This is a genomic window from Roseobacter sp. HKCCA0434 (genome assembly GCF_032464675.1).
Classification (GTDB): Bacteria; Pseudomonadota; Alphaproteobacteria; order Rhodobacterales; family Rhodobacteraceae; genus Pontivivens.
In genome coordinates this window covers 1-57,671 of record NZ_JAWDKL010000020.1, presented here as the reverse complement: position 1 = coordinate 57,671, position 57,671 = coordinate 1, and the positions used below count along the sequence as shown (strand labels likewise).

At 67.3% G+C, this 57,671-nt stretch carries 46 protein-coding genes and 1 pseudogene (1 of these 47 running past the window's edge); 30 read left to right on the top strand and 17 right to left on the bottom strand.

Annotated elements, in window-relative coordinates:
• The 4 genes and pseudogenes from RX333_RS12785 to RX333_RS12770 all read left to right on the top strand — a co-directional run.
• A protein-coding gene (locus tag RX333_RS12785; RefSeq protein ID WP_316015337.1) for a filamentous hemagglutinin N-terminal domain-containing protein crosses the window boundary here: on the top strand, positions 1-5,402 show its 3' portion. Its footprint begins 1,498 nt before the window's first position; the window shows 5,402 of its 6,900 coding nt (coding positions 1,499-6,900); its start codon lies off the left edge, out of view; its stop codon occupies positions 5,400-5,402.
• On the top strand, positions 5,399-5,686 hold the full coding sequence (locus RX333_RS12780; RefSeq protein ID WP_316015336.1) for a DUF6966 domain-containing protein: 288 nt from the start codon (positions 5,399-5,401) through the stop codon (positions 5,684-5,686). Before RX333_RS12785 ends, RX333_RS12780 begins: the two co-directional genes overlap by 4 nt.
• A gap of 89 nt (positions 5,687-5,775) precedes the next feature.
• Positions 5,776-7,039, top strand: a pseudogene (locus tag RX333_RS12775) (IS3 family transposase).
• Positions 7,040-7,107: 68 nt separating this feature from the next.
• Positions 7,108-9,660, top strand: a complete 2,553-nt coding sequence (locus RX333_RS12770) for a DEAD/DEAH box helicase (protein WP_316015335.1) — start codon at positions 7,108-7,110, stop codon at positions 9,658-9,660.
• Positions 9,661-9,862: 202 nt separating this feature from the next.
• Here the strand turns inward: RX333_RS12770 and panB are convergent, their stop codons facing one another.
• From panB to RX333_RS12755, 3 genes are all read right to left on the bottom strand, one after another.
• Positions 9,863-10,672 carry a 3-methyl-2-oxobutanoate hydroxymethyltransferase gene (panB, locus tag RX333_RS12765; protein ID WP_316015334.1) on the bottom strand — a complete coding sequence of 270 codons (810 nt, stop codon included), beginning with the start codon at positions 10,670-10,672 and terminating at the stop codon, positions 9,863-9,865.
• Entirely contained in the window at positions 10,669-11,517 is an 849-nt protein-coding gene (gene panC, locus RX333_RS12760; protein WP_316015333.1) for a pantoate--beta-alanine ligase, read from the bottom strand. Before panC ends, panB begins: the two co-directional genes overlap by 4 nt.
• A 65-nt stretch (positions 11,518-11,582) precedes the next feature.
• On the bottom strand, positions 11,583-12,824 hold the full coding sequence (locus tag RX333_RS12755; protein ID WP_316015332.1) for an Hsp70 family protein: 1,242 nt from the start codon (positions 12,822-12,824) through the stop codon (positions 11,583-11,585).
• A 125-nt stretch (positions 12,825-12,949) separates the two neighbouring features.
• On the opposite strand from RX333_RS12755, the gene RX333_RS12750 reads away from it, so the two are divergent.
• A complete protein-coding gene (locus RX333_RS12750; protein WP_316015331.1) occupies positions 12,950-14,320 on the top strand; it encodes a phosphomannomutase in 1,371 nt (456 codons plus the stop codon).
• 46 nt (positions 14,321-14,366) lie between these two features.
• Positions 14,367-15,212: a DMT family transporter gene (locus RX333_RS12745; RefSeq protein WP_316015330.1), complete on the top strand. Its 846-nt coding sequence runs from the start codon at positions 14,367-14,369 to the stop codon at positions 15,210-15,212.
• Between the two features lie 4 nt (positions 15,213-15,216).
• Here the strand turns inward: RX333_RS12745 and RX333_RS12740 are convergent, their stop codons facing one another.
• Complete coding sequence (locus tag RX333_RS12740; RefSeq protein ID WP_316015329.1) at positions 15,217-16,407, bottom strand: hypothetical protein; 1,191 nt, start codon at positions 16,405-16,407, stop codon at positions 15,217-15,219.
• Positions 16,408-16,893: 486 nt separating this feature from the next.
• On the opposite strand from RX333_RS12740, the gene RX333_RS12735 reads away from it, so the two are divergent.
• Both RX333_RS12735 and RX333_RS12730 read left to right on the top strand, forming a co-directional pair.
• Positions 16,894-17,115: a hypothetical protein gene (locus RX333_RS12735; protein WP_316015328.1), complete on the top strand. Its 222-nt coding sequence runs from the start codon at positions 16,894-16,896 to the stop codon at positions 17,113-17,115.
• A 94-nt stretch (positions 17,116-17,209) separates the two neighbouring features.
• Positions 17,210-17,407, top strand: a complete 198-nt coding sequence (locus tag RX333_RS12730) for a hypothetical protein (RefSeq protein ID WP_316015327.1) — start codon at positions 17,210-17,212, stop codon at positions 17,405-17,407.
• Between the two features lie 136 nt (positions 17,408-17,543).
• Here the strand turns inward: RX333_RS12730 and RX333_RS12725 are convergent, their stop codons facing one another.
• The 6 genes from RX333_RS12725 to RX333_RS12700 all read right to left on the bottom strand — a co-directional run bounded on the left by RX333_RS12725 (position 17,544) and on the right by RX333_RS12700 (position 23,676).
• The gene (locus RX333_RS12725) at positions 17,544-18,743 is read right to left on the bottom strand and encodes a GSCFA domain-containing protein (protein WP_316015326.1); all 1,200 of its coding nucleotides are present in this window, start codon (positions 18,741-18,743) and stop codon (positions 17,544-17,546) included.
• 181 nt (positions 18,744-18,924) lie between these two features.
• The gene (locus tag RX333_RS12720) at positions 18,925-20,214 is read right to left on the bottom strand and encodes a glycosyltransferase family 2 protein (protein WP_316015325.1); all 1,290 of its coding nucleotides are present in this window, start codon (positions 20,212-20,214) and stop codon (positions 18,925-18,927) included.
• Between the two features lie 85 nt (positions 20,215-20,299).
• Positions 20,300-21,424: a DegT/DnrJ/EryC1/StrS family aminotransferase gene (locus tag RX333_RS12715; RefSeq protein WP_316015324.1), complete on the bottom strand. Its 1,125-nt coding sequence runs from the start codon at positions 21,422-21,424 to the stop codon at positions 20,300-20,302.
• Positions 21,421-21,843, bottom strand: coding sequence for an FdtA/QdtA family cupin domain-containing protein (locus tag RX333_RS12710; protein ID WP_316015323.1), 423 nt, complete (start codon positions 21,841-21,843; stop codon positions 21,421-21,423). The genes RX333_RS12715 and RX333_RS12710 overlap by 4 nt, the downstream gene beginning before the upstream one ends.
• Positions 21,840-22,742 carry a hypothetical protein gene (locus RX333_RS12705; protein ID WP_316015322.1) on the bottom strand — a complete coding sequence of 301 codons (903 nt, stop codon included), beginning with the start codon at positions 22,740-22,742 and terminating at the stop codon, positions 21,840-21,842. The genes RX333_RS12710 and RX333_RS12705 overlap by 4 nt, the downstream gene beginning before the upstream one ends.
• Positions 22,717-23,676 (bottom strand): GNAT family N-acetyltransferase, encoded by a 960-nt coding sequence (locus RX333_RS12700; RefSeq protein ID WP_316015321.1) that lies wholly within the window; start codon positions 23,674-23,676, stop codon positions 22,717-22,719. Before RX333_RS12700 ends, RX333_RS12705 begins: the two co-directional genes overlap by 26 nt.
• 211 nt (positions 23,677-23,887) lie before the next feature.
• Here RX333_RS12700 and RX333_RS12695 point away from each other — a divergent pair, with 211 nt between their 5' ends.
• The gene (locus RX333_RS12695) at positions 23,888-24,760 is read left to right on the top strand and encodes a hypothetical protein (protein WP_316015320.1); all 873 of its coding nucleotides are present in this window, start codon (positions 23,888-23,890) and stop codon (positions 24,758-24,760) included.
• Positions 24,757-28,113, top strand: a complete 3,357-nt coding sequence (locus RX333_RS12690) for a glycosyltransferase family 2 protein (protein ID WP_316015319.1) — start codon at positions 24,757-24,759, stop codon at positions 28,111-28,113. The genes RX333_RS12695 and RX333_RS12690 overlap by 4 nt, the downstream gene beginning before the upstream one ends.
• Positions 28,114-28,160: 47 nt before the next feature.
• Here the strand turns inward: RX333_RS12690 and RX333_RS12685 are convergent, their stop codons facing one another.
• On the bottom strand, positions 28,161-29,015 hold the full coding sequence (locus RX333_RS12685; RefSeq protein ID WP_316015318.1) for a glycosyltransferase: 855 nt from the start codon (positions 29,013-29,015) through the stop codon (positions 28,161-28,163).
• Between the two features lie 107 nt (positions 29,016-29,122).
• Between RX333_RS12685 and RX333_RS12680 the strand changes: the two genes are divergently transcribed.
• A complete protein-coding gene (locus RX333_RS12680) occupies positions 29,123-30,046 on the top strand; it encodes a glycosyltransferase (RefSeq protein WP_316015317.1) in 924 nt (307 codons plus the stop codon).
• Positions 30,047-30,123: 77 nt separating this feature from the next.
• On the opposite strand, the gene RX333_RS12675 is transcribed toward RX333_RS12680, so the two are convergent.
• From RX333_RS12675 to RX333_RS12650, 6 genes are all read right to left on the bottom strand, one after another.
• Complete coding sequence (locus RX333_RS12675; protein WP_316015223.1) at positions 30,124-31,827, bottom strand: bifunctional sulfate adenylyltransferase/adenylylsulfate kinase; 1,704 nt, start codon at positions 31,825-31,827, stop codon at positions 30,124-30,126.
• Between the two features lie 169 nt (positions 31,828-31,996).
• Positions 31,997-32,686: a hypothetical protein gene (locus RX333_RS12670; RefSeq protein ID WP_316015316.1), complete on the bottom strand. Its 690-nt coding sequence runs from the start codon at positions 32,684-32,686 to the stop codon at positions 31,997-31,999.
• Positions 32,683-33,429: a hypothetical protein gene (locus RX333_RS12665; protein WP_316015315.1), complete on the bottom strand. Its 747-nt coding sequence runs from the start codon at positions 33,427-33,429 to the stop codon at positions 32,683-32,685. Before RX333_RS12665 ends, RX333_RS12670 begins: the two co-directional genes overlap by 4 nt.
• Before the next feature lie 61 nt (positions 33,430-33,490).
• On the bottom strand, positions 33,491-34,549 hold the full coding sequence (locus tag RX333_RS12660; protein ID WP_316015314.1) for a glycine betaine/L-proline ABC transporter ATP-binding protein: 1,059 nt from the start codon (positions 34,547-34,549) through the stop codon (positions 33,491-33,493).
• A 1-nt stretch (position 34,550) separates the two neighbouring features.
• The gene (locus RX333_RS12655) at positions 34,551-35,606 is read right to left on the bottom strand and encodes an ABC transporter permease (RefSeq protein WP_316015313.1); all 1,056 of its coding nucleotides are present in this window, start codon (positions 35,604-35,606) and stop codon (positions 34,551-34,553) included.
• Between the two features lie 223 nt (positions 35,607-35,829).
• Positions 35,830-36,798 carry a glycine betaine ABC transporter substrate-binding protein gene (locus tag RX333_RS12650; RefSeq protein WP_316015312.1) on the bottom strand — a complete coding sequence of 323 codons (969 nt, stop codon included), beginning with the start codon at positions 36,796-36,798 and terminating at the stop codon, positions 35,830-35,832.
• A 347-nt stretch (positions 36,799-37,145) separates the two neighbouring features.
• Between RX333_RS12650 and betI the strand changes: the two genes are divergently transcribed.
• The 19 genes from betI to RX333_RS12555 all read left to right on the top strand — a co-directional run.
• Positions 37,146-37,757 (top strand): choline-responsive transcriptional repressor BetI, encoded by a 612-nt coding sequence (gene betI / locus RX333_RS12645; protein ID WP_316015311.1) that lies wholly within the window; start codon positions 37,146-37,148, stop codon positions 37,755-37,757.
• Positions 37,754-39,274 carry a choline-sulfatase gene (gene betC, locus RX333_RS12640; RefSeq protein WP_316015310.1) on the top strand — a complete coding sequence of 507 codons (1,521 nt, stop codon included), beginning with the start codon at positions 37,754-37,756 and terminating at the stop codon, positions 39,272-39,274. Before betI ends, betC begins: the two co-directional genes overlap by 4 nt.
• Before the next feature lie 158 nt (positions 39,275-39,432).
• Positions 39,433-40,914 carry a betaine-aldehyde dehydrogenase gene (gene betB, locus RX333_RS12635; RefSeq protein ID WP_316015309.1) on the top strand — a complete coding sequence of 494 codons (1,482 nt, stop codon included), beginning with the start codon at positions 39,433-39,435 and terminating at the stop codon, positions 40,912-40,914.
• A gap of 11 nt (positions 40,915-40,925) precedes the next feature.
• A complete protein-coding gene (gene betA, locus RX333_RS12630; RefSeq protein WP_316015352.1) occupies positions 40,926-42,581 on the top strand; it encodes a choline dehydrogenase in 1,656 nt (551 codons plus the stop codon).
• A 103-nt stretch (positions 42,582-42,684) separates the two neighbouring features.
• Complete coding sequence (gene rfbC / locus RX333_RS12625) at positions 42,685-43,233, top strand: dTDP-4-dehydrorhamnose 3,5-epimerase (RefSeq protein ID WP_316015308.1); 549 nt, start codon at positions 42,685-42,687, stop codon at positions 43,231-43,233.
• Positions 43,230-44,291, top strand: coding sequence for a dTDP-glucose 4,6-dehydratase (rfbB, locus tag RX333_RS12620; protein ID WP_316015307.1), 1,062 nt, complete (start codon positions 43,230-43,232; stop codon positions 44,289-44,291). Before rfbC ends, rfbB begins: the two co-directional genes overlap by 4 nt.
• 278 nt (positions 44,292-44,569) lie before the next feature.
• Positions 44,570-45,436 (top strand): dTDP-4-dehydrorhamnose reductase, encoded by an 867-nt coding sequence (gene rfbD, locus RX333_RS12615; RefSeq protein ID WP_316015306.1) that lies wholly within the window; start codon positions 44,570-44,572, stop codon positions 45,434-45,436.
• Complete coding sequence (gene rfbA, locus RX333_RS12610; protein ID WP_316015305.1) at positions 45,433-46,320, top strand: glucose-1-phosphate thymidylyltransferase RfbA; 888 nt, start codon at positions 45,433-45,435, stop codon at positions 46,318-46,320. Before rfbD ends, rfbA begins: the two co-directional genes overlap by 4 nt.
• Positions 46,321-46,377: 57 nt before the next feature.
• Positions 46,378-47,157 carry a class I SAM-dependent methyltransferase gene (locus tag RX333_RS12605; protein WP_316015304.1) on the top strand — a complete coding sequence of 260 codons (780 nt, stop codon included), beginning with the start codon at positions 46,378-46,380 and terminating at the stop codon, positions 47,155-47,157.
• Between the two features lie 57 nt (positions 47,158-47,214).
• Complete coding sequence (locus RX333_RS12600; RefSeq protein ID WP_316015303.1) at positions 47,215-48,489, top strand: nucleotide sugar dehydrogenase; 1,275 nt, start codon at positions 47,215-47,217, stop codon at positions 48,487-48,489.
• Complete coding sequence (gene galE, locus RX333_RS12595; RefSeq protein ID WP_316015302.1) at positions 48,489-49,526, top strand: UDP-glucose 4-epimerase GalE; 1,038 nt, start codon at positions 48,489-48,491, stop codon at positions 49,524-49,526. Before RX333_RS12600 ends, galE begins: the two co-directional genes overlap by 1 nt.
• Complete coding sequence (locus RX333_RS12590; protein ID WP_316015301.1) at positions 49,523-51,301, top strand: ABC transporter ATP-binding protein; 1,779 nt, start codon at positions 49,523-49,525, stop codon at positions 51,299-51,301. Before galE ends, RX333_RS12590 begins: the two co-directional genes overlap by 4 nt.
• Positions 51,302-51,344: 43 nt before the next feature.
• Positions 51,345-52,514, top strand: a complete 1,170-nt coding sequence (wecB, locus tag RX333_RS12585; protein ID WP_316015300.1) for a non-hydrolyzing UDP-N-acetylglucosamine 2-epimerase — start codon at positions 51,345-51,347, stop codon at positions 52,512-52,514.
• The gene (locus RX333_RS12580; RefSeq protein WP_316015299.1) at positions 52,511-53,623 is read left to right on the top strand and encodes a glycosyltransferase; all 1,113 of its coding nucleotides are present in this window, start codon (positions 52,511-52,513) and stop codon (positions 53,621-53,623) included. Before wecB ends, RX333_RS12580 begins: the two co-directional genes overlap by 4 nt.
• The gene (locus RX333_RS12575) at positions 53,620-54,495 is read left to right on the top strand and encodes a glycosyltransferase family 2 protein (protein ID WP_316015298.1); all 876 of its coding nucleotides are present in this window, start codon (positions 53,620-53,622) and stop codon (positions 54,493-54,495) included. The genes RX333_RS12580 and RX333_RS12575 overlap by 4 nt, the downstream gene beginning before the upstream one ends.
• A gap of 2 nt (positions 54,496-54,497) precedes the next feature.
• Positions 54,498-55,301, top strand: a complete 804-nt coding sequence (locus RX333_RS12570) for a glycosyltransferase domain-containing protein (RefSeq protein WP_316015297.1) — start codon at positions 54,498-54,500, stop codon at positions 55,299-55,301.
• An 8-nt stretch (positions 55,302-55,309) separates the two neighbouring features.
• Positions 55,310-56,293 carry a glycosyltransferase gene (locus tag RX333_RS12565; RefSeq protein ID WP_316015296.1) on the top strand — a complete coding sequence of 328 codons (984 nt, stop codon included), beginning with the start codon at positions 55,310-55,312 and terminating at the stop codon, positions 56,291-56,293.
• Positions 56,290-57,414, top strand: coding sequence for a glycosyltransferase family 4 protein (locus RX333_RS12560; RefSeq protein ID WP_316015295.1), 1,125 nt, complete (start codon positions 56,290-56,292; stop codon positions 57,412-57,414). Before RX333_RS12565 ends, RX333_RS12560 begins: the two co-directional genes overlap by 4 nt.
• Positions 57,411-57,671, top strand: a 261-nt coding sequence (locus RX333_RS12555) for a hypothetical protein (RefSeq protein ID WP_316015294.1), incomplete at its 3' end; no start/stop codon positions are given. The genes RX333_RS12560 and RX333_RS12555, both read left to right, overlap by 4 nt.

Here is a 57,671-nt window from a genome sequence, read left to right as displayed (position 1 = left end):
TGATCAACCGTTCATTGTCTTTGCGTCGAAACGGCACCTGCGATGGAAGCGATTGCGGCCCGCATATGGAGTTTCATTCAGCGGAGATCCTGTCGGGGGGTACGCTTACGGCAATTGCGGGCAATGACATCCGCAATGAGGCAAGCAATATCGGTGCCGCCAGCGACATCGTCCTGTCTGCTGGTCGCGACATCGTCATCACGCTCGATAACTCTGAAGTCAAAACCCATACATCTGACTCGTCGGGATATGTCACGGAGCACATCGACGCTGTTCTCCAGCCGGCGCAGGTTCTGTCCTTGCTGGGCGATGTCAATCTTGAGGCTGGTCGGGGCGTTCAGATCATAGGATCCCTTGTTTCGGCTGGCGGCACTCTGGAAATAGATTCAGGAAATTATGCGTGGGTTCACTCGCGCGCAACGAACGATTCTTATGATCTTTTAGGGCTTGCTAGGCAAAACTACTGCCAAGAAAGATATATCCCATCGTATCTATGGCAATGTGTTTGGATACTAGATGCACTGAATTCATCTAATGCGGGAGCTTTTGCGGTTCTATCGGCCGAAAATATACTAGTATCGGCCGAAAATAATATAAGTATATCAGCGCCAAAAATAGAATCAGAAAATTCTATCAATATCATCTCCGAGAGTGGAGATATTCGTATTTCGGATATGAACCAATTTGGATCGAGCGACAGATCCGTTGACGATTTTGCTGAGATATCAGGACGCCAGGCGAGCGAGCTTTTCAGCAAACCTCTGACTGACGAGGAAGAGGATTCGGCCTCCGATTATCTGATGTTCTTGCAGTTGAACGAATTGATGACTGCTGTAGAGGCGCTGCGCCGTGCCGATGGCGGCACGGACATCAAAGAGAGCGCAAGGACCGTAGGAGCCCAGTCCTATACCTCCTTGGTCGACGATGCTGGAAGTGAAGCTGCGAGCGCGGTCGCTGCGGCGCTTGAAACCGATTGGGACATGCACGAAGCGGATCTTGCTGCCAATCAGGCGGAGATATCTGGCATCCACGATGACTTTCGTACTGGGCTTGCTGCACTAGTAGCGGATTTGGAAATGCCGGACGAAGCACGGCAGCGAATGCTTGATGAAGAGATAGAAAAAGCGAGCATCTATTATAACGAAAGAATCGAAAACGAAAATATACTACATCAATATCGTTTAGATAGCATAGAGGCGCAGCATCAATCTTTAGTAGATATATATTACGATGCGTACATAGTGTATGGTCAAGAAACTTGGAATTATGTGCATCAAACCCTTATAGATAACAAAAATTATCAGTTAGAATATGCAATCATCCAATATGATGAGCAATTAAACTATGCAGCGTCCGATCTGCAATACGAGATTGCGCAAGCAAGGGTAAGAATTGCGGAAATCGACTTCGAGGCTGATCTCGTAGCGCTACGGCAGGAATTCGATGCGCAGCGGAGCCAGCTTCAGTCCAGCTATGCCGAGCTGTCCGCGCAGCGTGACCAAGCCTTACAAGCTGGTCTTCGGAACGTCGAAGCTGTCATGCAGGCACAAGCCGAGATTGATGGACTGCGCAGTCTCGCCGTGGCGAGAGACAGCGTGGACATCGGCGCGGAGTCGCTGGCACGGGCTCTGACCGATCAGGCATTTCCTGACCTGATGACGGCAGATATATCCACTGTCCTGCCCGCATTGTCCGACAACAGCGCGGAGCGCGATGCCTTCCTCTCCGCCACCGCGCAGCATTTCAGTACGGGTGCGAACGCTGCCGGTCTGTTGTTCTCGGAGTTTCCGTCAACCCAGATGATAGCCAATGGTGATGGGCTCAGCCTGAGCGCCGCTGGCGTTCTGCGCCTGGAAGAGGCGTATCTGTCGACCGATGGGCATCTCAATCTGTCCACGCTCGGAGATCTCACCCTTCACAGAGTGACGGCCAATTCCAATTCGGTTGGCGGCACAATGGCGCTAACGGCCGGAGAAGATATCGAGGCGAGGGGCACCTCGATCCAGACCGCCGGAGATTTGCTGATCAGAAGCGGGCTTGGCGATGTCGACTTCGGGGCTACCCCCCACGCTTACGATCGCGTGACCGGGTACGACAATGTCGTCGGGGTGTTGTCGGACGGTATCTGGAACACGGACCACCATCTGCTGTCACAGGAACTCTCGACACTTCATGCCGACGGGGACCTGATCATCCATGCCGGTGCAGGATTGGAGATAGATGGATTGTCAGAAGAGGCTCTTGCCCAGCTGACGCGCGGCAACCTGATTCTCGGAGGAGTCGGCGGTACGATCGGCGGCGACGCGATCCTGACAGCAAACCGGGATATCGGCTTCCTCGCGCCCAGGTCCGAAATCGCCTATTCGACCGGAGACAGCCGCAATGGCACCAATATGGTCGATATCCAGCCGCATGTCACCGACCTGTCGGTCGCGGGCAACTTCACCGCCTCCGCCGGCAACAACATGCTGCTCGAAGGTACCATAATCGACGCGGGCGGGACGCTGGACCTGAGTGCCGAGCACGACATCATGCTGTCCGCAGCACAGGAGATCTATCAGTATAATTCACGCTCCTACAGCAGGAAGTGGTACCGCAAAAAACGAACCAGCCGCTCGATCCTGACCATCACCCACGACGGAACGGACCTGTTATCGGGCCTGCAGATGGATATAGAGTCGCAGACAGGCGATCTGATCCTCGCGGGCAGTTCGTTGATCAGCGAAGGTGGCGACATCAACCTGTCGGCGACCGAAGGCAACATTCTCGTGGGTGCCTTCACGGATGTGCATCAGGATCAACGCCGCAAGAGCCGTTCCTATCTTGGAGGACTGATTTCGTCCTCCAGTTCGAGCTTCAGAGATATCGCGACGAGTACCGGATCGTCGTTGCTGGCGGAGCTCGACCTCAACATTCTATCCGGTGGCAATACCGAGCTGGTGGGCGCGCAACTTTCAGCCGGTCATAACCTGAATTTCGATGTAGGCGGCGATCTCCATGTTCGCGCGGCAATCGGCTCCGTCAGGGAGGAAAGCTTTTCGTCCAACACCGGTCTCGTTCTGGCAACGACAGAAACCGAACGATCGAACCGGGAAACCGCAGTCCTGACAACGATGAGCGCAAACGGCGATATCAGCTTCTCGGTCGGCGGCGATACGTATCTGACGCTCTACAACAGCCCGGATCAACAAAGCCTCAGTGTTGCCGAACTCTATCCCGAAGAACTGGAAGCGCTGGCCGGATTGATCCTGCTCGATCAGGATCTACTCGACGAATATTTCCATGACGAGACCAAGACACTCTCGCCAGCATTCACGATGGTGCTGACCGTCGCGCTGACATCCGGCTTCGGAAGCGTGCTTGCCAATGCAGGCGTACAAGGCCTGACAGTTACGAATGCCGCAACGGGTGTAACCTCGCTCACCAATGCTGGTCGGGCAGTCGCCTCTCTCGCGGCTTCGACCACCGTTGGCATTGCCAATGGAACGGTCTCGGGAGAATTGGATTTCGAAGAAATCCTGAGAAATGCCGCGGTCTCGGCCGGCACCAGCTATCTGGCAAATTCGATCAACCTCCAGGCCCTGGGTCAGGGAGAGCTGGGCCTGGAGGCGGGAGCGCAGGGTCAAATCGCGCGCTTGGCATCCGGCGAGTTTGACGGCCTGACGCTTTTCAGCGGTGGTTGGGATCCGAGCATGACCACGTCGGTTTTCGGATCGGGCCTTACGGCGGCGAATGTTTTGGAAGGCGCCTTCGATGCGAGCCTGACCGCAGGCATCCAGACGGTGACAAATGGCGGCGATTTCGGTGAGGCGTTCAGGGGCTCCTTCGTCAGCTCGGTAGTGGCACTCGGGCTTGCCGACGCGCAAACCGGGATCGGCGATATTTTCGCGGGGGAACACGGCGGAGAAGGCTCGCTGGGCCATGTCCTGCTTCACGGGCTCGCCGGTTGCGCCGCCGCCGAACTGCAAGGCGCCGATTGCAGCGCAGGCGCCGCAGGCGGAATTGCAGGAGCGATCTACGCAGGTGGCCTAGAAAACACAGAGCTCAGCGACGAACAACAACGCCAGCGCGCCGAACTGATCGGCGCAGTGAGTGGTTGGATGTTTTCAGGCGGCGCAGCAGAGAATGTCGCAGCGTCTGCCAGCACTGCCTTGTCTAGTATGATTAATAACCGGCAACTTCATGAAAATGAAAAGGAAATTCTAAGCGATATGCTTGGAAGACCGATTGACGATGCCGATTTCGATATGATTGATACTGTATCAAGTTCGGAACGTGAGACATTGGCGGCAGCTTGTGCGCTAATTAAGTGCTCAGCTCATCTTTCGGTAAATCATCCAAACTATACCTCACGTGTGGCACTGGAGCGTGAGGGATGGCAAAATCTGGCTGAGATCCGGCGCTTGATGCAAGCAGGTAATACCTTACTTGGCTACGACGTCCAAGCTGAGCATGGTCATCTCTATCTTGGTGGGATCGTAGAGCGAGGAAATGTTGGTTTTGACATTGGTGCCTTTCTTTATACAGGAACCGATGCACGCTATGATTGGTCGTCTTCTGCTGGCCACGATATTTACGGGCAGAGATCCTCGCCCCCACAGGCCTTTTTGGACGGGCTATTAAGTCTAGCCTCAGATCCGTCTCAACTCTGGCACGGCCTTGTCGATGAGGTCCAAGGCACAGCAGAGGTTTGGGCCGCAGTTTTTGCTAATGCGGACATTTCCGATGTAGGAGAGCAACTGGCTCTTAAGCAAGCATTGCGCGGCATGGATTATGCAGATGCTGCGACCTTGGCCTATCTCAATGGCGGACTGTCAAACGAAGAGTTCCGTCAAACGCTGACTGATACTGCTCAGGCCGCCGTGTTACTCCAAACGATCGTTGCGGGATATGCTGCTGGTGGGTACTCACTCGCTCACAACACCCTAGTACCAAGGACAGTAACTGCCTCTAAGCTCTATGCCTCAAACGGAGGAGTGTTTGACTTTGACCGTGGGCGTACAGCAGGTAGCTATAATGCCCTCAATCCTGGACCTCTTGATGACAGTCTCGCAGAAACATTTTCTGGTGGCCGTTACAATGAAGTGGTACTGACTGAAGATGTTGTTTTGCACCGCGCTGGGACGGGTGATAGACCGCTTGGCCAATTTTTCACTCAGCAACCCGCAGATAGCATCCTGAAAACCCGCATAGACAGTGCAGTGCTGCCTACTTGGCCAGGCGGTGGGACATCTCCAATAGACTCGACATTTGAAATACGTATCCCAGCTGGGACAAGCGTCTATGTTGGAGAAGTCAGTTCTCAGGGTGGGGTATTTGTAGGTGGAACGCAGCAGATTGTGGTTCCTCGGCCTTGGGAAATCGACGGTGTGGAAGTCTTATCGAGGTCACCACTGCCATGAATGACACTAAGTTGATTCGCGCTGAAGCAATTCTCGCAGAGATGGCGCAGATTTTTTTCGCAGAGAACGACGCTTCTCCTTGGGGAAAAAAACTTAGTTCTCTCGCTCAAAATAAAACCATGCATCCAGACGATTTTAGAAGTCAGATAAAAAGATTTTACGGTGGTATGGGTTCTTTGAATGATATTGTCTTGATCGCTCCCAATGGAAAAGTCGATAGGGAAGCAAACGTAAGGTTTTCTAAATTAAAAAATGAACTATATCAATTAATATTTCAAACATAATTTAGTAGTTACTGATATTTTTTATTGATCTGCCACGGGATTTTTTCGTCCATCATCGATTAGAGTTCGGTCTAACTTGAAGACAGACAATGAAGCGAACGAGATTCACGGACGAGCAGATCATCGGCATCCTGGCCGAGCATGAGGCGGGTGCGAAGTGCGCTGACCTGTGCCGCAAGCACGGCATGTCGGAGAGCACTTTCTACAACTGAAAGGCCAAGTTCGGCGCCATGATGGTGCCGGAGGCCAAGCGGCTGAAGGCGCTCGAGGATGAGAACGTCAAGCTGAAGAAGTTGCTGGCCGAGCAGATGTTGGATCTGGCCGCTATGAAGGAACTGGTATTAAAAAAAAGTGGTGACGCCGGCCGTGAAGCGCGAGGCGGTCGCGCACCTAAAGGCCCGGTTCGGGTTGTTAGAACGGCGGGTGTGCCGGATTGCCGGGGCGGATCGCAAGATGATCCGCTACTAGGCGCAGCTTGCCCCGGATATGGATCTGCGGGGCCGACTGTGGGAGTTGGCCAACGAGCGTCGGCGGTTCGGCTATCGGCGGCTCTTCGTGCTGCTCCGCCGCGAGGGTGAGCCTTCCGGCATCAACCGGATCTACCGCGAGGAAGGGTTGACGGTGCGCAAACGCAAAGCACGCCGCAAGGCTGTCGGGACACGGGCACCGATCCTGGTCGAGGCGCGGCCCAATGCCCGGCCCTCTCGGCAGATTTGCAATGCAAATCGCCTGCCGGGCGGTGGGATCATTGAATTTCGTCCATGACCAGTTCGCCAACGGCCAGCGCTTCCGGGTGCTCAACGTGGTCGACGACGTCACCAGGGAATGCCTCGCCGCGATCCCGGACACCTCGATCTCGGGGCGCCGTGTGGCGCGAGATTTGACCGCTCTGATCGAGCGTCGCGGCAAAACCGGCGTGATTGTCAGCGATAATGGGACGGAGCTGACCACAGACGCCATCCTGCGGTGGTGTTCCGAGCACCGGATCGAGTGGCACTACATCGCGTCCCGCTGCCCGGCAGCGGTTTGCTTGCAAACCGCGAAAGGGGCAAACCCATGCAGAACGGTTTCGTCGAAAGCTTCGATGGGCGGATGCGCAACGAACTGCTCAACGAGACGATGTTTAGCAACTTGGCACATGCGCGCGTCGTGATCGCGGCTTGGGCCGCAGACTACAACACCGAGCGTCCGCATTCGGCATTAAATTACCAGACCCCGGCTGACTACGCGCGGACCCTGACCACCGCAATCGCCCGCCCCGCTGCGCAAGATAAAAGCTCCGTGCGTCGGGCGATTGCTCAACCTGCGTCGATCGGCGTAAATACCAACCGGGCTCCGGTCGCGGCTAATTGAAAGATTTGTGGCAGGTCAGCGGTTATCAAGCCTATAATCTTTGCTAATCGAGTAGAAAGCTGTAATTCATGGTTGATTTTAAAAAGTTGCGGGAGTCGAAGGCTAAGCCGAAACCCCACAACCCGCGCGAGATTTTCAACGCTCTGCCCAAGCCGCCGGGTATTAACGATCTATATGCCAGTCAGGCAGAAGTGTTAGATGCTTGGTATCCTCGGCGTGAAGAGAAGGACGTCGTCGTCAAGCTGCACACCGGTGGAGGCAAGACACTAGTCGCGCTCCTGATGGCCCAGTCAGTCATGAACGAGATTGGTGAGCCGGTACTTTATCTCGCTCCGACGAACCAACTTGTTGAGCAGGTCTTAGCCAAGAGTAAGGAGTACGGCATCGCTGCACTGCCCTACACCAGAGGTCAGCCGCTGCCAGCCGAGTTCCACGACGGCAAAGCCGTGCTGGTGGGCTCCTACGAGACGCTATTCAACGGCCGCAGCAAGTTCGGCGTGCGCGGGTCGGGGCAGGAGGTGGTGAGTGTCGGCGCCATCGTCCTCGACGACGCACATGTCGCCTTGTCGTCCGTCCGCGATGCGTTCACCCTCAACATTTCGGCCAAGAAGCACAAGGCGGTCTACACTGAACTCGCCGACCGCTTCCGTCCAGCGTTCAAAGAGGTCAATCGATCCGGCTCTTTCACGGACATCATCAACGGCAAGGAATTCGGCGTCATCGAGGTGCCGAGCTGGGCGTGGAACCGTAAGCTCGATGAGGTTCAGCAATATCTGTCGGGCGAGGTCGATGACATCGACGCCTTCGTCTGGCCCTTCCTGCGTGATAATCTTGGCGTCTGCCACTGCCTATTCAGCAAGGCGGGCGTCAGCATCACCCCGCTCTTCCCGCCGGTCGATCTGCTTCCAACATTCGACGGCGCCAAGCGGCGGCTCTACATGTCCGCGACGATCGCCGACGATAGCGAGATCGTGCGCACCTTCGGAGCGTCGCAGGAGGCAATCAGCAAGCCGATCACCTCGACGTCGCTGGCGGGCGTTGGCGAGCGCATGATCTTGGTGCCGGGCCTGATGAAGCTCGGCACGCCGATCCTGCCGATGGTCAAAGGTCTTGCCACTAAGCTAGCGGAGGCCGAGCGGGGCGTTGCGATCCTGACACCGTCAGGCGCGGCAGCGGAGGAATGGACGGACGTCGCCGAATATCCGGAGAAATCGTCGGCGGTCGCCGAGAAGGTGGCCGAGATGCAGGCCGGCGACACTTTCGGGCCGCTTGTGCTCGCGAATCGGTACGATGGTATCGATCTGGCCGGAGACGCCTGTCGTTTCCTGGTGATGGACAACCTGCCCCAGGGGACGACCAATTACGACGTGTTCAGGATGAACGTCGTGGCGGACGCGGCGGTTAATTCGCTGCTTGCCCAACGTATTGAGCAGGGTATCGGCCGGGGCACCCGTGGCGGCGCCGACCACTGCGTGATCATGCTGATCGGGACCAAGCTGGTGGGCTGGATCGGCCGCAAGAAGAACCTCGACTTTCTGACGGCGAGCACGCGGGTGCAGCTTAAGATGGGCCAAGAGGTGAGCGAGGCGGTCACGACGCCGAATGAGGTGCGCGAGACTATCCTGAAGTGCCTTAAGCGCGATCCAGATTGGGTCGCCTATCACGCCTCGGAGCTTGCGGACGCCGCGCACGCGCCGCCGATCGATCAGGTGGCACTCAAAGTCGCTGCGGTGGAGCGCAAGGCGTTCAAGCTGCAGCGGCTCGGTCAGTATGAGAAGGCGCTGGCGGCCATTCAGAAGCTTACGGGCGACAAGGCGCTGGCGATGGACGCTCAGCGCCGTGCCTGGCTCGCGGCTTCCGCCGCGCGCATCGCGTTCCAAATGAACGACGACGACAAGGGGCAGGAGCTCCAAACGACCGCGTTCTCGGTCAACAACAATCACAGCCCGCCGCGCACGCGTCCTGCCTATGTGGCGCGCCCCACGCCGGGCAAGCAGGCGGCCGCAATCGTAAAGCGCTTGGCCGAGTACGACCAGCGTGCGGCTATCCTCGCCGATTTCGAGGAGGCGATGAGCGATCTCGTGCCCGAAGCGTCGGCGTCCCGTTACGAGGCGGCACTGGCCGAGTTGGGCGCTTTCCTGGGTTTCGATTCGGAACGGCCAGAGAAGGTGCACAACACCGGTCCCGACGTCCTCTGGCGAACGGACGCGGCCTTCGATTTCGTAATCGAAGCCAAGAGCGAGAAGGACGAGAAGAACCCGCTCTACAAGAAGGATCATGCTCAACTGCTCGAGGCCGAGCATTGGTTCAAACAGGCCTACCCTGGCCGGGACGCGGTGCGGGTCTCGGCGCTACCCGAGGCGGTCGCCGACGAAAAGGCGACGCCGGTCGGCAGCTTTGCCTTCCGGTTGGATGAGGTTACCAAGGTCGTGAGCGCGCTACGGGATGTTCTCGTTGAGCTCGTCGGTGCAGCAGGGGGGGGCGCCGCGTTCGCCGAACACTGCGAGGCGACGCTGGTGAAGGCCAAGCTGAAGCCCGCCATGATCCGTCACACGTTCATGAAGCCATTCGGAACGGCGAAGATGAAAACCCAAGTAGGATCGAGCTACCGCACTCGATGATTCTTGGCGCAGATGAATATAGCGTATCGGGACAGCTGGATGGAGTTACTACAAGCCTCCTGATAGAACCACCTTGTCAAAAACGGTCGTTTTTGGCCGCCTTACCTAATCAGCTTAGGATCAATCGCTTAGCAAGGACAAAAAACCCCAGCAAAAGCTTTGTAGTTTTGACAGGTTTTTGTCTTTGTAAGCCCACGTCCCCTCACCGATAGAGCTCGTCCTCGCCTGGGAAATTGCGCGACCGCACGTCCGCCGCGTAGTCCGACACGGCCTTTTCGATCTGGCCGCCCAGGTCGCCATAGACCCGCACGAATTTCGGAGGGGTGGAGCCGAGGCCCAGCATGTCCTCCAGCACCAGGATCTGGCCGTCGCATTCGGCGCTGGCGCCGATGCCGATGGTGGGGATGGCGACCTGTTTCGTGATGCGCGCGGCCAGCGGTTCGACCATGCCTTCGAGGACCAGGGCGAAGGCGCCGGCCTCGGCCACGGCCTTCGCGTCCGCTTCGTGCGCGGCCCAGGTCTCCTCGTCGCGGCCTTGGGTCTTGAAGCCGCCCATCACGTGGCTCGATTGCGGGGTCAGGCCGATATGGGCCATGACGGGGATGCCGCGCTCGACCAGGAAGCGGATGGTCTCGGCCATGCGCGCGCCGCCTTCGAGCTTCACCGCGCCGCAGCCGGTCTCCTTCATGATCTTGGCGGCGTTGCGGAAGGCCATGTTGGGGCTTTCCTCGTAGCTGCCGAAGGGCATGTCGACGACGATCAGAGCGCGTTTCGTGCCGCGCACCACCGCGCGCCCGTGCATGATCATCAGGTCGAGCGGCACGCCCACCGTCGTCTCCATCCCGTGCATGACCATGCCGAGGCTGTCGCCCACCAGGATGAAATCGGCATGCTGGTCGACGATGGCCGCGGTATGCGCGTGGTAGGAGGTCAGAGAGACGATGGGCTCGCCGCCCTTTCGCCCCGCGATCTGGGGCGTGGTGATGCGGCGGACGGGTTTCTGGGCGCTCATGGGTCGATCTCCCGCTGGTCGATGAGAAGCACGCTGCCGAATTCCGCCGACAGCATGATGGCGAGCCGCCGGTCCACGGGACCCGTGACGGGGGCAAGCCCGTCGGCGGCGGTGATGTCGAGCCCGCGCAAGGTGGCGCGCGGCTCGGCCTTGATCGTGGTGCGGATGACCGCTTCGAGGTCGGCGACGGTGGCCCCGCCCTGCCCCGCGCGGGCCTCGGCCGCGTCGAGCGCCGCGCTCAGCACCGTGGCCGCGGCGCGGTCCTCGGGCGAAAGCCGCACGTTGCGCGAGGACATGGCGAGCCCGTCCGCCTCGCGCACCGTGGGCACGCCGTGGATCTGGATCGGGAAATGCAGGTCGCGCACCATCGCGCGGATCACCTGCAGCTGCTGGTAGTCCTTCTCGCCGAAATAGGCGGCGTCGGGCTGGCAGATGTTGAAGAGCCGCGCGACCACGGTGGCCACGCCGCGGAAATGGCCGGGGCGCGTCTTGCCGTGCAGGCGGTTGGCGAGGTCCGTGGTCTCGACGATGGTCTGGTCGCCGGGGGGATAGATCGTCTCGACCCGCGGCAGGAACAGCGCGTCGATCCCCTCGGCGCGCAGCAGCGCGATGTCCGCCTCGTCGTCGGAGGGGTAATGGGCGAGGTCCGCCACCTCCCCGAACTGGGTCGGGTTGACGAAGATCGTGGCGACCACCCGGTCGTGATCCGCCCGTGCGGTGCGCATCAGCGTGAGGTGACCCTCGTGCAGCGCGCCCATGGTGGTGACGAGGCCGACGCTCTCGCCCGCGGCGCGGAACCCCGCGACGGCCTGGCGGATCTCGGGGACTGAGGTGCAGATCTCCATGGGATCGGGATTACGCGCCGGTCGCGGCTCTGGCAAGCGGGGGCGCGGCGCGACGTTGCGGGGGGTCAGTCGTCGCTGGCCAGCGCCAGCCCGTCCACCACCGCGGTGAAGGCTTGCGCGCGGGCGAGCGTAGCCCCCGGACAGGCGCTGCGGGCCACGTGCTCGACCAGCCCCATCAGGGAGGAGCCGCCGACCAGCACCACCGTGCCGATCTCCGCCGCATCCACGGTGGCGAAGGCGAGGGTCTCGGCGATGGCGGCGCTCAGATCGTCGGCGAACCCGCCCAGCGTCGCGTCGAGCCCCGCGGCGTCGAGCGGGGCTTCAAGCCCCGGTTCTATGACGGCGAGGTCGATGCCGGTCGCCTGATTGCCATTCGCGGCGATCTTGCCGCGCTCCACCGCGAAGGCGATGTCGTGGCCGAGGCGCTGTTCGATCACGTCCCCCAGCCGCTCCAGTTTCTCGGGCTCGACCGCGTCGCGGACCAGGCCCTCGACCAGGCGCTCGGTCTCGCGGGTGTAGAGGAAGGGGATCTTCGCCCAGGTGGCGAGGTCGGCATAGATCCCGTTCGGCACCGGCAGGTGCCCGCCGCCCATGGGGCGCCGAAGCTCCCCGCCATGACCGAGCAGCGGCATGACGTGGCGCATCGACAGCGCCCGGTCGAAATCGGTGCCGCCGAGCCGGATGCCGTGGGAGGCGAGGACCTCCACCTGCCGGTTTCGCGCGCGAAACACCGAGAAATCCGAGGTGCCGCCGCCGATATCGACGATCAGGCCGAGGCCGTCATCATCGCTATCCCCCGCCGCGTGGGCGGCGAGCGCCGCGGCCTCGGGCTCGTAGCGGAAGCGTATGTCGTCGAAGCCCGCCGCGCGGTAGCAGGCCAAGAGATCCGCCTCGGCCCGGCGGTCGCGGTCGGGATCGCCCGAGTGGAAGCGGACCGGGCGGCCCGACAACACGTGGTCGAAGCGCTGGCCGGTCCGCGCCTCGGCCCGCGCCTTCACCTCCCTCAGGAATTCGGTGATGACGCCCGACAGGGTGCGGCGGCGCCCGCCGATCATCCGCTCCTCGTCGATCAGGGCGGTGCCGAGCACGCTCTTGAGCGCGCGCATGTAGCGCCCGTCCTCGCCCGCGATCAGCGCGCGCGCGGCGGCCTCGCCGACCTGCATCGGTCCGCCTTCGGTGGGGAAGAACACGGCGGTGGGCAGCGTGTCGGCCCCGTCCTCCATAGGAATGCGGCGGAGGTGCCCGCCGTCCAGCATCGCGGCGGCGGAGTTGGACGTTCCGAAATCGAGTGCCAGCACCGCGCCCATCGCGATCTCCTCCCCGCATGAGAAAGAGGCGGCGGATAGCGCGGCGCGGCGCGCGAGGCAAGCGATATGGCGGGCGGGGGGCGGCTGCGCTAGACCGAAAGGCGACCGAGGACGGAGCGCCCCCCATGACCCTCAGCTGTTTCAAGGCCTATGACGTGCGCGGGAAACTCGGCCGCGACCTCGACGCGAACGTGCTGCGCGCCATCGGGCAGGGGCTGGTCGCCGCGCGCGGGGCGCGCTCGGTGGTGGTGGGGCGCGACGTGCGCGCAAGCTCCGAACGCCTCGCCGCCGCCCTGATCGACGGGCTGACCTCTGCCGGGGCGGATGTGCGCGATATCGGGCTCTGCGGCACCGAGGAGGTCTATTTCGCCACCGATCATTACGGCGCGGATGCGGGGCTGTGCGTCACCGCCTCGCACAACCCGATCGACTATAACGGGGTGAAGCTGGTGGGCGCGGGCGCGCGGCCGCTGTCGCCCGCCGATCTCGACGCGGTGCGCGAGGCGGCGGAGGCGGCGCTGGCGGGGTTCGCGCCCAGTCCCGCACCGGGCGACGTGACGCCCGCCGATCCGCGCGATGCTTACGTCGAGCGGGTGGTGAGCTTCGTCGAACCGGGCGCGCTGGGGCCGCTCAAGGTGCTGGTCAACGCGGGCAACGGGGCGGCGGGGCCGACATTCGACAGGATCGCCGCCGCGCTGGCCAAGGCGGGCGCGCGGGTGGAGTGGGTGCGGCTGCACCACGCGCCGGACCCGAGTTTCCCGAACGGCATCCCCAACCCGCTGCTGCCCGAGAACCAGCCGGTGACGGGCGACGCGGTGGTGGCGCAGGGCTGCGATCTGGGCCTCGCCTGGGACGGGGATTTCGACCGCTGTTTCTTCTTCGACCATGAAGGCCGCTTCGTGCCCGGCGAATACGTGGTGGCGCTCTTGGCCGGGGCGTTCCTGGCGCGCGCGCCAGGGGCCACGATCGTGCACGAGCCGCGCGTGGAATGGGCGACCCGCGCGGCCATCGCGGCGGCGGGGGGGCGGGCGGTGCGCGCGCGCTCGGGCCATGCCTTCATGAAGGCGGCGATGCGAGACGCGGACGCGGTCTATGGCGGGGAGATGTCGGCCCATCACTATTTCCGCCGCTTCATGTCCTGCGACAGCGGCATGATCCCCGCGCTTTTGGTGCTGGCGCATCTGTCGGCCACGGGACGCGGCCTCGCCGATCTGGTGGGGGAGATGCGCGCGGCCTTCCCCTCCTCGGGCGAGATCAATTTCCGCGTGGCCGATGCCGAGGCGGCGATCGCGCGGGTCGAGGCGCGGTTCGGGGCGGAGGCATGCGCGCGCGACGATCTGGACGGGATGAGCCTCGAGTTCGCCGACTGGCGGCTGAACCTGCGCCGCTCCAATACCGAGCCGCTCTTGCGCCTCAATGTCGAGACGCGGGGCGATGCGGGCCTGCTGGCCGCGCGGGTGGCGGAGCTGACCGCGCTGATCGAGGGGATGGAATGAGTATATATGCCAATCCGAAAGGGCTTTCGGATCGGGACATATACGCATGACCGGCTGGCGGCTGGGCGGCACGGTCTTCGCCGCGATGTGCCTGATCGTGACGGGCGACACGGCGGGCAAGCTGCTGACGCAAGGCGGGGTCGCGCCGGTCTTCGTCGCCTGGTCGCGCTTCGCGCTCGCCGCGCTGGTGCTGCTGCCGGTGCTGGGGGTGCGGCGGGGCGAATGGGGCCAGCTGCTGCAGGGCCGGGTGCTGTTGCGCGGCGGGCTGATCGCGGGCGGGATCGCCTGCATCCTGACGGCGCTCAGGACCGAGGCGATCGGCACCGTGTTCGGCGCCTTCTTCGTCGGGCCGGTGGTGGCCTACGTCCTGTCGGTGCTCTTGCTGGGCGAGCGGGTGAGCGCGGCGCGCAGCGCGCTCCTGGCCCTGAGCTTCGCGGGGGTGATGCTGGTGGTGAAGCCGGGACCCGACCTCAGCGTGGGGCTCGGCTTCGCGCTGGCGGCGGGCGCGTTCTATGGCTGCTATCTGGTGGCGACGCGCTGGCTGGCGGGGTCGGGGGCGTACCGGGCGGGGTTCCTCTTGGTCTCGCAGCTTCTGGTCGGCGCGGTGCTGCTGGCGCCCCTGGGTCTGGGGGCGTGGCCCGCGGGGATCGGAGGTGCGGAGGCCGGACTCATCGCGCTCAGTGCGCTGGCCTCGGCGGGCGGCAACTACATCCTGGTGCGGGTGGGGCGGACGGCGCCCGCCAGCCGGGTGGCGCCGCTGGTCTACACGCAGCTGATCGCGGCGGTGGCGGCGGGGGTCGTGGTCTTCGGCGACTGGCCCGACCCGCTGGCGCTGGCGGGGCTGGGGGTGATCCTGGGTGCGGGGCTGGCGATGCTGCGGCTGGCGCGCTGAGCGCTCAGAACAGCATCATGTCCATGTTCATCAGCTCCGTGGCCATCTCGCGGGGGTCGTCCAGATCGATTACAGGTTCGGGGGCGGTCTCGGGGGCCGTGTCGCGGGCCTGGGCGCTGCTGCGCGCCTGCGGGGCGAGCATGGGCATCGGCGCGAGGCCGGACACGGCCTCCTGGAACGGGGGCAGCTCGGGCTCGGGGTCGGCGACGGGGGTCTCCTCGTCGATGAAGTCGAATTCCAGCTCGAAGAGCGACAGGCCGTGCTCGTCCTCGGAGGCGGTGACCAGCTCGGCGCCGCCGATCGTCTCGCGCAGGGCGAGGCCGCCGACATCGCCGATCGCGGCCTCCTCGGTGTCGAGGATGTCGCCCAGATGGGTCAGCGTGCCGTCCGTCTCCAGCGCGAAGAGCGCCACGCCCGCATCGTTGCCGGCGGCGGCGATGACGGTGGTGCCCTGCACCTGCGCCACGGCGAGCTCGGACACGCCGGAGAAGCGGGTCATCATGTTGTCCCACTGGTGGTCGGTCAGGATCAGCTCGTCGCCCGAGACCTCGAACACGCTCAGCGAGGAGGAGCCGGAGGCCGCGACGATGGCGTAGTCGGTGCCATAGGCGGAGACGGTCTCGATGGCCGAGACCCGCGAGTGCCAGAACCCGTCCTCGGCCAGCGCCACGTCGTCGAGGATCGCGTCGGTGCCGATCAGCGCGATGCCGCTGTCGAAGGCGGAGCCCGCGATCACCCGGCCGTCCGACAGGGTGGCGAGGGCCGTGACGTCGCCCAGGGGCGCGGCGTCGGTATCGGCGATGCGGGTGCCGCCCAGCTCGATCCCGCCGATGCCGCGCGTGGCGGTGGCGTCGCCCGAGGCGGCGGTCAGGTTGGCGGCGGCGTCCTGGGCGATGGTGCTGCCGGTGACGGTGATCCCCGCGCCCCAGCGGGCGAGCACGGTGGCCTCGTCGCCATCGGTCGCGATGTGATGCAGGCCCAGATGGGCGAAGCGCTGCTGCTGGAGGGTCGCGAGATCCCCGCCCAGGCGGGTGACGGCGTTCTCGCCGGCGGAGGCGACGATCAGGTCGCCATTGGAGAGGAAGGCGGCCCCGCTCAAGGCCGCAAGATACCGGTCTTCCGCATCCCATGCGGAAGCTTTGAGCGTGACGCCCGTCAGCATGATGTTCACCCGTTCCCGTCGGGCAAGCGCCATCGATCCCCGACCCCTCGGGGGCGTCCCTCGCGGGACGGCGCTGCCGACTACCACATTGATTTGCGGAACTTTTCCTGCCTGCCGACCCCTCGGCAGCGGTGCGTTCCACCCACATGTTAACAACCGTCCGGCGGCCCGAAGGCTCCATGCCGCGTTAATACAATTGAATGCATTTCCGGCCGGAACGAATCAGTTTTTGGAGCGTGTCCGGGTCGGTGCGGACGGTCTGCAAACGCAACCCTTCCAGTCCCGTCAGGGGGTTGCGAGGTTGGTCCGGGTTAGGAGAACGGGGGTCCCCGTATGCCTCACTCCGGTGTGAAAAGCTGTAATCGTGTCCGATATGGAAACGGTGAAGCGGTCATTGTCCCCCTACTGCGGGACGGGGGCCTCTCCCATCTGTCACTCATCGACGGCGACGAACCGCCACCGCCGAGACCGAAACGAGACATTCGACGCCGCAAAGCCGGCACATGAAAGGACAAGACCATGACCACGACCCTCAAAGCCCTGATCGCCACCGCAGCCCTCTCCGCCGCCGCCCTGCCGGCCGCCGCGAACAACATTCAGCTCGGCGCCTCCGCGGGCCTGTCGCCCGAGATCTCCGCCCAGCTGAGCGCGGCCGAGATCGTGACCTACCGCGAATGGGCGCAGGACACCTCCACCCGCTACGTCGCGGAGAACCTGCTCGAGAAGTATCTCGCCGACTGATCCCCGCCCCCGGACGCCCTCCGGTCCGCCGCCGCAAGGTGCCGTGGCGGACCGATCCCGGGGACCCTGCCTTTCCGATAGAAGGAGACCCGACATGACCCGTATCCTGACCGCCAGCGCCTTGGTCCTGGCCACCCTCGCCCCCACGCTCGCCACCGCGGCGCCCACCGATGCCGTGGCGCGCGGGGCCGACCGGGCGGAGATCACGCTCGCCGGCCTGCCGGTGTTCAACCCCGCCAACCTGGTGCCGAGCCCGGTCGAGAGCGCGGCCGAGGATACCGACCGGCCGTAAGCGGCCCGGTCCTGTTCCCGACCCTCTCCCAACCCGTTCTTTCGGCCCAACCCGTTCTTTCGGAACGCCCTCCGGCAAAGGCCGGGGGGCGTTCGCGTGTCGGGCGGGTGCTCTGGGCGTTCAGGCTGGCGGGTGGTCAGTCGGCGATGGGTTCCGCCGTCGACGTCCCGTCCGCTTCTGTGGCCTCGGCCTTCCACGCGTCGAGCAGGACCTGCAGCAGGCCGCGCAGCGCCTTGTCGGTGGCGGGATCCTCCAGCAGCTGCTCGCGCGCCAGCACCTTTTCCAGGCGGAAGGCGCGCTTGGTCTCGCAGATCCGCTGCAGCACGCCGGGAAACAGCCCCGCCGCGGCCCCCGCGATGACGAAGCCGCGCAGCTGCTCGGCCTCGTCCATGTCGCTGTCCACGCACCAGGTCCGCTCGAACAGCATCATGATGAAGTCGAGCACCTCGTCACGCGGATGGCGGCGGTCGTCCTTGTAGGGCTGGGCGAAGGCATCGGTGACCAGCTCGTAGCTGGGCCAGTAATGCAGCACGCCCTCGTGCCGCAGCTCGCGGTAGAGCTCGTCGATCGCCACCCGCAGCACGCCCTTCGACACCGCGTTGGAGGTCATGCACGAATTGTCGCGGAAGGTCGCCTGAAGCGGGATCGGCGACAGGGTGAAGATGATCTTGGCGTCCGGGCGATGCGTGCGGATCAGATCGTAGATCCGGCGCATGTTGGCCTTGTTCTCCTCGACGGTGGAGACGCGGAACTTGTGCCGCGCGGGATCGTAGGCGTCCTTGGGGATCGTGCGCCAGAAGACGTTGCCCGTCGGCTCATCATACCAGATCTCGCTGAGGCCGAAGGTCAGGATGAACACGTCCGTCTCGTCGAACATCTTCTTCGTCTGGGCCTGCACCTCCGGGTCGTAGCCGTAGGATTCCGTATCGTAGCCGTGCCAGAGCTCCTGGTCGAAGACCTTGTCCTCCCAGGCCCATTCGAACTGCTGGAGGATGACGAAGGAATTGACCATGCCCTCGCCGCAGGCGACCACATAGGCGCGTCCCGCATCCTCGGCCTTGTTGAGGACGTTGTAGTTCCGCTTCGACAGCCAGTTGGAGATGTTGGCCGCGAAGCAGGAACCGAAGGCGGTCACCTGCGTGTTCACGTCGATCGCCGGCGCCTCGGGCTGCCAGCCCTTCAGCACGTATTTCTCGATCGCGCCGGGTTTGAAGAAATGCCGGTTATGCGGCAGCACGTTGGTATGCTCGCCCCGGAACCAGGTGCGGTATTCCTTGCCCTGGCGGGAGGTGGTCTGGAACTGCAGCTTCTCGGCCTTGCGCGGTCTTGCGGCCATGGGGGCATCCTTTGCGTGGCGAAGGTTGCCCGCAAGGATAGAGCCACGCGCGCCCGCTTGCGAGGGGCAATCGTGCCGCGCGGGCCCGGTTCGCGGCGCAACCCGGCTGTCGGCCGCGTGAGGTTTGCTCGGCCTTCGGCCTCGTGACCCGGCTTTCAGCCTCGTGAGGTCTACTCGGCTTTCAGCCTCGTGAGGTCCGCCCGAACAGGCCGCGTTCCAGCATGTCGAGCCGCCCATGCGCGGCGGAGGCCGCCTCGGTGGGGGTGACGTCGTCGATCAGGCCGCGCATCTCGGCCGCCAGCGCGCGCAGCCGCGTGGTCGGATCGGGGCGCGTGGCGGCAGGGGGTGCCGCCGGTTCGAGCGTCGGAGCGGGCGACGGGGCCGCCGCGGGGCCAGGTCCTATTTCGGGGCCTATCTCGGGGCCCGTTTCGGCAGGAGCGTCGGCGGGATCCGGGACCGCGCGCAGGGGGACGGGCATGTCGTCCCGCCCGCGCAGGTGGTCGCCCGCCGCGATCAGGGCCAGGATCTCGTCCTTGAGAGCGGCGAATTCGGGCCGGGCGGAGAGCTCGGCGATCTTCGCATGGTGCCAGGCGACCGAGGCCGCGTGCAGCCGCGCGAGTTTTTCGTCCGCCATCAGCCGGGACAGCTCCGCCGCGCGCGCCCCGGCGGTTCGGGCGATGGCGGTGTCGGGTTGGCCGCCGCGGCACATCTTCTGCCAGTAATCGGCCCCCAGCACCTGTCTGGCATGATTGGCCCGGCCCCGGTCACGCTTGACGAGGAACCCGTCGACCGAGCGCACGGCGTAATGGTTCATCTGCGCGGCCGCGTAGGCGAAATGCGTCTTGGCCTTCGCGTCGCGCATGTCGCCCTCGAAGACCTGCCCGTCCGGCGCGCGGCTGACATAGCCCTCCACATGCTCGGCCGCCACGACGGGGCGGTGCAGTCCGAAGCGCTCCACCCGCTCCTGCCCGCGAAACAGGGTCTTGACGAACCGGTCGGGAAAGCCGCCCGCCTCCAGATCGCGCTCGGCATCGGTGAACTGCTCGGTCACGGCGGCGTCGCGGAAGGCGACCTGCCCGCCATGCGAGAACAGCTTCCACGTCACCGGGATCGCGTCCGTGCCCTGAGGCTGCGCGTCGATCAGCGCCTGGACAGAACCGTCGCCGAGATGGATGTGCAGGTATTCGTCCACGTCCGAGACCAGGATCCACTCGGCGGCCTTCGTCAGCGGGTGTTCGCGCGCGTATTTCAGCGCGCTCTTGTGCGGGCCGCGGCGCAGCACCTCGTTGCGCTCGTGGTGCACGACGCCCATCTGCGCCAGCCGGTCGAGGATGTCGGTCGTGCCGTCCTCGCAATCATTGGTGTAGATCAGGAACTCGGAAAAGCCGATGGCGCGGTGATGGGCCACCCATTCCAGGATGTAGGGGCCTTCGTTCTTCATCGTCGAGATGACGAGCGGTCCGCCGGTCATGGTTGTGCCCTCCTGCCTTCGGATGCGGACCCTAGCGCGCGGGGGCGGCCGCGCGCCATGCGTATTTGCGCGGGAAGCTGAAGGGTCAGCCCAGGGCGTCGTGCAGCGCCGCGATCACCCGGTCGCAGTCCCGCGGGCTCAAATGCGGGCCCATCGGCAGGCTCAGCACCCGTTCGGCCATATCGCGCGCATGGGGCAGCGCGCCGGGGGCGAGGCCCATGTCGGCATAGGCGCCCTGCATGTGCGGCGGCTGCGGGTAGTGGATCAGCGTGGCGACGCCGCGATCGGCCAGAGCGCGCGCGAGGCCCGCACGGTCGTCATGCGTCACCACGAAGAGATGCCAGACCGGGTCCGCGCGCGGATCGACCTGGGGCAGGCCGAGCGGCAGCCCCGCGAGCCCGTCGAGATATTGCGCGGCGCGCGCCCGCCTGCGCGCGGTCCAGTCGGGCAGGTGGACGAGCTTCACCCGCAGCATCGCCGCCTGGATCGGGTCGAGACGGCTGTTGAGGCCGCGCGTCTCGTGCTCGTATTTGCGCGCGGAGCCGTAATTGCCCAGGCGCCGCACCCGTTCGGCCAAGGCGGGATCGTCGGTGGTCACGGCCCCCGCATCGCCCAGGGCGCCGAGATTCTTGCCCGGATAGAAGCTCCAGCACACCAGGTCGCCATGCGCGCCGATGCGCCGGTCCCGCCAGGTCGCGCCGTGGGCCTGGGCCGCGTCCTCGATCACCTTCAGCCCGTGCGCGCGCGCGATCCCCAGCACCGCGTCCATGTCGGCGGGCTGGCCGTAGAGATGGACCGGCATGATCGCCGCCACGTCCGGGCCGATCGCCGCCGCGATGCGGTCGGGGTCGATATTGTGGGTCGCAGGGTCGGGCTCCACCGGCACGGGGGTCGCGCCCACCGCCGAGATGGCGAGCCAGGAGGCAATATAGGTGTTGGAGGGCACGATCACCCCGTCGCCCGGCCCCACCCCCAGCGCGCGCAGCCCCAGCACCAGCGCGTCGAGCCCGTTGGCCGTGCCCGTGCAATGCGCCGCCCCGCAAAAGGCCGCCCAGTCGGCCTCGAACGCCTCCAGTTCCGGCCCGCCGACATACCAGCCCGAGGCGATGACGCGGGCGGCGGCTTCCTGCAGCTCCTCCGCGATCTCGGCGGTGGCGGCGGCGAGGTCGAGGAAGGGGACGGGGGCGGAGACGGGGGCGGGCGCGCTCATGCTGCCCCCACGAAGGCGCGGAAATCGTCGTAGTCGCGCAGGTAGTCGGCCTCGTCATAGGGCAGCGAGGCCAGCACCATGCACACCGCCCCTTGCGAGAAGAGGTCGATCTCGCGCCAGACCCCGCCCGACAGGTGCAGGCCCTGGCGCGGGTTGCGCAGCACGAATTCCTCGCGCCGCCAGCCGTCGTCGAGCGTGATGCGGAAGCTGCCCGACAGCGCGAAGATCACCTGCTGCAGCGCCCGGTGCCCGTGCCCGCCGCGATCCGCGTCCACCGGCACGTTGTAGAGGTAGTAGACCCGCGCGATGTCGAAGGGGACGTGGCGCCCGCCCTCCACGAAGGTCAGATCGCCCCGCGGATCGGTGATGCGCGGCATGTCGAAGAGCTGCCAGCGGGCGGGGGGCGTGTCGGTCGTCATGGGCCGTCCTCCAGGTCGTGCCGCGCGCGCATCAGCGCAAGCAGCGGGGCGAAGAGCTGCTCCGCCGCGTCCCGGTCCCGCGCGGGGATCAGGTGGCGGTACGAGGTGCCGGGCACGAAGGCGCGCCCGACCAGGTTCGCGTCCCGCGCCTCGTCTCCCCCGTCCACCCCGGCGCCCCCGTCCACCCCGGCGCGCGGCAGGCGGTAGAGATCGGTCAGCGCGGACAGGCCCCGCCCCGCATCGGCGCGGAACGCATCGTAGAAGAGCACACGCCCCCGCGGCAAGCTGTCGAACAGGTACCACGAGCGCAGGCCGATCACGAAGGCCGCCCGCCGCGCGGGGCTGTCGAGCCCGTCGGGCACCCGGTCGGCCAGCGGCAGGTAGAGCCGCCCCACCGCGCTGTCGGGGTCGACCTGGGCGCGCAGCTCCTGCGCGGCTTGCGCGAACCAGGTCTCGATCAGGTCGTTGCGGATCAGCGAGGCCAGCACGTCGCGCGGATCGCGCCAGATCCCCCAATGGGGCAGCGCGGGGGCGGCGCGCTGGCTCCAGCCCACGGTCAGGTGGTTGAGCGTCGTCTTGACCACGTGCAGGTGGCCCGGCACGAAATCGGTCGCCGTGCTCTGCCGCTCGAACCAGGGGGAGCGGATGTAGTCGCGCGCCAGCCGCCCCTCGCTCAGCCCGGTCAGGAAATCGCGGTCGGCGGGCGTGGCGTCGGCCTCGGTCCAGATGCGGTTCATCTTCGCGCGCACCGGGCCGCTGTTGAAGGGCTGCATGAACAGCTCCACCCCCGCGATCCGCGCGAGGCTGCGCGCGATGGCGGTGGTGCCCGAGCGGTCGAATCCGATCAGCAGGATCGCGGGCGGGCGCGCCGGATCACAGCGCGATGTCGTAGCGGTCATGGCAGATCCCGGTGGCGCCGAAGCCTTCCTTCTGGGCGAGGAGCCCCTCGTTGAGCGTCCGGCCCGCATCCTCGGTGCTGATGCCGAAGCTGAACAGGCGGTGCGTAGGGCGGTGCGCCTCGATCAGCGCGTCGATCAGGAAGTCGAGCGCGCCGACCCCGCGCCCCGCCTCCCCGGAGGCGAGATATTGCGTGTGGACCGTGTCGCCGTTGAGAAACAGCACCGCGCCGGCCAGCGGCGGGCCGCCCTCCGCGGCGCGCGCCTCGTGAAGGCGGATGGCGTGGGGGAAGGCCGCGTGCAGGCGCGTGATCTCGGACAGATCGTGGGTGGGGCGGGTGCTGTGCCGGTCGGCCAGCACCCGCTCGATCAGCGGCCACAGCCCGCGCGGATCCGCGGCCTCGACCCCGACCAGCCCCGCGGCGCGCGCCTTGCGCAGGTTGTCCTTGCGGCCCCTGGCATAGGCGGGCGGGGCCGACAGGTCGATCACGCTCGACAACTCGCGCCGGGTCAGTTGCCAGCCGCGCCGATGCAGCGCATAGGCCAGGTCGCCGCGCGGGCGGGCGCACATCAGGTCGGGCAGCGGCTTGCACCCCAGCCGCGCCACGCCCGCGGCGCGGTAATGCGACTCGATCGCCGCGAGCGCCGCGATGCCGGTGGCGGAGGAGGCCCCCGCCAGGAGCGGCCCGCCGAAGGTCAGCCCGGCATGGGAGACGACCTCGCGCCCCTCGGTGCCCGGAACGCGGGCCGCGGGAAACAGCGCCACCGTCTTCGACCCGCGCCGGACCATGACCGAGGCATCGGCGAACCGGTCGCGGTGATAGTCCATGTAGGCGCGCCGGAACTGGAAATGCCCGTTATCCGCGCGGTCCACGAACGCGTCCCAGGACGCGGCGTCCCGGTCGCGATAGGGCGTGACGTGAAGATCGTGGGACATGGGCGGCGGATCCACCGGCAAGGGGACGGGGCGGGAGGACGGGGCGCGGCGGCGCCGGTCCCCCGGGGAAGGCTGCCGCCCTGTCTAGCCCGTCGGCGGGCGAAGATCACGCCCGCATGCGCCTGCCGTGCGATTGAATTGCCGCCCCGTGCAAGGCACAACGGGCCGGTCCGTCCCAAGACGGGCCCCGAGGATGAGGAGACACGCCCCCATGTCCGACCTGCCCCGCGTCGCCGCCCTGTGGATCGGCGGCTCGCTGACCTGGCTGGAACAGCTGTGCCTGACCTCCTTCGTCGAGATGGGCCATCCCACGGTGCTCTATACCTACGGGGAGGTCGGCGGCGTGCCCGCGGGGGTCGAGATCCGCGACGGGCACGAGATCATGCCCGATCCCGAGGTGATGGTGCACGAACGCTCGGGCTCGGTCGCGCTGTTCTCGGACATCTTCCGCTTTCACCTGATGCTGCGCGCGCCCGGCACGATTTGGGTGGACACGGATGTCTACTGCGTGCGGCCGCTGGATATGGGGCCCTACATCTTCGGCTACGAGACCGACCAGGGGCGGATGAACGGCGCGATCCTGGCGCTGCCGCCCGACAGTCCGGGGCTGAAGCTGATGCTGGACCTGACGGCCGATCCCTACCAGATCCCGCCCTTCTTCGAGGGGCGCGCCCGCGCGCGGCTGGAGGCGGCGCGCGAGGCGGGCACGCCCGTCCATGCCAGCGAGATGGTCTGGGGCCTGTGGGGGCCGGTCGGCATCACCTGGGCGATGCGCGAGACCGGAGAGGAGCGCCACGCCCAGGCGCGGCCCGTGCTCTACCCGGTGCATTTCGCCGAGCGGAACCTGTTCTTCAAGCGCCCGCTGCTGGTGCGCCGCCAGATCGTGCCCGAGACGCGGACCGTGCATATCTGGGGCCGGATCAAGCGCGTGTCGGGCAAGCGCCACGGGGGCGGCGTGCCCGAGAATTCCTGGCTGGACGTGAAGCTGAAGGAGCATGGCATCGACCCGATGGCCGCCCCGATCACCAGCCACGGCAAGTTCGACTATTCCGAAGATGACGCGGGCGGGGACGGGGACGCGTGAGGGCGCCGATCGTCAGCTACTGGCCCGGCGGGCGGCTCGACTACATCGCGCGCGCGGCGCTGATCTCGATGCGCGACACCGGCGCGCGGGTGACGCTGTTCGCCCATGCGCCGGTGCCCGACCTGCCGCCGGGGGTGGAGATCGCCGCGGCCGGGCCGCTCCTCGATCCGGCGGGCCTCGCCCCCGATGCGCGCGCGCTGATCCCCGACCGGATGCGCTGGGAGGTACTGGCCGCGCGGCCCGGCGCGGTCTTCGTCTCGATCTCGACGCTGGTGCTGGGCCCGTTGCAGCCCGATGCGCAGGGCTACCTCTTCGGCTGGGAAGGGCCGGGCCACGTTGGTGCGGAGGTGGTGGCCCTGCCCCCCGGCGGGCCGGAGCTGGCCGCCTTGCGCGCGCTCGCCGCCGATCCCGCGCCGGTGCCCCCCTGGCTCGACCCCGATCTGCGCGCGGGCCTGGAGGCCGCGCCCGAGCCGGTGCCCGCCCATCACCTGCCCTGGGGCACGTTCGGCGCGACCGGGCTGACCGAGGTGCTGCGCACGCGGGGCCGGCTCGACCTCGCACGGGGCGTGGAGGTGTTCCACCCCCTGCCCTATGCCGAGCGGTCGCGGCTCCTGCGGCGGCGCACCAAGCTGGCGGATCTCGTGCAGCCGGGCAGCCTGGCGCTGCCGCTCCATCGCTCCGAAAGCCTGCGCGCGGCGGTGACGCAGCTGGCGGGGCTGCCGCGCTACTGGTGCCCCTTGGGCGAGGTGCTGCGCGGCGCGGGCGTGAACCCGCGCGCGCACCTGCCGCGCGGCGTGGTGCTGGCGCGCGGCGACGACCGCTGGGCGGAGGAGCCGGACGGCACGCCCGTCGCGTCGCCGACCACGACCCCCGTAGCCCCCGCCATCGCCGAGACGCCGCCCGCCCCGCCCTCGGGCCGGCGGGTGGGCATCGTCACCTGCATGAAGAACGAAGGGCCGTTCATCCTGGAATGGGTCGCCCATCACCGCGCCATCGGGGTGACGGACATCACCGTCTACACCAATGACTGCACGGACGGGACGGACGCCCTGCTCGACCTCCTGGTGGAAACCGGCCACATCTCCGCGCGGCGCGACAATCCCTGGCGCAATTCTGAGGACAACAAGGCGGGCGACCCGCAGCGCGCGGCGCTGTGGCACGCGCAGAACCAGCCGGATTTCGCGGCGCTCGACTGGGTGATCCCGATGGACGTGGACGAGTTCCTGAGCGTCCACGTGGGCGGCGGGCGGCTCGACGACCTGTTCGCGGCGCTGCCGGGCGTCGACATGATCTCCCCGCTCTGGCGGCTGTTCGGCAACGGCTTCCACCGCCGCTTCGAGGACGGGTTCGTGACCGAGCGGATGCGCCTCGCGGCACCGCCGGACATGAACAAGCCCTTCCAGGCCTGGGGGTTCAAGACGCTGTTCCGCAACGATGGCGCGTGGGAGAAGATGTCGGTCCACCGCCCGCGCAATCTGGTGGAGGGCCGCCCGCCCCCGGTCTGGGTGTCGGGCCACGGGGTGGCGATGCCGCCCGAGTTCCTGACCCGCGGCTGGCGCGCGCTCAAGCATCAGGCGGGCTATGGTCTCGTCTCGCTCAACCACTATGCGGTGCGCGACGCGGAGAGCTATCTCGTCAAGCGCGACCGGGGCCGGGTCAACCATATCGACGAGGATCAGGGCCTCGCCTACTGGTTCCGGATGAACCACAATGTCGAGCCGGAGGAGCGGCTGGCGGATAAGCTGGGCCCGACGAAGGCCTATCATGCCGACATGCTGGCCGATCCGCGCATCGCCGCCGCGCACGCGGCTTGCGTCGCCGCGCACCGCGCCAAGATCGCCGAGCTGCACGGCCGGCCCGATCACGCCGCACTCCATGCCGCGATCACCGGGGCGCGGCTGGAGGGGCTGTCGCGGCTGACCCCGCATTTCGGCAACCGGCTGTTCGAGGCGGGACCCGGCGCGGTGCCGCAGGCGGTCTTCGACTGGATCGAGCGCAACCCGGACGGGGACGAGCTGCCCGACACGCTCGACGATCCCGCGCCGCTGCCGCCCGAGGAGGCCGGGGCCGACCGCCTGCTGCCGCGCGGGGCGGGCCTGCGCTTCCCGGACATGCCGCCCGAGCACACGCCGCCGCGTGCGCCGGATCCCGAGCCCGAGGACGCCCCCGACACGCCCGAACCCGACCAGCCGGTCGCCGCCGGGACCGCGCCCTCGGGCGATCCGATCTGGCTGGGCGAGAACGACATCCGCGCCTTCGACAGCCTGCTGGCGCGCACCCAGCCGCGCTACCCGATGCTGGCCGCGCCCGACACGCCCCCGCCCTCCGACAACGTGGTCGTCATCACCGCGATGAAGAACGAGGCGCCCTTCATCCTGGAATGGATCGCCTGGCACCTGACGGTCGGGGTGCGGCATTTCCTAGTCTACACCAACGACTGCACCGACCAGACCGACCCGATGCTGGACCGGCTGGCGCAGATGGGCCTCGTCACCCACCTGCCCAACCCGTTCAACCGCGAGGCCGGGCAGAAGCCACAGCGCGGCGCGCTCAACGACGCGATCGCGCAGCCGGTGGTGCGGGAGAGCGACTGGTATCTGGTCATCGACTGCGACGAGTTCGCCAACGTGCATGTCGGGGACGGCACGCTGCAGGGCATGGTCGCGGCGATGAACCATCCCGACATCGTCTCGCTGACCTGGAAGCTGTTCGGCAATGGCGGCGTCCATGCCTACGAGGACCGTCCGGTGACCGAGCAGTTCACCGCCTGCGCGCCGCTCTACCTGCCACGGCCGCGGCTGGGCTGGGGGTTCAAGTCGATGGCGCGCCCCTCGGCCCCCTCGGGCAAGATCGGGGTGCACCGGCCGCTCGACCTCGACACGTCCGGCGCGGTGCGCTGGGTCAACGGCTCGGGCCGGGTGATGCCCGACAAGTCGATGGGCAACTCGACCTGGTTCTCGCGCAAGGCCTCGATCGGCTACGGGATGGTGACGCTCAACCACTACATCCTGCGCTCGGCCGAGAGCTTCCTCGTCAAGCGCGAGCGGGGCCGCATCAACCATGTCGATCAGGATCAGGGGCTGGGCTACTGGTCCACGCGCAACTACGCGACCGAGACCGATACCCGGGCGGCGGAGTTCATGGCCACGCGGGTGGCACCCAAGCTGGCGGAGTTGAAGGCGGATCCGGTGCTGGGCGCGCTGCACGCGGATGCCGTCGCCTGGCACCGCGCGCGCATCGCCCATCTGCGCGCCCAGCCCGATTACGCGGCGCTCTATGATGCGATCACCGATGCCGGCTTGCGCGACGCGATCTACCTCGCCGAGGCCGAGGAGGAGGGCGGCGAGGGCTGAGGCAAGCCCCTTTCCCTGGCCTCGCCCTTTCTTTCGGCCCCTTTCCCTTATTTCTCTCCCGCTGCCTCCAGCTCGGCGGCGAGGGTGGCGATGTCCTGCTTCATCGCGCGGATCAGGCGGCGGCGTTCGGGCGCGACCCGGCGCAGGTCGGCCAGCCGCTGGCGCAGCACGGCCAGATGCACGTGACGGCGGCGGCGGCGGAAGGCGATGCGCGCCGCCCGGTCGAGATGCGCGCGCTCGGACACCCCCCCCATGCGGTAGTCGACCAGCGGTGCGGCGACGAACTCCAGCCGGTCGAGCAGCAGCGCGCGGAAGGTCGCGACCTGGTCGCCATAGGCCCCGAGCTCGGTCATGGGCCCGTAGATCTCGAAGAGCTCCCGGTTCCACGCGCTGCTCGCGCCGTAGACCGACAGGTTCGACAGCGCCACCCGGCGCGGGCCGACCCGCGACAGGCGGTCGTGATTGTCGAGGATGCGCCCGGTGGGGGTGCCGTCCACCGCCATCTCCGCCACCTGTGAATGGATCAGCAGCGGGCGCGGCGTCCGGGCGGTGAACCGCTCCCACAGCCGGGCGACCCGGTCGGGCCGCGACAGGTCGTCGCCTGCGTTCACCACGATCATCTCGCCGCGCGCCAGCTCGAACACCCGGTTCACATGCCCGATCGCGCCGACATTGCGCGGGTTGCGGTTCAGCGCCACCGTGTGCGGGCCGTCGTACTCCGCCGCCATCCGCTCCATCACCGCGTAGGTTCCGTCGGGCGAGGCATCGTCGGAGAGCAGGATCTCCAGCCGGCCGTCGAACTCCTGCGCGAAGGCGGAGGCGATGGCCTCGTGCACGATGGCCTCCTGCCCGTAGGCCAGCACCACGAGGGTCGCGTCGATGCCGGTGGGGTCGCTGTGCATGGCCTCGCCCGTTTGCCTAAGGGGGTCGGGATCCGGGCTATCAGGTCGGGCATCCGCGCGAAAGAGTGGGCTTCCCTCGGTCGGCGCGGCATGGAATATCGAAAGGCATGGACCCCAAAGCCCCCCTCTCGATCCGCATCAAGATCGCGCCGAAGAACATGGCCCGCGCCATGCGCTGGGGGGACTATTTCTTCGCCCGGTCGCTGATGGCGGCGCTGGCCGCGCGCGGGCACGAGGTGGGCATCGACGCGCGCGACGGCTGGGACGTGCACACCGAACCGGGCGGGGTGGACCTGGTGCTGCGCGGCTTCGGCGGCTACGTGCCCAAGCCCGGCCGCACCAGCCTGATGTGGATCATCTCCCATCCCGGCAACGTGCCGGCCGAGGAGATGACGGGCTATGATCATGTCTTCTCCGCCTCGGGGCGCGGGCAGCGGGCGCTGCGCCGCGCGGTGGGCGGCTCGCGCGTCTCGCGGCTGCACCAGGCGACCGATCCCGCGATCATGCGACCCCGCGAGGACCCGATCGACAGCGGGATGCTGTTCGTCGGCATCAATCGGCGCGGCGGGCGGCCCGCGCTCGCCATGGCCGAGCGCTGCGGCTACGAGGTGGCGCTCTGGGGCAATGGCTGGGAGGATCACGACCGGTTCGGCCGGTTCTTTCGTGGCGCGTTCATCCCCAACGAGGATCTGGGCCGCCATTATGCGGGCGCGGGCGTGGTGTTGAACGACCACTGGCGCGACATGCGCATCAACGGGCTGGTCTCGAACCGGGTCTTCGACGTGCTGGCCTGCGGGGCGCCGCTGCTGACCGACGCGATCCCGGGCCTGCCGCCCGAATTCGCGCCTTTCGTCTACCAGTTCACCGACGAGGCGAGTTTCCGCGAAGGTGCCGAGGCCGCGCTGGCCGAAGGGCCGGAGCGGCGGGCCGAGCGGCGCGCCTTCGCCGAGGTGGTGCGACGCGAGCATTCCTTCGCCGCGCGGGCGGAGGAGATCGAAGCGACGGCGCGGCGGGTGATCGCGGGCGGCTGAGAGGCCGGTTTCGCGCGCGAAACCGGCCCCTTTCCGTTGCCTTGCAGGCGCCTCAGGCAGCCTGCCTTGCAGGCGCCTCAGGCGGCCAGCAGGCCCATGCTTTCGAGTTTGAGGATGACCTGGTGGGCGCAGAAGTCGACGTCGAGCCCTTCGGTGTCGACGACCAGTTCGGCATTGGTCGGGGCCTCGTAGGGGTCGGAGATGCCGGTGAACTCCTGGATCTTGCCCTCGCGCGCCAGCTTGTAGAGGCCCTTGCGGTCGCGCCGCTCGCATTCCTCCAGGCTGGTCGCGACATGCACCTCGACGAAGGCGCCGAAGGCCTCGATCTCCTCGCGCACGGCGCGGCGGGTCGCGGTATAGGGCGCGATCGGCGCGCAGATCGCGATGCCGCCATTCTTGGTGATCTCGCTCGCGACATAGCCGATGCGGCGGATGTTGAGATCCCGGTGCTCCTTGGAGAAGCCCAGCTCCGAGCTGAGATTCTTGCGCACGATATCCCCGTCGAGCAGCGTGACGGGGCGGCCGCCCATCTCCATCAGCTTGACCATCACCGCATTGGCGATCGTCGACTTGCCCGAGCCCGAGAGCCCGGTCAGGAACACGGTGAAGCCCTGTTTCGAGCGCGGCGGCTTGGTGCGGCGCAGCTCCTCCACCACCTCGGGAAAGGAGAACCATTCGGGGATCTCCAGACCCTCCTGCAGGCGGCGGCGCAGCTCGGTGCCGGAGATGTTGAGCACGCTCGCGCCCTCGGGCACCTCGTCGACGGGCATGTATTCGGCCCGGTCCTCGACCCAGACCATGTGCTTGAAGTCGACCATCTCGATGCCGATCTCGGCGGCGTGCGCCTCGAACAGCTCCTGCGCGTCGTAGGGGCCGTAGAAATCCTCGCCCTTCGAGTTCTTGCCCGGCCCCGCGTGATCGCGCCCGACGATGAAATGCGTGCAGCCGTGGTTGCGGCGGATCAGGCCGTGCCAGACCGCCTCGCGCGGGCCCGCCATGCGCATGGCGAGGTTCAGCAGGCTCAGATGCGTGGTGGCGGCGGGGTACTTGTCGAGCACCGCCTCGTAGCAGCGCACGCGGGTGAAATGGTCGATATCGCCCGGCTTGGTCATGCCCACGACCGGATGGATCAGAAGGTTGGCCTGCGCCTCCTTCGCCGCGCGGAAGGTCAGTTCCTGATGCGCGCGGTGCAGGGGATTGCGGGTCTGGAAGGCGACGATGCGCCGCCAGCCCATCTTGCGGAAATAGGCGCGCAGCTCGTTGGGGCTCTCGCGCCGGGCGCGGTAGTCGTAATGCACCGGCTGCTGGATGCCGGTGATCGGCCCGCCCAGATAGACGGGGCCCGCGACGTTGTGCAGGTAGTTGACCGCCGGATGCGCCACGTCGTCGGCGCCGAACACCTTTTCCGCTTCGCGCGCCTTGTCCGGGCTCCACTTGTCGGTGACGCTGAGGATGGCGAGGATCACGCCCTCGGGGTCGCGCAGGGCGATATCCTGCCCCTCCTCGACCTGGCTCGCGAACTTCTCGGACACGTCGAGCGTGACCGGCATCGGCCAGAGCGACCCGTCCGCGAGGCGCATCTCCTCGACCACGCGGTCGTAATCCTCGCGCCCCAGAAAGCCGCGCAACGGGTTGAAGCCACCGTTCATCAACAGCTCCAGGTCGCAGACCTGGCGCGCGGTCAGGTCCCAGGAGGGCAGCTCCCCCGCCTCCACGCGCAGCTTCGCCGCACTGTCATGGGACACGTAAAGCTCGGGGATCGGGGCATGGGGCTGGTGCATGGCAAGGGACTCGCTCGTCAAGGATCGCGTTCGGGGGGCTATCTGCCTGTTCGGACAGCGGGAAACAATGCTCGGAAGCGCAAAAAGGACATCCATGCCCGATCCGGGGCGCGCGTGGAACCGCGCACCCGGTTCCGTGCCGTGGCCCGGAACGGCCCGCCGCGCGGGCTCAGCGCTTGTGGATCACCGCCACCTGATCGCGCCGCCCCTTCATGTAGCGGGCCTGGAAGACGAAGCAGCCCGAGATGTCGGGCGCGAGCGCGTCGAAGGCCGCCCCGACCTGCGGATCGGAATGTTCGAATCGCCGCTTGTGCAGGAAGCTCTGGAACAGGGCGGCGGTCTTGGTGATGCCGGGCTTCTCGTAGGGCGCGGGCTGCCAGCGCAGGTCCTCGATGATGTAGAGCCCGCCCGAGGGCAGGTGCGGGAACAGCTCCAGGAAGGCGTTCTGCTGGTGATGCGAGGCATGCGAGGCGTCGTCGATCACGATATCGGGCGCGCCGTGACGGGCGAGGATATGCGCTCCGGCGGCGGCGATGTTCTCGCGCGCGTCCATGTCGCAGCGCACGAAGTCGAAGCGATCGTGCTCGAACCAGGAGAAGTCGGAGACATCGAGCCCGATCACCTTCGCACGCGTGAAGTAGTCGAGCCACATGCGCACCGAGGGCAGGTCGTTCGTCTGCCGGTCCGCGGACTTGCCGTGCTCGGGCCCGCCGATCAGCAGGCCCATCTCCAGGAAGGTGATCTCGCGGTCCCGGAAGGGCGCGAAGAGCATGTGGTAGAGCTCGGTATAGCGGTGCTTGGTCGAGCCCTTGTCCGAGCCGTACTTGTCGGCGAGATCGGTGAGGTTGGGGCCGGTCATGTCTTCGCCTCCTCGGCGCGGGTCCATTTATGCGCGTAGTCGCCCTGGGCGGCGGCGGCGATGCGCTCGGCCGGGTTGGTGTCCGCCCCGCGCTCGGCCACGTAGTAGAGGTACCAGCGCCCCGGCATGTTGCGCCCGCGGAACCGCGCCCCGCCCGCGCCGGTGTCGCGGATCTCGCGCGCGGGGCGGCCCCCGTCCACCGACAACGCGGCACAGCGGTGCACCGTGCAGCCGCGCGCGTCCTGCCAGTAGCGCCAGACCAGCTCCGGCCCGAACTGGTAGAAGCCGTGCCCCGCCCAGCCGGTCAGCCCGTTGACCGAGATGAACAGCCCCCCTTCGGCCAGCATGTGGAACACGTTGTCGAGCGCCTGGGGCACGTTGAACACGTGCTCGATCGTGCCGCCGTCGAAGATGAAGTCGAACCGCCCGTGCAGCGCCTGCGGGACCGGATGGTTGAGGTCGTGGGTGATCTGCGCGCCCTCGAAATCGGAATAGTCCATGACCTGCATGGAGCCGCAGCCCAGCCCCTCGAAGAAGCGCTCGGAATAGCCGTCGGGCTGTCGCAGCACCTCCATGCCGTGATCGCATCCGACCGCGCGCAGCGTGCGGCGCAGGTGGCGGTCCTGCGGGCCGCCCTGCTTCACGCCCAGCCGCTGGCGGCCCAGCATCAGGCCGCGCGCGCGCCCCGCGATCCGGGGTCGGGCGGCGATGAGGGCCTGTGCCACCTGGTAGTCTATGCCCATCGGGGTCCGCCTTCGCATCCTGTCGTCGCCGCGCCCGTCCCCCCTAGCGCGCGGGCGGGCGTCAGGCGACTCGTTTCTGCTCGCTGGGATCGACCGGCACCAGCGCGCGCACCAGGTCGCGCATGTGCAACAGGCCCACCTGGCGGCCATCCTCCATCACCCGGTAATGCAGGTTGGTGTCCCCGCCCGAGATCGCGATGACCCGCTCGAGGTTCATGTCCGCCTCGACCTCCCCGGCGATGTCGTGGCCCGGCTCGGCCGTCTCCTCCATCACCGAGCGCACGCGCAGCACCCGCGCGCGATTGATGTCGGCGATGAAGTCCACGATGTAGGGATCGTTGGGATGCAGCAGGATCTCCTGCGGCTCGCCCTGCTGGACCACCGCGCCGTCCTTGAGGATCACCAGGTGGTCGGCGAGTTTCAGCGCCTCGTCCAGATCGTGGGTGATGAAGACGATGGTCTTGTGCAGCTCGCGCTGCAGTTCCAGCAGCAGGTCCTGCATGTCGGTGCGGATCAGCGGGTCGAGGGCCGAGAACGCCTCGTCCATCAGCATGATGTCGCTGTCCGAGGCCAGCGCGCGCGCGATGCCCACGCGCTGCTGCATGCCGCCCGACAGCTGGTTGGGATAGTGCCCCTCGTAGCCAGAAAGGCCCACCCGGTCGAGCCACTTGCGCCCCTCGGTATCGGCGACGGACGCGCTCTCGCCGCGCACGCGGCGCGACATGCCGGCATTCTCCAGCACCGTGCGGTGCGGGAACAGCGCGAATTTCTGGAACACCATCGACATCTTGTTCTGGCGCAGCGCGGCGAGGTTGCTCTCGCCGTAGCCCAGCACGTCCTCCCCGTCGACGAGGATCTCGCCCGCCGTCGGCTCGATCAGCCGGTTGAGATGGCGGATCAGCGTCGACTTGCCCGAGCCCGACAGGCCCATGATGACGGTGATCTCGCCCGCCTCCATGTCGACATTGATGTCCTGCAGCCCCAGCACGTGGCCGTGCTGTTCGAGAAGCTCGGGCTTGCCCAGCCCGTTCTTGACATGGGTCAGCGCGCCTTTCGGATCCGCCCCGAAGATCTTGTAGAGGTTGCGGATCGAGATCTTGATGTCTTTCTGCTCGCTCATCTCAGTGCTCGCTGGCGTTGATGCGGCCCAGGGCCGCCTTGGTGGAGCGATCGAGAAGGATCGCGAGAAGCACGATGCAGAAGCCCGCGACGAGGCCGACGCCCAGTTCCAGGTTGTTGATGCCCCGAAGCACCAGCCGCCCGAGGCCGGGGGCCGAGACGAGGCTCGCGATCACCACCATCGCGAGGCTCATCATGATGGTCTGGTTCACGCCCGCCATGATGTTGGGCAGCGCCAGCGGGATCTGCACGCCCGTCAGTTTCTGCCGGGGCGACATGCCGAAGGCGTCCGCAGCCTCGATCACGTCCTTGTCCACCAGCCGGATGCCCAGATCCGTCAGGCGGATCACCGGCACGATGGCGTAGAGGATGATGGCGATGCCGTAGAGCTTCGATTCCGTGACCGAGAACAGGAAGATCAGCGGGATCAGGTAGACGAAGGTCGGCAGGGTCTGGAGCATGTCGAGGATCGGGATCGACACCCGCTGCAACGCGTTGCTCTTGGACATGGCGATGCCGATGGGCACGCCCAGCACGATGCAGAACACCGTGCACACGAAGATGATCGACAGCGTCTGGATCGCCTCGTTGTAATGGTCGATGAAGGCCATGAACAGGAACGAGCCCGTCACCAGCGCCAGCACCGACAGCGAGCGCGAGGCGAACCAGGTCACCAGCATCAGCAGCGGGATCATGATGAACCACGGCGTCGCCTGGAAGGCGGCGAGCGACCAGTCGAGCAGCCAGCCCAGCGGCGTGGTCAGCGGATCGAGCACGAATTTCAGCGCGTCCTTGATGTCGAGGAAGCCCTGCTCGACCGCCTCGGTCATGTCGCGGGTGCGCGGGATCGCGCCGCAGGACTTGTTGAGCGTGTCGAGCGAGGGGAAGGGCGTCTCGGACCAGGGCACCGAGCCGAAGCCGCTGCTTTCCGCCTCTCCGTCCCCGCCGCCGCCCGTGCGAGCCAGCAGTTCGGCCATGGTCATCGGCCCGTCCGAGCTTTCCTGCTCGCACCAGTCCGACAGGCCCAGGCTGTCGATCATTCCGTCGTAGAAGGCCATGTCCCGTCTTCCCGTAGCGCGCCGTCCTCATCGGGTCCGGCATCGGTGATATGTCTCGTCATCGGCCCGTCCATGCGCGCCTCGGGGCGGTTCGGACGGCAGGGGCGGGCATGGTGACGGCCCCGCAGGTCAGGGCCTCGCCATGTCCGTCCGTCGCCCGCGCGACGCGGGCGGTGTGGCGCCCCCCTCGGCGAGAGGGGGGCGCCAGCGGATCAGGTCCGCATCACTGCTGGATCAGCGCCGCGAGGTTCTCGCGCGCGGCATCGTTCACCCAGTTCGTCCAGGTGTCGGAATAGTTGGTCAGGAAGTAGACCGCGGCTTCCTCGGCGGAGGCGTTCTCCTCCTCCTGCCAGGCCAGCACCTCGCCCATCTGGGCGTTGGTGAAGGACACGTTGGCCATCAGCTCGGCCACTTCGGGGAATTCCTCCTGGAAGGTGGTGGTGACCACCGTCTTGACCGGCCCGATCGGATAGGCGCTGAGGCCCGTTTCCTCGCATTCGGGGTTGGCGTTGCACAGGTGGGTTTCCTCGTCGTACTCGCCCAGGTCGACCGAGGTCATCTCGTACTTGCCCAGCACCGAGGTCGGCGCCCAGTAGTAACCGAGCCAGGGCTCCTCGTTCTCGAAGGCCGCGGCGATGGAGGTCGCCATCGTCTCGCCCGAGCCGTGCTGGAAGATCTCGTAGCCCGCGCCCTCGAGGTCGACCGCGTCGGCCAGCGAGGCGTTGGTGTTCTTGCAGCCCCAGCCGTCGGGGCACTGGTGGAAGCGCCCGCCCAGCAGCTCGGCATTGGCCAGGACACCTTCGAGCGTGGCGAGCTCGGGATGCTCCTCGACCAGGTAGGTCGGGACCCACCAGCCCTCGATGCCGCCATCCGACAGCACGTCGCCCAGCGTGACGATGGTGCCGGCCTCCGACAGCTCCTGATAGGCGGGGGTGCCGTTGATCCACATCTCGGTCACGATGTCGGGCTCGCCCGTCTCGGACACGGAGGCGAGCGAGGTCACGGTCGCGGAGGGCACCGTGGTGACCTCGCAGCCATAGCCCTGCTCCATCAGGAACTTGGACACGTGGGTGACGATGGCCGAGGAGGCCCAGTTCATCTCGGTGATGGACACTTCGCCGCAGTCTTCCTGCGCGAAGGCCATCGTCGGCAGGGCCGCGCCGAAGGCGGCGGCGAGGACGATCTTCTTCATCTGATACTTTCCCTTGATGTTGGTCGGTTCTTGTCCCGGTCGGTTGTCCTTGCCGGCCATGTGGCCGGATGGCGGTATCGGCGATCATCTTCGGGACGCGACCCGGATACGGGCGGTCCGAAAGCGACGCCGATGTCGTTTTCGTTGCATTTGTGATTGGAGAACACTGGACCGGGTTTGGCAAGCCTTTTCCCCGGCAGGCGCAAGCCCATGAAATCAATCAACTTAAAGAGGTGCGTGCCCTCCCGTCCCCGGTTTTTGATTGACGGATCAATTCAAAAAAATCAGGACTGGTCCCGAAGGATGCCCCGGAATCGCGGGGTAAGTGCCAGGGAACGGGGGCCCGGATGCCGAGGATCGGAATGGAGACGCAGCGCCGCGCGGCCCTGGTGGACGCGGCCATCGCCGAGATCGGCGCGCGCGGCGCGCTCGACGTCACGGTGGGCCGCATCGCGGGCCGCGCGGGCGTGTCGAGCGCGCTGGCCCATCACTATTTCGGCTCCAAGGACCGGATCCTGACCGAGGCGATGCGCCACATCCTGCGCATGCTCGGCCGCGACCTGCGCGCGGAACTGGCCCATGCCCGCACGCCGCGCGCGCGGCTGGGCGCGATCCTGCGCGCCAGCTTCTCGGCCCAGAGCTTCCGGCGCGAGGTGATCGCGGCCTGGCTGACCTTCTACGTCCATGCCCAGATCTCGGACGATGCGAACCGGCTGCTGACGCTCTACCAGCGGCGGCTGCGCGCCAATCTGATGCATGCGCTGCGCCCCTTGATGGCGGGCGATCCGGCCTGGCTCGCCGACAGCGTCGCGGCGCTGATCGACGGGTTCTACATCCGCCAGGCGCGGCAGGGCGCGCGAGCCGACGCCTTCGCCACGATTGCGGCGATCGAGGCGGTGATCGACGCGGGCCTGGCGCAGGACGCGGCCCGGCATGCGCAGACGGAGGTTTCGCGATGAGCGCGCCCAACATCCTGATCCTGATGGTCGACCAGCTCAACGGCACGCTGTTTCCCGACGGCCCTGCCGAGTGGCTGCACGCGCCCAATCTGAAACGGCTCGCCGCGCGCTCGGCGCGCTTCGCCAACTGTTATACCGCCTCGCCGCTCTGCGCGCCGGGGCGGGGTGCGTTCATGTCCGGCCAGCTGCCCAGCGTCACCGGCATCTACGACAACGCCGCCGAATTCCCCTCCGACCTGCCGACCTATGCGCATCATCTGCGGCGCGCGGGCTATCAGACCTGCCTCAGCGGCAAGATGCATTTCGTCGGGCCCGACCAGCTGCACGGCTTCGAGGAGCGGCTGACCACCGACATCTACCCCGCCGATTTCGGCTGGACCCCCGATTACCGCAAGCCCGGAGAGCGGATCGACTGGTGGTATCACAACATGGGCTCGGTCACCGGCGCGGGCGTGGCCGAGACCTCCAACCAGATGGAATACGACGACGAGGTCGCCTATCACGCGGTCAGGAAACTGCGCGAATACGGGCGCCGTCTGGACCCGCGGCCCTGGTGCCTGACGGTCAGCTTCACCCATCCGCACGACCCTTACGTGGCGCGGCGCAAGTACTGGGACCTCTACGAGGGGTGCGACCATCTCGACCCGCCGGTCCCGGCGATGGAGTACGAAGAGCACGACCCCCATTCGCAGCGCATCTTCGACGCGAACAACTGGCGCGAGTTCGAGATCACCGACGAGGACATCCGCCGGTCGCGACGGGCTTACTTTGCCAACATCTCCTATCTCGACGACAAAATAGGCGAGATCCTCGACACGCTGGAGGCGACCGAGCAGGAGGCGATCATCCTCTTCGTCTCGGACCATGGCGACATGCTGGGCGAGCGGGGATTGTGGTTCAAGATGAGCTTCTTCGAGAGCTCGTCCCGCGTGCCGATGATGATCTGCGCACCGGGTGTGACCCCCGGCCTCGTCACCGATCCGGTCAGCAATATCGACGTCTGCCCGACGCTGTGCGATCTGGCCGGGCTGTCGATGGAGGAGGTCGCGCCCTGGACCCAAGGCGAGAGCGTGGTGCCCTTCGCCAACGGCACGCGGCGCGAAAGCGCGGTGGCGCTGGAATATGCCGCCGAGGCCTCCTACGCGCCCCTGGTGGCGCTCGTGAAGGGCGGCTGGAAATATACGGCTTGCGCGCTCGACCCCGAGCAGCTGTTCCATCTGGAGAAGGACCCGCACGAGCTGGTGAACCGGGCGGAGGATCCGGCGGCGGCCGAGGTGCTCGCGACCTTCCGCGCCGAGGCCGATGCGCGCTGGGACCTCGCCCGTTTCGATGCCGACGTGCGCAAGAGCCAGGCCCGCCGCTGGGTGGTCTACGAGGCGCTGCGCGAGGGGGGCTACTACCCGTGGGACTTCCAGCCGCTGCAACGCGCGTCGGAGCGGTTCATGCGCAACCACATGGACCTCAACGAGGTGGAGGAGCGGGCGCGCTACCCCAGAGGCGTGCAGCCGGAGCCGTGAGGGGCCTGAACCGATCGCAACGGAAGGGCAGCGCCCGGCCCGAGGGTGGGCGAGAAGCGCCCGCATCGCCCCAGAGGGGCGTACATACAGTACGACGGGGCGGGTCGGGCGCTGCCCGGCTTCGCCGGGCCAGACAGAATTTTCGAGGACTGCTTTTCATGACCGATACCCATTTCCCAAAAGACTTGGCCACCGCCTCCCACTTCGTCGATGGCCGCTATGTCGAGGATACGGACGGCGCGCCCATCAAGGTGATCTACCCCGCCACCGGCGAGACCATCGCGACCGTCCACGAGGCCACGCCCGCCATCGTCGAGGCGGCCATCGCGTCCGCCGCCCGCGCGCAGGCCGACTGGGCCGCATTGGACGGCACCGCGCGGGGCCGGGTGCTGCGCCGCGCCGCCGAGATCATCTTCGCCCGCAACCGGGAGCTCTCCATCCTGGAGACATACGATACCGGCAAGCCCTTGCAGGAGACGCTGGTGGCCGACGCGACGAGCGGAGCGGAGGCGCTGGAATATTTCGGCGGGCTCGCCGCCGACGTGACGGGCGAGGCCATGCGGTTCGGGGGCGACTGGGCCTACACGATCCGGCGGCCCCTGGGGGTCTGCGCGGGGATCGGCGCCTGGAACTACCCCACCCAGATCGCCTGCTGGAAGGCGGCGCCCGCGCTCGCCACCGGCAACGCGATGGTGTTCAAGCCGTCGGAGACCACGCCGCTCTGCGCATTGAAAGTCGCGGAGATCCTGATCGAGGCGGGCGCGCCGCCGGGGCTCTTCAACGTGATCCAGGGCCGCGGCGCGGTGGGGGCGGCGCTGACGGAAGATCCGCGCATCGCCAAGGTCTCGCTGACCGGATCGGTGCCGACGGGGCGGAAAGTCTACGCGAGCGCCGCCGCGCAGATGAAGCACGTGACGATGGAGCTGGGCGGCAAGTCGCCTTTCCTCGTCTTCGCCGATGCCGATCTCGACGACGCGGTCTCGGGCGCGATCAACGCGAATTTCTACTCCTCGGGGCAGGTCTGCTCGAACGGGACGCGGGTCTTCGTGCATGGGGACGTGCATGACGCGTTCGTCGCGCGGCTCAAGGCCCGGACGGAAACCGCCGTGATCGGCGATCCGATGGACGAGGCCACGCATTTCGGGCCGATGACCACGCAGGCCCAGCTCGACATCGTCGAACGCCACCTCGCCACCGCCCGCGACGAGGGCGCGACCGTGGTGACGGGCGGCGAACGGCTCGAACGTCCTGGATTCGAGGCAGGCTACTGGATCACTCCCGCCATCCTGACCGGCGTGACCGACGAGATGACCGTCGCGCGCGAAGAGGTGTTCGGCCCGGTCCTGTCGGTCCTGCGCTTCGAGGAGGAGGCGGAGGTCGTCGCGCGCGCCAATGCCACGGAATTCGGCCTCTCCGCCGGGGTGTTCACCCGCGATCTGTCGCGCGCGCACCGGGTGGCGGCCCAACTGGAGGCGGGGACGATCTGGATCAACCAGTACAACCTCACGCCCCTCGGCATGCCCTTCGGGGGGTCGAAGCAGTCGGGGATCGGGCGGGAGAACGCGCGGCTGGCCATGGATCATTTCACCGAAACCCAGACCGTCTATGTCGGCATGGGTCCGGTCGAGGCGGCGTTCTGATGCCCGCCTCGATGCGCGCGGATTACGTCGTCGTCGGCGCGGGCTCGGCCGGTTGCGCGATGGCCTACCGCCTGTCGGAGGCCGGGCACTCGGTCATCGTCGTCGAGTTCGGCGGTTCGGATGCCGGGCCGCTGATCCAGATGCCCGGTGCGCTCAGCTTCCCGATGAACATGCCGCGCTACGACTGGGGCTACCGCACCGATCCCGAGCCGCATCTCGGGGGCCGTCGCCTCGCCACGCCGCGGGGCAAGGTGATCGGCGGCTCCTCCTCGATCAACGGCATGGTCTATGTGCGCGGCCACGCCCGCGACTACGACCACTGGGAGGAGGCCGGGGCCACCGGCTGGGCCTATGCGGACGTGTTGCCCTACTTCAAACGGATGGAGACCTGGGACCCGCGCGGCCACGGGGGCGACCCGGACTGGCGCGGCACGGACGGGCCGCTGCACGTCACCCGCGGCCCCCGCGACAACGAGCTGGTCCACGCCTTCGTCGAGGCCGGGCGGCAGGCGGGCTACGAGACCACCGGGGATTACAACGGCGAGAAGCAGGAAGGTTTCGGCGCGATGGAGCAGACGACGCGGCGCGGCCAGCGCTGGTCGGCGGCCCGCGCCTATCTGCGCCCTGCCCTGAAGCGGAAGAATTGCACGCTGATCCGCGGCCTCGCCCGGCGTGTCGTGATCGAGGAGGGCCGGGCGACAGGGGTGGAAATCGCGCGCGGGGGGCGTGTCGAGACCATCCATGCGGAGCGCGAGGTGATCCTCGCAGCCTCCTCGATCAATTCGCCGAAGCTGCTGATGCTGTCGGGGGTCGGCCCCGCCGCGCACCTGGCCGAGCACGGCATCGACGTGGTCGCCGACCGGCCCGGCGTGGGGGAGAACCTGCAGGACCATCTGGAGCTCTACATCCAGATGGCCGCGACCCAGCCGATCAGCCTCTACCGCTACTGGAACCTGCTGGGGAAGGCCTATGTCGGCGCGCGCTGGCTCTTCACCCGAACCGGGCCGGGGGCGTCCAACCAGTTCGAGAGCGCGGCCTTCATCCGCTCCGCCGCCGGGGTGGAATACCCGGACATCCAGTACCATTTCCTGCCGCTCGCCGTGCGCTATGACGGGCAGGTCGCGGCCGAGGGGCACGGCTTCCAGGCCCATGTCGGCCCGATGCGCAGCCCCTCGCGGGGCCGGGTGCGGCTGACGGGGGCGGACCCCGCGGCGGCGCCTTCGATCCTGTTCAACTACATGGCGCACGACCAGGACTGGCGCGATTTTCGCACCTGCATCCGCCTGACGCGTGAGATCTTCGCGCAGGACGCCTTCGCGCCTTACGCGGGCCACGAGATCCAGCCCGGCGCGGATGTGCAGGGCGACGACGCGCTCGACGCCTTCATCCGCGACCATGTCGAGAGCGCCTACCACCCCTGCGGCACCGCCAAGATGGGGGCAAAGGACGATCCGATGGCGGTGGTGGACCCGGAGGCCCGCGTGATCGGGGTGGAGCGGCTGCGGGTCGCGGACAGCTCGATCTTCCCGCGGATCACGAACGGCAACCTCAACGCGCCGTCCATCCTGGTGGGCGAGAAGGTCGCTGACCACGTGTTGGGCCGCCGCCTTCCCCGCTCCAACGCCGCGCCCTGGATCCATCCCGACTGGCGGGATGCGCAGCGATAGGCACGGCCCGCCCCGTGGACGCGTGCACAAAGACGTGGGAAAACGGGCGTTTGAATCGCGCGGGCGATGGGGTAGCCCTTGCCCGGCTCAACGAGGATTCGCCATGCAGATCGACCCGCTTCCCCTGCCCGGCCTCGCCCGGCTGACCCCGCGCCGTCACGGCGACGCGCGTGGCTGGTTCGCGGAGGTGTTCCGCGACGACCTGTTCCGGGCGCAGGTGGCGGACGTGACCTTCGTGCAGGAGAACCGCTCGCTCTCCGCCAAGGCGGGCACGCTGCGCGGCCTGCATTTCCAAACGCCGCCCCGCGCGCAGGGCAAGCTGATCTCGTGCCTCGCGGGCAGCCTTTGGGACGTGGCGGTGGACCTGCGCCGGTCCTCTGAGACCTATGGCCAGTGGTACGGGGAGGAGCTGTCGGCGGAAAACGGACGGCAGCTGTGGATCCCCGCAGGCTTCGCCCACGGGTTCTGCACGCTGAAGCCCGACACGGTGATCGGCTACAAGTGCACCGACACCTACGCGCCCGATCACGATGCGGGGATCGCCTGGGACAGCGCCGGGATCGACTGGCCCGACAGGGCCGACCCGGACACCCTGTCGGGCAAGGACCGCGCGCAGCCGTCCCTGTCCGAGCTGGGCGAGGTCTTCGCATGAGCGCGCCGGACACGGAAGTGGACCGCATCCTCGTCACCGGCGGCGCGGGCTTCATCGGCTCGGCCGTGGTGCGCCACCTGGTCGGCGAAGGCCACGAGGTCACCACCTTCGACGCGCTGACCTATGCGGGCAATCTCGCATCCCTGCGCGCCGTCGCGGACGCGCCGAACCACCGCTTCGTGAAGGGCGACATCCGCGATGCGGCAGCCTTGGAGACGGCCTTCGCCGATGCGCGCCCGACCCGCGTGCTGCATCTGGCCGCCGAGAGCCATGTGGACCGCTCGATCGACGGGCCGGACGACTTTATCACCACCAACGTGCTGGGCACCCTGCGCGTGCTGGAGGCCGCCCGCGCCCGGCGCGACGCGGGCCACGAGATCCGCGTGCTGCACGTCTCGACCGACGAGGTCTACGGCTCGCTCGGGGAGGAGGGGCTCTTCACCGAGGACACCCCCTACGACCCCTCCTCGCCCTATTCGGCCAGCAAGGCGGGGTCCGACCACCTGGCGCGGGCCTGGGCGCGGACCTACGGGCTCGACGTCGTCACCTCCAACTGTTCGAACAATTACGGGCCCTATCATTACCCTGAGAAGCTGATCCCGCTGACCATCCTCAACGCACTCGAAGGCCGCCCGCTGCCGATCTACGGCGACGGCTCGAACGTGCGCGACTGGCTGCACGTGGAGGATCACGCCCGCGCGCTCGACCTGATCTCGGCCCGAGGGCAGGCAGGTCGGACCTACAATGTCGGCGGCCGCAACGAGCGGACGAACCTGCAGGTCGTGCGCGCGATCTGCGCCGCGCTCGACCGCCACCGGCCCGATGCGGCGCCCCATGACCGGCTGATCACCTTCGTCACCGACCGCCCCGGCCACGACGCGCGCTACGCCATCGACGCGACCCGGCTGGAGGACGAGCTGGGCTGGCGCGCCGTCCACGATTTCGACAGCGGGATCGAGGCGACCGTGGCCTGGTATCTCGACAACGACTGGTGGTGGGGCCCCTTGCGCGACGCGGCGGCCGAGCGGCGGGGCCTCAAGGCGGAGGCGCGCGGATGAGCGGCGCCCGTCCCAAAGAAGACCGGCCCTGCCGGGTCCCATCCCTGCAAGGCCGCTCTTTCCATTCCGTCCCGGCCCTTGTCCTGTCGCGCGCCACCCCTGGCTGTGCGACGGGCCGATCCACCCATGTGAAGAGAACGGGCGGGGCGGCAAAAGGCTCCATCCCGAATGCGGACAATGCCGCGCAACCGGCAGGGAACCCGGATCTTCATCTTCCCGAAAAATACGCGAATCCGACGCTGGAAACCGGCGGGACATGCGTATTTGGAGGAAGCTGAATGCGGCTGGCGATCACCGGACGGAACGGCCAGGTCGCCCGCGCGCTGGCGGAGATGAAGGGGATCGAGCCCGTGTTCCTGGCGCGGCCCGACATGGACCTCGCCCAGCCCGAAAGCGTGCTGCCCGCCCTGCGCGACGCGGGGGCGCAGGCGGTGATCAATGCCGCCGCCTGGACGGCGGTGGACGCGGCCGAAGACGATGCGGAGGCGGCCTTCGCGGTCAACGAGGGCGGCGCGCGGGCGGTGGCGCAAGCGGCAGCGGAGCTGGGGATCCCGGTGGTGCAGATCTCGACCGACTACGTCTTCGACGGCTCGGGCGAGCGGCCCTGGCGCGAGGACGACCCGACCGGCCCGCTGGGGGTCTACGGCGCGTCGAAGCTGGCGGGCGAGCGGGCGGTGGCGGCGGCCACGGAGAACCACGCGATCCTGCGCACCTCCTGGGTGTTCTCGCCGCACGGGACCAATTTCGCGAAGACCATGCTGCGCCTGGGAGCGGAGCGGGACACGCTTCGCGTGGTGGACGACCAGATCGGCGCGCCGACCGCCGCGCATGATATCGCGCAAGGCGCGGTGGCGGTGGCGCGAAATCTCGCGGCCGGCCCCGACGCGGCCCTGCGCGGCACCTTCCACATGGCCGCTTGCGGCGCGACGAGCTGGGCCGGTTTCGCGCGCGAAACCTTCGCGGTTGCCGGGATGGACATCAGGGTGGACGGCATCGCGACCGAGGACTATCCCACCCCCGCCGCGCGCCCCCGCAATTCCCGGCTCGACTGCGCGAAGATCCTTTCGGCCCACGGCATTGCCCTGCCCGACTGGCGCGACGGGGTCGCGCGCGTCGTCACCCGCCTGATGGAGGAAAGCACATGAAGGGCATCATCCTGGCCGGTGGCACCGGCAGCCGCCTCTGGCCGATCACGCAGGCCGTCAGCAAGCAGCTGATGCCGGTCTACGACAAGCCGATGATCTACTATCCGCTGAGCGTGCTGATGCTGGCGGGCATCCGCGAGGTGCTGATCATCACCACGCCCCAGGACCGCGCCGCCTTCGAGCATCTGCTGGGCGATGGGTCGGACTGGGGCATGCGCATTTCCTATGCCGCCCAGCCCGATCCAGGGGGGCTCGCGCAGGCCTACACGATCGGGGCGGAGTTCGTGGACGGGCAGCCTTCCTGCCTGATCCTGGGCGACAACCTGTTCTTCGGCCATGGCCTGCCCGACCTGCTCGCTTCGGCCCGCGCACGGGTGGAAGGCGCGGTCGGAGCCAGCGTCTTCGCTTACCGTGTGGCCGATCCCGAACGTTACGGCGTGGTGGATTTCGACAGCGACCGCCGCGCGACCTCAATTGAGGAGAAGCCGAAGGCTCCGAAATCGCATTTCGCGGTCACGGGGCTCTACTTCTACGACGGCACGGCGGCGGAGCGGGCGGCGGCCCTCGCCCCCTCGGCCCGCGGGGAGCTGGAGATCACCGATCTCAACCGCACCTATCTCGACGAGGGCACCCTGTCAGTCGAGCGGATGGGCCGCGGCTATGCCTGGCTCGACACCGGGACGCCAGACAGCCTGCTGGAGGCGGCCGAATTCGTGGGCACCCTGGAGCGCCGCCAGGGCGTCAAGATCGCCTGTCCCGAGGAGATCGCTTTCGAGGCCGGATGGATCGACGCGAACGCACTTGCAAAACGGGCCCAAAAATTGTCGAAGAGCGCGTATGGACGGTATCTTGCTGAGATACTTCGCAATCGTCAGTCATCCTGAAGATCAAGATTCGGTTTCATGTTCAGAAAAATTGCCCGTGCCGTTCGCCGTCGTGTCATGCCGACGCCCGCCTTCGACCCCTACGTTCCCTTCGGAACCGAGCCGCGCGCGTTGCGTGAAACCTATCTGGAGCTCTACGAGGAGGCGATCGCACGGGCATATCCGGAGATGGACACCTTCCTTGAGGACAAGTCCCACCGGATCGACATCGACTGGATGAACGGCTTGGCATTGCACACGCAGGTGGTTGTCAAGCAGTCCGCGCTGAACTTCCAGCACGGGCGGATGCTCTATGCCCTCCTGCGCGAGCGGGCCGACGAGCTGCCGCAGGATACCGGGCTCGTCGTGATGGAAACCGGGACCGCGCGGGGCTTCTCGGCCCTGTGCATGGCGCGCGCGCTCATGGATGCGGGGCGCAGCGGCCATGTCGTCACCTCCGATCTCATCCCGCACCATCACGACATGATCTGGAACTGCATCGACGATCTGGACGGGCCCCGCAGCCGCCACGAACTGCTCGCTCCCTGGTCCGAGGAGCGCGACCGTGTCGTGTTCCTGTCCGGCGACACCAAAGACAGCATGGAGAGGCTAGGGCTGGGCCGCGTGCATTTCGCGTTCCTCGACGGCGCGCATCACGAGGAACCGCTGATGGGCGAATACCGCTACGTCGCCGACCGTCAGCAAAAGGGAGACCGCATTGTGTTCGATGACGTGACCCCCGGACAGTTCGACGGGATCGTCCGCGCGATCGCGCGGATCGAGGACGAGGGTGCCTACGATATTGAGCGGTTCATGCTTGAGAACAGACGCGGCTACGCCATCGCCCGACGACGCTAGGGCCGCCGCAGGCCAGTGTGAAATATGCCGGTGAGTTCGAACAGACAGGTTTGAAACATGGATCTCAATAGCAGTCGCATCGCTGTCATCGGCCTCGGATATGTCGGTCTGCCGTTGGCCGTGGAATTCGGCAAGCACCGCCCCGTCACCGGATTCGATGTGAAGGTGGAGCGTGTCGCGGAACTGCGGGCGGGCCACGATGCCACACGCGAGGTCTCGCAGGCGGACCTAGCTGCGTCGACGAAGCTCGACATCACGTCCGACCAGCAGGCGCTGGCCGGATGTGACGTGTTCATCGTCACCGTGCCGACGCCAGTGGACGCGGCCAACCGGCCCGACCTCACCCCGCTGATCCGCGCCTCCGAGACGGTGGGCGACGCGCTGAAGGCGGGCGACGTGGTGATCTACGAGAGCACCGTCTTCCCCGGCTGCACGCGCGAGATCTGCGTGCCGGTGCTCGAACGGGTGTCGGGGCTGCGGCACAACGCGGATTTCTTCACCGGCTACAGCCCCGAGCGGATCAATCCCGGCGACAGGAAGCACCGGCTGACCACGATCACCAAGGTCACCTCCGGCTCCACCCCCGAGGCGGCCGAGGCGATCGACGCCCTATACAGGCAGATCATCGAGGCGGGCACGCACCGCGCTCCCTCCATCGAGGTGGCCGAGGCCGCGAAGGTGATCGAGAACACCCAGCGCGACGTCAACATCGCCCTGATGAACGAGCTGTCGGTGCTGTTCGGCAAGATGGGGCTCGACACGCTGGAGGTGCTAGAGGCGGCGGGGACCAAATGGAACTTCCTGCCCTTCCGCCCCGGCCTCGTCGGCGGGCACTGCATCGGGGTCGATCCCTACTACCTGACGCACAAGGCGGCCGAGGTCGGCCACCACCCCGAGGTGATCCTCGCCGGGCGCCGCATCAACGACGCGATGGGCCCGCACGTGGCTGACCGGGTGGCGCGCGCGATGATGCGCGCGGGCTTCCCGGTGGTCGGCTCGAAGGTGCTGGTCCTGGGCCTGACCTTCAAGGAGGACTGCCCGGACCTGCGCAATTCCAAGGTGATCGACGTGATCGAGGCGCTGCGCGGCTACAATGCCGAGGTCGAGGTCCATGACGCGGAGGCTGATGCCGAGGAGGCGCGCCGCGAATACGGCATCGATCTGGTCGAGGCGCTGGAACCGGGACGCTACGACGCCATCGTGCTGGCGGTGAACCACGCCGCCTATCGCGAGATGGGGGCGGCCGCGATCCGCGCGCTGGGGCGGCCCGGCGCCGTCTTCTTCGACGTGAAGGGCACCTTCGCCCGCGACGAGAGCGACGGGCGCCTGTGATGAGCCGGCTCGACACGCATCGCGGGCGCGTCCTGCTGACCGGCGGTGCCGGCTATATCGGGTCGCATTGCTGCGTGGCGCTGATGCAGGAAGGCTACCAGCCGGTCATCCTCGACAATTTCGCCAATGCCCGGCGCGACGTGCCCGACCGGATCGCGCTGGCCGCGAACGGGCCCGCACCGCAGGTGATCGAGGCCGATATCCGCGACCGCACGGTCATGGAAACCGTGCTGGCCGAAGGCGGTTTCGATGCGGTGATGCATTTCGCCGGGCTCAAGTCCGTGGCCGAGAGCGTTGCGCACCCCGAACGCTATTTCGATATCAATCTCGGCGGGCTGACGGTGCTGGTCGCCGCGATGGCGGCCACGGATACGCGGCGGCTGATCTTCTCCTCCTCGGCCACCGTCTACGACGCGCGGGCGACGGGTGGCGCGATTTCGGAGGACGCGCCGCTCGGACCGGCCAGCCCCTATGGCCACAGTAAGCTGCTGGCCGAGAAGGTCCTTCTGGCACAGGCCGAGGCGGACCCGTCCTGGAGGGTGGGCATCCTGCGCTATTTCAATCCGGCCGGGGCCCACGGCACCGGCCATATCGGCGAGGAGCCCGCCGATCCTCCCGACAACCTGATGCCCTATATCGCGCAGGTCGCCTCTGGGCGACGGGCGCGGCTGCAGGTCTTCGGCGACGATTACGACACACCCGACGGCACGGGTGTGCGCGACTACATCCACGTTGCCGACTTGGCGCGCGGCCATGTCGCCTCGCTCGCCGCGCTGGAGCGGGACGGCCGCGGCCATGTCGTCAACCTGGGCACGGGGCGCGGGCAGTCGGTGCTGGAGATGCGCGCGGCCTATGCCCGGGTCAGCGGGCGGGAGGTGTCTTTCGAGATCCGGCCCCGCCGCCCCGGCGACGTGGCGCAGTGCTATTGTGACGCGACCCGTGCGCGCGCGGTACTGGGTTTCGAGGCGCGGCACGGCATCGACGAGATGTGTGCGTCGAGTTGGAGCTGGACCCGGCGGCGGGAGGGGCTCGCGTGACCTTTCCGGGCTACAGGCGGGCCCTGCGCATTCTCGCGCGTCATATCCCGCGTCACCGCAGCCAGCAGCTCGTCGGGCTGGCGGTGCTGACCGTGGCCTCGACCTTGGCCGAACTGCTGTCGATCTCGGCAGCCTTTCCATTCCTAGCAGTGATCGCCGAGCCCGAACGGCTCTACGACCTGCCTGCAGCTGAGCCGCTGATCGCCTTCTTGGGTGCCGAGGGCCCGCAAGATCTGATCGCGCCGCTCTGCCTGCTCTTCGCAGCGGCCGTCATCATGGCAGGGGCGCTGCGGCTGACACTGATCTGGACGCAGTCGCGCCTGTCGCATTTGATCGGGATCGACTTGGCGGTCGAGATCTTCTACCGCACACTCTATCAGCCCTATTCCGTCCACGCCGCGCGCAATAGTTCCCGCACGATCTCGGTCATCATGGGTAAGTCCATGCGTCTGGTGACGGGGTTCATGCTGCCGCTGTTCCAGATACTGGCGGCAGCCACTCTCATGGTGCTGGCCATGGGAACGCTACTGCTGTTTGTGCCGGGGGTGGCGCTGTCGCTTGTCGGCGGCATCGCAGCGGTCTACGGACTGACCGCGCTGGTCCTGCTCAGGCCAATCGCGCACAACGGCACAACCATTGCGCGTGAGATGCCGCGCACGATGCAGGCCCTGCAGGAAGGACTGGGCGGGATCCGCGACGTGCTGCTCGACGGTTCGCAGCCGCTGCATGTCGCGCGCTTCGCCCGGTCGGTTCGGCTACAGCGGTTGGCGACGGCGGACAACGTCGTGATGGGCATGGCCCCGCGCTATGTGGTAGAAACGATCGGTATCGTGTTAATCGTAATTGTGGCTTATGTGCTGGTAACGGGCGAAGGCAGGCTTCAAACCGCCCTACCGGTGCTGGGGGCCGTGGCGCTGGCCGCGCAGCGCCTGCTGCCGGTGGCCCAGCAGGCCTATAATGCCTGGACGCAGATCCGCGGCGCACAGGCGGTGATCGGCGAATGTTTGTCCTATCTCGAACAGCCGACCCGCGCAGGCGATACCGGCTTGCCGCCGCCGCCGCTGCCCTTCGAGCGCGACATCCGGCTGGAGGGCGTCTCGCTCAGCTATGCGAGCAGTGAGCGTCCAGCGCTCGACGCGGTGGATCTGGTCATTGAGCGGGGCACGCGCATCGGCATCGTCGGGCCGACCGGCAGCGGCAAGAGCACGCTGGCCGATGTGCTGATGGGCCTAATCGTGCCCGATGCGGGGCAGATGCGCGTCGATGCAACGCCGATCGACGACGTCACGCGCCGGGCCTGGCAGCGCCGCATCGCCCATGTGCCCCAAGCGATCTTTCTCACCGATGCGAGCTTGGCCGAGAACATCGCCTTCAGCGAGGAACCGGACCGGATCGACCGCGCCCGGCTGGCGCGCGCGGTCGCGCAGGCCCAACTCGGCACCACGGTGGCCGAGCTGCCGCAGGGGCTGGAGACGGTGGTGGGTGAGCGAGGCGTACGCCTGTCGGGCGGCCAGCGCCAGCGTATCGCCATCGCGCGCGCGCTCTACCGCGAGGCGGACGTGATCGTTTTCGACGAGGCGACCAGCGCGCTCGACACGCGGACCGAGACGCGGGTGATGGAGGCGATCGCGGGGCTCGACCGCAACCTGACCCTGATCATGATTGCGCATCGCCTGACCACGCTGCGCGATTGCGACCGGATCCTGCGCATCGAGGCGGGACGGATCGTGGCCACGGGCACGCCCGAAGAGATGCTCGACATCGATCCGCATTAGACGCGATGGCCCCAACGCCCAATCGTCGCAAAGGACATGAGACATGACCTCGACCTATCCGAACGCAGATGTCCGATCTCAGATCGAAAGACTCGGACAAGGCCCGATCTTCCAGGCGCCACGCGGTGATGGCGGACTCGTGCATGTGGTAGGAGCCCGTCCGAATTTCGTGAAGCTCAGCCCCGTCCACGCGGCTTTGAAAGGAATGCGGCAGCAGATCGTGCATACCGGTCAGCACTACGACCGACGCATGTCGGACGCGTTCTTCGAGGCGCTCGATATTCCCAAACCGGACGTGAACCTCGCGATCCGCGGCGGCAGCCATGCAGAGCAGACGGCCCATACGATGATCGCCCTCGAACAGCGGTTCCTGGCTGAACGGCCCTCGGCGCTGATCGTCTATGGTGACGTGAATTCCACGCTGGCCGCGACACTGGTGGCCGCCAAGCTGGGCATCGCGTGCATCCATGTCGAGGCCGGGCTGCGATCGGGCGACAGAAACATGCCCGAGGAGATCAACCGCCTCGTCACCGACCGTCTGTCCGATGTCCTGCTGACGCCGTCGCGCGATGCGGACCGGAACCTGCTGGACGAGGGGGCCGCACCCGAAAGCATTTTCTTCGTCGGCAACGTGATGATCGACACCCTGTCGCGATTGCTGCCGCGCATCGAGGCACATGACCTTCCGGTGGAGGACCTTCCTGAACAGTTCGTCCTGGTGACGCTCCACCGGCCGTCCAATGTCGATGCGTCCGACCAGCTGCAACGCATTCTCGATGCGCTCGAACAGATCGCGGCGGATATTCCGATCGTGTTCCCCGTCCATCCCAGGACGCGCGCTCGGATCGAGGGCTTGGACCGGGGGCCGTTGTCAGACAAAATGCGATTGATCGAGCCGCAGGATTACCTGTCCTTTGTCGGCCTGCAGAAACGGGCGCTGGCGGTCATCACGGATTCGGGCGGAATCCAGGAGGAGACGACCTGGCTGGGCAAGCCCTGCCTGACCCTACGCACGACGACCGAGCGCCCCGTGACGATCACCGAAGGCACGAACCGCCTGCTGGGCGAGGATCCCGACGGTTTGCGCGGCGCGCTGGAGGAAGCCCTGTCGGACGAGGCGAAACCGAGCCGGGTCCCGGAATTCTGGGACGGGCAGGCCGCCCTAAGGATCCGTGCGATCCTCGACGCGCTCGGCCTGTGCGAACCGGCATGAGCGGGCTCTACGTCGCGCGACTGGCGCTCGGCCAGGACCATCTGGCCGGGGTCGCCCGCAAGATCGCCGACCAGCGCGCCGTCCTAGCCGAGGCGGGGCTGGAAACCGATATGCTCGACCTGAGCGATCCGGCGTTCCGGCATGCCGATGGCGGCGTATGGCGTCGGCGCATCTCCCACCACCTGTTGTTTCACCGCGAGATGCAGGCCCGAACCCGCGACGCGGATTTCGTCTATATCCGTTTTCAGGGGGCGCCGCCGGATCTTGTCCGGGCCCTTGCGGCGATCCGCGCCCGCCGTCCGGACCTGCCCGTCGTGATGGAGGTGCCCTCTTGGCCCTTCGCCTCGGAACGGCGGGGGTGGCGGTCCAGGGTGCAGGCCGCCTATCAGAATGTCGGGCTGTCCTCATTGAAGGGCCGCGTGGACCGGATTGTCACCTTCTCGCAGGCGACCGAGATCTTCGGCATTCCCACCCTCAGGACGGATAATGGCGTGAATGTCGAGGCCCTGCCGCTGGTGGCGCCGCGCACCGTCGGCCCCGACCTGCATCTGGTCGGGGTCGCGAACCTGTCCTTCTGGCACGGCTACGACCGGATGATCGACGGGATCGCGCGCTACCGCGCAAATGCGGCGCCCGATGCGCCGAGCGTCACCTTCGACATCGCGGGCAGCGGGGACGAACTTCCCAACCTGCGCCGCAAGGTGGCCGAGGCCGGGCTGGAGCAGACGGTCCGGTTCGTGGGGCCGAAGCATGGCGACCAGCTCGACCGTCTCATGTCAGACGCGGATATCGCGGTGTCCAGCATCGGCATGCACCGGCTGGACGTGGATACCTCGAACATCAAGTCGCGCGAATTCTGCGGCCGCGGGATCCCGTTCGTCATCGGCTATCCGGATCGTGATTTCCCGCCGGAGCTGCCTTTCGCCCACCATGTTCCCGCAGATGAGAGCCCCATCGACATCGCGGGTCTGGTTTCGTGGTATGCGGATCTGCGCGAGGGGCAGCCCGAGATCACGCGGATCATGCGCAACTATGCCGAGGACCGCCTGAGCTGGCGGGCCAAGATGGCACCGGTCGTTGACTGGCTGAAGGAGGTCCGCGGATCGTGAGCGTCACCATCGTCATCACCACCTTCAACCGGGCCGGGGTGCTGCGCGATCTTCTGTTGCGGCTGGAGACCGAGGAGGACGACGATTTCGAGGTTGTGGTCGCCATGGACGGCTGCACCGACGGAACGGAGGCGATGCTGGCTGGTCTGCGGACGCGCTATCCGCTGCGCTGGGTGAATACGGGCTTCTCGGGCTACGGGCTGGCACTGGCGCGGAACAGGGGCATCCTGGCTGCGCGCGCGGACGTCGTGGCGATCGTGGACGATGACAGCGTTCCAGTGCCGGGCTTCGTGCGGGCGCATCGCGCCGCCAGTCGGCCGCGCTGCATCACCGGCGGTCCGCGCGATCCGCACGATCCCGACCGCGACCCGCGCCTGGCCGGCAAGATGGCCGCGCTGCGTGCCCTGCCCGCGCTGACACCGATGACCGTCGAACGGATCGAGCGCGACCATCCCGACGCCTATCTGGTCGAGAACAATGTCAGCATGCGCCGGGCGGACTGGATCGCGCTGGGACTGTTCACCGAGAGGCTGCGCATCTACGGCGTCATCGGGCAGGAATTCTTCGCCCGCGTCCGGCATGCCGGCTGGCATTACCAGTTCGCCCCCGATGCGGGCGTGGTCCACCGGGAGGAGATCGAGGGCGACAACGGGCTCGACCGGGCGCGCAAGACACGCCAGTTCCGCTTGGCCGGGCTGTTGAGGCCGGGATTGATGACGCCCCGTCAATACGCGGCGCAGCAGGCCTGGGCCGAAGCCCGCGACCGGGGCGAGTGTCCTCCTGCCTTTCCGCCGTGGTGGCCGCATGCGGCGGGCACGCTGGGGCGGCGTGCCCTGCGCCGGGCGACGCGCGGATTCGGCCGGGGCGGATAGGGATGTCCGATCTCGTCTATACCTGCGTCTTCGACGATTACGACTGGGTGCTGCCGCCGGTCGCACCCGCGCCGGGGCTGCGCCATGCGCTGATCACCGATTCGGACGGGCCCGCCCCGCGCGGGTGGGAGCGGCGCGTGGTCGATCCGGCCCGGTGGGGCGGGGCGGCGGCGGCCAATCGCTGGTGGAAGATGCTGGGCCATCGGGAGCTGCCGGAGGCGAGGCGTACGCTCTATGTCGATGCGAACATCCGGCTTCTGGGCGACAGCGCGGGGTTTCTCGACTTGGCCCTGCAGGGGACTGCGGCGATGGGGCTCTTCCGTCATCCGCTGCGCGACACCGTGGCCGACGAGATCGCGGCCTGTGCGGCGACGGGCAAGATCGCCGATCCCGCGCCGGCGCGGGCGACGCTTGCCCGTCACAGGGCCGAGGGGTTCGGCGACGAGGCGGGGTTGAGCGAGAACACCATTCTGGCCCGGCGCGTCGATGCGCCCGGTCTCGATGCGGCAATGGAGATGTGGTGGGACCTCTACCGCGCGCGGAACGACCGGGATCAGTTCTCCCTGCCGGTGGTGCGCTGGTGCACGGGGCTAGAGGTCAACTGGATCGACTGGAGTTTCCGCGATGCCAATCCGTGGTTCGCGATCTATCCCCACCGGGGCGCGCGCGGCGTGAATCCGCGCTATGCTTGGATGTCTGCGCGTGCGCATGATAGCGCGCTTCATGCGGGGCTCCTTCGCGCTTGGAACGCGGCGCGCGCGGTCCGGCGAGGGCTGCGGACAACTCTTAAGGGTCAGAGCGCATGAGAATTTCCGTGGCTCTCGCGACTTGGCGCGGCACCGCGCATCTCAAGGTTCAGCTTGATAGCCTCGCCGCGCAGACCCGCCTGCCCGACGAGGTGATTGCAGTGGACGACGCCTCGGGGGATGCCACGCCCGATCTGCTGGCCGCCTGGGCCGCGCACGCGCCCTTCGAGATGACGGTGCTGCGCAACCCGGTCAATCTGGGCTATGCGCGCAATTTCGAGCGAGCGCTGTCGCGGACCACGGGCGATCTGGTCCTGCCCTGCGATCAGGACGACATGTGGTTCGCGCAGAAGCTCGCCCGGTTTGAGGATTGGGCGCGCGCCCGGCCGGAGATGGCGGTCTTCGTGTGTGATACGGAACTGACCGATGGCGCACTAACCCCGTCGGGCCGCACGAAGCGCGGGCAGATCGCGGCCGTAGGTCTACCCGAGGAATCTTTCGTCATGGGATGCTGCTTGGGGCTGCGGCGCGATTGGCTCGACGCGATGCTGCCTTTCGCGCCAGGCGTTCGCGCGCATGACAACTGGCTGGTGGAACTGGCCGATCGCCTGGACCTGGTCGAGCGTCATGCCGAGGTGCTGCAATATTATCGCCAGCACGGCGCCAACACCTCCGATTTCCTGGCCAATACGCCCGAGGAAATCGGTCCGCGCGCCCGGTTCCGCATGGTCCGGCGCGACTTGGCTCGCCGCTTGCGCGGTGGCGGCGGGCTGGAGCGAGAGCTTTCGGGCCTCGTCCTGCAGGCCGAACGCCTGAACGCACGGGCGGCGGCTTTCGACGCGCTGGCCGGGTCGGCGCGACGGGCGCGGGTCGCTGCGGAGTTGACGGCGCGCATCGCCGATCTGGAGGCACGCGCCGCCGCCCGCGCGGCCGCCCTGCCGCGCCGCTTGGGCGCCGTGGGGCGGTTGTGGCGCACGGGCGTCTATGCGCGCAGTGGCGGCACGGGCGGCGCGCTACGCGATGCGATGACCGGTCGGGGGGCGGGGACATGAGCCGTCGGGTTCTCCAGGTGCTCTATTCGGGGCTGGGCGGCCATGCCGCCGTGGCCCTGCCGCTGATCGAGGCGGGCGGGATGGAGGACCCGTGGGAGCATCGCCTGCTGTTCTACGGGATCGAGCCGGTGGCCCAAGGCTACCGCGATGCCGCGGCGCGGCTGGGTGTCGCGTACGACTACGTGCCCGCACGGCAGGGACGGCCCTGGGCGGGATGGCCGAACCTGATGCGCGCATTGCGCGCCGCGCGGGCGGACGCGGTGATCCTGCATTCGATCAAGACAATCCTGCCCGCACGCTTGGCCTTGCGATCCACGCCGATCGTGGCGGTGGAACACCAGGCCAACGCCCTCAAGACCCCCGCGGAATGGGGGGCAAGCCTGATGGCGCAGCGCCTCGCCGACCGGGTGGTGACGCTCAGCCCCGATTACCGCGCGACGCTGGCCCGCAGGCTGGGCCGGGCCTTTCGCGCCGACCGCACCGCGCTGGTGCCCACGGGGATCGATCTCGCACCCTTCGGCTCAACGGACAGGCCAGTGGACAACGACAGGGCAGGTGCCCCCTTCCGCATCGGTATGGCGGGGCGCTTCACCCCGACCAAGGCGCAAGGGGTCCTAGTCGCCGCACTCGCCCGACTTCGTGCCGCGCATCCGGGGCGCGACTGGCGGCTGAGCCTGCCGGGCGACGGCCCGTGTCATGCGGCGGTGCGCGCGGCGGTGGCGCAAGCCGGGCTCGACGCGCAGGTGGAGATGCCCGGCCATCTGCCCTCCGACGCCCTGCCCGGCTGGTTCGAGACGCTCGATCTCTATGCCCATTCCTCGGATGGCGAGACGCTGAGCACGGCGCTGCTGCAGGCAATGGCGGCGGAGCTGCCGATCGTGGCCTCGGACGTGGCGGGCATCTCGGACCTGCTCGGCCCGCCCGGTGCGGGACAGGAGCCGCTTGGTCGACTGGTGCCCGCGCGCGATGTGGACGCCTTCGCCACCGCGATCGCCGCCCTGGCGCAGGACGCGTGCGGCCGGATATTCCTCGCCGGGCGCGCGCGGGCGCATGTGCTGGCACGTCACAGCCCCGAGGCGATGCGTGCCGGGTACGACGCGGTGCTGAAGCCGGTCCGATGAGGCATGTCGTCCACCTGATGCCCTATGACGGGATCGGCGGGGTCGAGGCCGCGGCCGCGACCGCCGAGGGGCGGCTGGCGCGGGACGTGGAGCTGCGGCGCATGTTCGTGTTCGAGGACGTGCGCGACCGGTCGGGGCGCGGGCGCACCTTCGATCCGCGCGCCTTCTGGACGGCGGCCGGGCGGCTGGCCGCGGCGCAGCCCGACCTGGTGATCCTGTCGCTGTGGCGCGCGGTGATCGTCGGCGGGCTGGCGCGG

Coding starts and splice junctions, on each gene's coding strand:
- RX333_RS12680 (WP_316015317.1), top strand. CDS start 29,123: ATGGACCCCAAAGCCCCCCTCTCGATCCGCATCAAGATCGCGCCGAAG.
- RX333_RS12670 (WP_316015316.1), bottom strand. CDS start 32,686: ATGACCGGCCCCAACCTCACCGATCTCGCCGACAAGTACGGCTCGGAC.
- galE (WP_316015302.1), top strand. CDS start 48,489: ATGAGCCGGCTCGACACGCATCGCGGGCGCGTCCTGCTGACCGGCGGT.
- RX333_RS12750 (WP_316015331.1), top strand. CDS start 12,950: ATGACCCTCAGCTGTTTCAAGGCCTATGACGTGCGCGGGAAACTCGGC.
- betC (WP_316015310.1), top strand. CDS start 37,754: ATGAGCGCGCCCAACATCCTGATCCTGATGGTCGACCAGCTCAACGGC.
- RX333_RS12730 (WP_316015327.1), top strand. CDS start 17,210: ATGACCCGTATCCTGACCGCCAGCGCCTTGGTCCTGGCCACCCTCGCC.
- RX333_RS12770 (WP_316015335.1), top strand. CDS start 7,108: ATGGTTGATTTTAAAAAGTTGCGGGAGTCGAAGGCTAAGCCGAAACCC.
- rfbD (WP_316015306.1), top strand. CDS start 44,570: ATGCGGCTGGCGATCACCGGACGGAACGGCCAGGTCGCCCGCGCGCTG.
- RX333_RS12675 (WP_316015223.1), bottom strand. CDS start 31,827: ATGCACCAGCCCCATGCCCCGATCCCCGAGCTTTACGTGTCCCATGAC.
- RX333_RS12580 (WP_316015299.1), top strand. CDS start 52,511: ATGAGCGGGCTCTACGTCGCGCGACTGGCGCTCGGCCAGGACCATCTG.
- RX333_RS12780 (WP_316015336.1), top strand. CDS start 5,399: ATGAATGACACTAAGTTGATTCGCGCTGAAGCAATTCTCGCAGAGATG.
- RX333_RS12600 (WP_316015303.1), top strand. CDS start 47,215: ATGGATCTCAATAGCAGTCGCATCGCTGTCATCGGCCTCGGATATGTC.
- RX333_RS12570 (WP_316015297.1), top strand. CDS start 54,498: ATGTCCGATCTCGTCTATACCTGCGTCTTCGACGATTACGACTGGGTG.
- RX333_RS12655 (WP_316015313.1), bottom strand. CDS start 35,606: ATGGCCTTCTACGACGGAATGATCGACAGCCTGGGCCTGTCGGACTGG.
- RX333_RS12715 (WP_316015324.1), bottom strand. CDS start 21,424: ATGAGCGCGCCCGCCCCCGTCTCCGCCCCCGTCCCCTTCCTCGACCTC.
- panC (WP_316015333.1), bottom strand. CDS start 11,517: ATGGAGATCTGCACCTCAGTCCCCGAGATCCGCCAGGCCGTCGCGGGG.
- betB (WP_316015309.1), top strand. CDS start 39,433: ATGACCGATACCCATTTCCCAAAAGACTTGGCCACCGCCTCCCACTTC.
- RX333_RS12660 (WP_316015314.1), bottom strand. CDS start 34,549: ATGAGCGAGCAGAAAGACATCAAGATCTCGATCCGCAACCTCTACAAG.
- RX333_RS12745 (WP_316015330.1), top strand. CDS start 14,367: ATGACCGGCTGGCGGCTGGGCGGCACGGTCTTCGCCGCGATGTGCCTG.
- RX333_RS12710 (WP_316015323.1), bottom strand. CDS start 21,843: ATGACGACCGACACGCCCCCCGCCCGCTGGCAGCTCTTCGACATGCCG.
- RX333_RS12725 (WP_316015326.1), bottom strand. CDS start 18,743: ATGGCCGCAAGACCGCGCAAGGCCGAGAAGCTGCAGTTCCAGACCACC.
- RX333_RS12665 (WP_316015315.1), bottom strand. CDS start 33,429: ATGGGCATAGACTACCAGGTGGCACAGGCCCTCATCGCCGCCCGACCC.
- RX333_RS12740 (WP_316015329.1), bottom strand. CDS start 16,407: ATGGCGCTTGCCCGACGGGAACGGGTGAACATCATGCTGACGGGCGTC.
- betA (WP_316015352.1), top strand. CDS start 40,926: ATGCGCGCGGATTACGTCGTCGTCGGCGCGGGCTCGGCCGGTTGCGCG.
- RX333_RS12735 (WP_316015328.1), top strand. CDS start 16,894: ATGACCACGACCCTCAAAGCCCTGATCGCCACCGCAGCCCTCTCCGCC.
- RX333_RS12685 (WP_316015318.1), bottom strand. CDS start 29,015: ATGCACAGCGACCCCACCGGCATCGACGCGACCCTCGTGGTGCTGGCC.
- RX333_RS12755 (WP_316015332.1), bottom strand. CDS start 12,824: ATGGGCGCGGTGCTGGCACTCGATTTCGGAACGTCCAACTCCGCCGCC.
- wecB (WP_316015300.1), top strand. CDS start 51,345: ATGACCTCGACCTATCCGAACGCAGATGTCCGATCTCAGATCGAAAGA.
- rfbB (WP_316015307.1), top strand. CDS start 43,230: ATGAGCGCGCCGGACACGGAAGTGGACCGCATCCTCGTCACCGGCGGC.
- rfbA (WP_316015305.1), top strand. CDS start 45,433: ATGAAGGGCATCATCCTGGCCGGTGGCACCGGCAGCCGCCTCTGGCCG.
- RX333_RS12700 (WP_316015321.1), bottom strand. CDS start 23,676: ATGTCCCACGATCTTCACGTCACGCCCTATCGCGACCGGGACGCCGCG.
- RX333_RS12650 (WP_316015312.1), bottom strand. CDS start 36,798: ATGAAGAAGATCGTCCTCGCCGCCGCCTTCGGCGCGGCCCTGCCGACG.
- rfbC (WP_316015308.1), top strand. CDS start 42,685: ATGCAGATCGACCCGCTTCCCCTGCCCGGCCTCGCCCGGCTGACCCCG.
- panB (WP_316015334.1), bottom strand. CDS start 10,672: ATGAGCGCCCAGAAACCCGTCCGCCGCATCACCACGCCCCAGATCGCG.
- RX333_RS12695 (WP_316015320.1), top strand. CDS start 23,888: ATGTCCGACCTGCCCCGCGTCGCCGCCCTGTGGATCGGCGGCTCGCTG.
- RX333_RS12705 (WP_316015322.1), bottom strand. CDS start 22,742: ATGACCGCTACGACATCGCGCTGTGATCCGGCGCGCCCGCCCGCGATC.
- RX333_RS12605 (WP_316015304.1), top strand. CDS start 46,378: ATGCCGACGCCCGCCTTCGACCCCTACGTTCCCTTCGGAACCGAGCCG.
- RX333_RS12560 (WP_316015295.1), top strand. CDS start 56,290: ATGAGCCGTCGGGTTCTCCAGGTGCTCTATTCGGGGCTGGGCGGCCAT.
- RX333_RS12720 (WP_316015325.1), bottom strand. CDS start 20,214: ATGACCGGCGGACCGCTCGTCATCTCGACGATGAAGAACGAAGGCCCC.
- betI (WP_316015311.1), top strand. CDS start 37,146: ATGCCGAGGATCGGAATGGAGACGCAGCGCCGCGCGGCCCTGGTGGAC.